At 72.4% G+C, this 55871-nt stretch carries 56 protein-coding genes (1 of these 56 running past the window's edge); 27 read left to right on the plus strand and 29 right to left on the minus strand.

All coding sequences use genetic code 11. The annotated features are described in order from the left end of the window. Positions 1-143: 143 nt before the first annotated feature. Positions 144-380, minus strand: coding sequence for a hypothetical protein (locus tag ABT048_RS25865; protein WP_350523985.1), 237 nt, complete (start codon positions 378-380; stop codon positions 144-146). A gap of 135 nt (positions 381-515) precedes the next feature. Here ABT048_RS25865 and holA point away from each other — a divergent pair, with 135 nt between their 5' ends. Continuing rightward, complete coding sequence (gene holA / locus ABT048_RS25870) at positions 516-1514, plus strand: DNA polymerase III subunit delta (protein WP_350523883.1); 999 nt, start codon at positions 516-518, stop codon at positions 1512-1514. Positions 1515-1698: 184 nt separating this feature from the next. Here holA and ABT048_RS25875 read toward each other — a convergent pair whose 3' ends face one another. The 4 genes from ABT048_RS25875 to ABT048_RS25890 form a co-directional block, all read right to left on the minus strand. Next, a complete protein-coding gene (locus ABT048_RS25875) occupies positions 1699-2364 on the minus strand; it encodes a hypothetical protein (protein WP_350523884.1) in 666 nt (221 codons plus the stop codon). 537 nt (positions 2365-2901) lie between these two features. Next, complete coding sequence (gene rpsT / locus ABT048_RS25880; RefSeq protein WP_329931122.1) at positions 2902-3171, minus strand: 30S ribosomal protein S20; 270 nt, start codon at positions 3169-3171, stop codon at positions 2902-2904. A 189-nt stretch (positions 3172-3360) separates the two neighbouring features. Beyond that, positions 3361-4779 (minus strand): acyltransferase family protein, encoded by a 1419-nt coding sequence (locus tag ABT048_RS25885; RefSeq protein ID WP_350523885.1) that lies wholly within the window; start codon positions 4777-4779, stop codon positions 3361-3363. Between the two features lie 174 nt (positions 4780-4953). Next, the gene (locus tag ABT048_RS25890; RefSeq protein WP_350523886.1) at positions 4954-5259 is read right to left on the minus strand and encodes an antibiotic biosynthesis monooxygenase family protein; all 306 of its coding nucleotides are present in this window, start codon (positions 5257-5259) and stop codon (positions 4954-4956) included. Between the two features lie 307 nt (positions 5260-5566). Between ABT048_RS25890 and lepA the strand changes: the two genes are divergently transcribed. Then, on the plus strand, positions 5567-7435 hold the full coding sequence (gene lepA, locus ABT048_RS25895) for a translation elongation factor 4 (RefSeq protein ID WP_350523887.1): 1869 nt from the start codon (positions 5567-5569) through the stop codon (positions 7433-7435). Between the two features lie 162 nt (positions 7436-7597). Here the strand turns inward: lepA and ABT048_RS25900 are convergent, their stop codons facing one another. The 4 genes from ABT048_RS25900 to ABT048_RS25915 form a co-directional block, all read right to left on the minus strand. Next, complete coding sequence (locus ABT048_RS25900) at positions 7598-8680, minus strand: NAD(P)/FAD-dependent oxidoreductase (protein ID WP_350523888.1); 1083 nt, start codon at positions 8678-8680, stop codon at positions 7598-7600. Between the two features lie 167 nt (positions 8681-8847). Beyond that, positions 8848-9759: an RNA polymerase sigma factor SigJ gene (gene sigJ, locus ABT048_RS25905; protein WP_350523889.1), complete on the minus strand. Its 912-nt coding sequence runs from the start codon at positions 9757-9759 to the stop codon at positions 8848-8850. Positions 9760-9869: 110 nt separating this feature from the next. Further along, on the minus strand, positions 9870-11768 hold the full coding sequence (locus ABT048_RS25910; RefSeq protein ID WP_350523986.1) for an ABC transporter ATP-binding protein: 1899 nt from the start codon (positions 11766-11768) through the stop codon (positions 9870-9872). A gap of 134 nt (positions 11769-11902) precedes the next feature. Then, positions 11903-13636 (minus strand): ABC transporter ATP-binding protein, encoded by a 1734-nt coding sequence (locus tag ABT048_RS25915; RefSeq protein ID WP_350523890.1) that lies wholly within the window; start codon positions 13634-13636, stop codon positions 11903-11905. Between the two features lie 356 nt (positions 13637-13992). Here ABT048_RS25915 and ABT048_RS25920 point away from each other — a divergent pair, with 356 nt between their 5' ends. Next, the gene (locus tag ABT048_RS25920) at positions 13993-15915 is read left to right on the plus strand and encodes an AMP-dependent synthetase/ligase (RefSeq protein WP_350523891.1); all 1923 of its coding nucleotides are present in this window, start codon (positions 13993-13995) and stop codon (positions 15913-15915) included. A gap of 78 nt (positions 15916-15993) precedes the next feature. Continuing rightward, positions 15994-17223 (plus strand): radical SAM family heme chaperone HemW, encoded by a 1230-nt coding sequence (gene hemW / locus ABT048_RS25925; protein WP_350523892.1) that lies wholly within the window; start codon positions 15994-15996, stop codon positions 17221-17223. Here hemW and ABT048_RS25930 read toward each other — a convergent pair. From ABT048_RS25930 to htpX, 5 genes are all read right to left on the minus strand, one after another. Beyond that, positions 17220-17621, minus strand: coding sequence for a PIN domain nuclease (locus ABT048_RS25930; protein WP_350523893.1), 402 nt, complete (start codon positions 17619-17621; stop codon positions 17220-17222). The genes hemW and ABT048_RS25930 overlap by 4 nt on opposite strands. Further along, positions 17618-17851: a type II toxin-antitoxin system VapB family antitoxin gene (locus ABT048_RS25935; protein WP_350523894.1), complete on the minus strand. Its 234-nt coding sequence runs from the start codon at positions 17849-17851 to the stop codon at positions 17618-17620. The genes ABT048_RS25930 and ABT048_RS25935 overlap by 4 nt, the downstream gene beginning before the upstream one ends. Positions 17852-17930: 79 nt before the next feature. Further along, positions 17931-18758, minus strand: coding sequence for a DUF3097 domain-containing protein (locus tag ABT048_RS25940; protein ID WP_350523895.1), 828 nt, complete (start codon positions 18756-18758; stop codon positions 17931-17933). A gap of 31 nt (positions 18759-18789) precedes the next feature. Further along, on the minus strand, positions 18790-19374 hold the full coding sequence (gene pspAB / locus ABT048_RS25945) for a PspA-associated protein PspAB (RefSeq protein WP_350523896.1): 585 nt from the start codon (positions 19372-19374) through the stop codon (positions 18790-18792). Positions 19375-19408: 34 nt separating this feature from the next. Then, a complete protein-coding gene (gene htpX / locus ABT048_RS25950) occupies positions 19409-20329 on the minus strand; it encodes a zinc metalloprotease HtpX (protein WP_350523897.1) in 921 nt (306 codons plus the stop codon). A gap of 302 nt (positions 20330-20631) precedes the next feature. Between htpX and hrcA the strand changes: the two genes are divergently transcribed. The 15 genes from hrcA (at position 20632) to era (ending at position 35130) form a co-directional block, all read left to right on the plus strand. After that, positions 20632-21666, plus strand: a complete 1035-nt coding sequence (gene hrcA / locus ABT048_RS25955) for a heat-inducible transcriptional repressor HrcA (RefSeq protein WP_350523898.1) — start codon at positions 20632-20634, stop codon at positions 21664-21666. A gap of 72 nt (positions 21667-21738) precedes the next feature. Continuing rightward, positions 21739-22881: a molecular chaperone DnaJ gene (gene dnaJ / locus ABT048_RS25960; protein ID WP_350523899.1), complete on the plus strand. Its 1143-nt coding sequence runs from the start codon at positions 21739-21741 to the stop codon at positions 22879-22881. Positions 22882-22959: 78 nt separating this feature from the next. Beyond that, entirely contained in the window at positions 22960-23709 is a 750-nt protein-coding gene (locus tag ABT048_RS25965; RefSeq protein ID WP_350523900.1) for a 16S rRNA (uracil(1498)-N(3))-methyltransferase, read from the plus strand. 131 nt (positions 23710-23840) lie between these two features. Continuing rightward, positions 23841-27107: a S41 family peptidase gene (locus tag ABT048_RS25970; RefSeq protein WP_350523901.1), complete on the plus strand. Its 3267-nt coding sequence runs from the start codon at positions 23841-23843 to the stop codon at positions 27105-27107. A gap of 145 nt (positions 27108-27252) precedes the next feature. Continuing rightward, entirely contained in the window at positions 27253-27984 is a 732-nt protein-coding gene (locus tag ABT048_RS25975) for an RDD family protein (protein WP_350523902.1), read from the plus strand. Positions 27985-28036: 52 nt separating this feature from the next. After that, positions 28037-28390 (plus strand): histidine triad nucleotide-binding protein, encoded by a 354-nt coding sequence (locus tag ABT048_RS25980; protein ID WP_350523903.1) that lies wholly within the window; start codon positions 28037-28039, stop codon positions 28388-28390. A gap of 6 nt (positions 28391-28396) precedes the next feature. After that, a complete protein-coding gene (locus ABT048_RS25985; protein WP_350523904.1) occupies positions 28397-29320 on the plus strand; it encodes a ribonuclease Z in 924 nt (307 codons plus the stop codon). Between the two features lie 410 nt (positions 29321-29730). Then, the gene (locus ABT048_RS25990) at positions 29731-30762 is read left to right on the plus strand and encodes a PhoH family protein (RefSeq protein ID WP_350523987.1); all 1032 of its coding nucleotides are present in this window, start codon (positions 29731-29733) and stop codon (positions 30760-30762) included. Between the two features lie 14 nt (positions 30763-30776). Continuing rightward, complete coding sequence (ybeY, locus tag ABT048_RS25995) at positions 30777-31271, plus strand: rRNA maturation RNase YbeY (RefSeq protein ID WP_189917985.1); 495 nt, start codon at positions 30777-30779, stop codon at positions 31269-31271. A gap of 19 nt (positions 31272-31290) precedes the next feature. Beyond that, positions 31291-32616 (plus strand): hemolysin family protein, encoded by a 1326-nt coding sequence (locus tag ABT048_RS26000; protein ID WP_350523905.1) that lies wholly within the window; start codon positions 31291-31293, stop codon positions 32614-32616. A 33-nt stretch (positions 32617-32649) separates the two neighbouring features. Further along, on the plus strand, positions 32650-32886 hold the full coding sequence (locus tag ABT048_RS26005) for a hypothetical protein (RefSeq protein WP_350523906.1): 237 nt from the start codon (positions 32650-32652) through the stop codon (positions 32884-32886). 26 nt (positions 32887-32912) lie between these two features. Further along, complete coding sequence (locus tag ABT048_RS26010) at positions 32913-33458, plus strand: DUF4383 domain-containing protein (RefSeq protein WP_350523907.1); 546 nt, start codon at positions 32913-32915, stop codon at positions 33456-33458. A gap of 28 nt (positions 33459-33486) precedes the next feature. Then, a complete protein-coding gene (locus tag ABT048_RS26015; RefSeq protein ID WP_350523908.1) occupies positions 33487-33840 on the plus strand; it encodes a cytidine deaminase-like protein in 354 nt (117 codons plus the stop codon). A gap of 136 nt (positions 33841-33976) precedes the next feature. Further along, positions 33977-34144: a hypothetical protein gene (locus ABT048_RS26020; protein ID WP_350523909.1), complete on the plus strand. Its 168-nt coding sequence runs from the start codon at positions 33977-33979 to the stop codon at positions 34142-34144. A 56-nt stretch (positions 34145-34200) separates the two neighbouring features. Continuing rightward, entirely contained in the window at positions 34201-35130 is a 930-nt protein-coding gene (era, locus tag ABT048_RS26025; protein WP_350523910.1) for a GTPase Era, read from the plus strand. Between the two features lie 144 nt (positions 35131-35274). Here era and ABT048_RS26030 read toward each other — a convergent pair whose 3' ends face one another. Together ABT048_RS26030 and ABT048_RS26035 are read right to left on the minus strand one after the other, a co-directional pair. After that, the gene (locus tag ABT048_RS26030; RefSeq protein ID WP_350523911.1) at positions 35275-35541 is read right to left on the minus strand and encodes a protealysin inhibitor emfourin; all 267 of its coding nucleotides are present in this window, start codon (positions 35539-35541) and stop codon (positions 35275-35277) included. A gap of 130 nt (positions 35542-35671) precedes the next feature. Beyond that, entirely contained in the window at positions 35672-36694 is a 1023-nt protein-coding gene (locus ABT048_RS26035) for a M4 family metallopeptidase (RefSeq protein WP_350523912.1), read from the minus strand. A gap of 331 nt (positions 36695-37025) precedes the next feature. Here ABT048_RS26035 and leuA point away from each other — a divergent pair, with 331 nt between their 5' ends. From leuA to ABT048_RS26055, 4 genes are all read left to right on the plus strand, one after another. After that, entirely contained in the window at positions 37026-38822 is a 1797-nt protein-coding gene (gene leuA / locus ABT048_RS26040) for a 2-isopropylmalate synthase (RefSeq protein WP_350523913.1), read from the plus strand. Positions 38823-39059: 237 nt separating this feature from the next. Beyond that, on the plus strand, positions 39060-39725 hold the full coding sequence (locus tag ABT048_RS26045; protein WP_350523914.1) for a TerB family tellurite resistance protein: 666 nt from the start codon (positions 39060-39062) through the stop codon (positions 39723-39725). 330 nt (positions 39726-40055) lie between these two features. Next, complete coding sequence (recO, locus tag ABT048_RS26050; protein ID WP_350523915.1) at positions 40056-40802, plus strand: DNA repair protein RecO; 747 nt, start codon at positions 40056-40058, stop codon at positions 40800-40802. A 4-nt stretch (positions 40803-40806) separates the two neighbouring features. Continuing rightward, entirely contained in the window at positions 40807-41640 is an 834-nt protein-coding gene (locus tag ABT048_RS26055) for an isoprenyl transferase (protein WP_350523916.1), read from the plus strand. 106 nt (positions 41641-41746) lie between these two features. Here ABT048_RS26055 and ABT048_RS26060 read toward each other — a convergent pair whose 3' ends face one another. The 4 genes from ABT048_RS26060 to ABT048_RS26075 are packed head-to-tail and all read right to left on the minus strand — an operon-like array spanning position 41747 to position 44923. Next, a complete protein-coding gene (locus ABT048_RS26060; protein ID WP_350523917.1) occupies positions 41747-42157 on the minus strand; it encodes a Fur family transcriptional regulator in 411 nt (136 codons plus the stop codon). A gap of 35 nt (positions 42158-42192) precedes the next feature. Further along, entirely contained in the window at positions 42193-43125 is a 933-nt protein-coding gene (locus ABT048_RS26065; RefSeq protein WP_350523918.1) for a metal ABC transporter permease, read from the minus strand. After that, positions 43122-43886: a metal ABC transporter ATP-binding protein gene (locus ABT048_RS26070; protein WP_350523919.1), complete on the minus strand. Its 765-nt coding sequence runs from the start codon at positions 43884-43886 to the stop codon at positions 43122-43124. The genes ABT048_RS26065 and ABT048_RS26070 overlap by 4 nt, the downstream gene beginning before the upstream one ends. A 14-nt stretch (positions 43887-43900) precedes the next feature. Beyond that, on the minus strand, positions 43901-44923 hold the full coding sequence (locus ABT048_RS26075; protein WP_350523920.1) for a metal ABC transporter substrate-binding protein: 1023 nt from the start codon (positions 44921-44923) through the stop codon (positions 43901-43903). 191 nt (positions 44924-45114) lie between these two features. Here ABT048_RS26075 and ABT048_RS26080 point away from each other — a divergent pair, with 191 nt between their 5' ends. Next, positions 45115-46497 carry a glycine--tRNA ligase gene (locus ABT048_RS26080; RefSeq protein WP_030233601.1) on the plus strand — a complete coding sequence of 461 codons (1383 nt, stop codon included), beginning with the start codon at positions 45115-45117 and terminating at the stop codon, positions 46495-46497. 149 nt (positions 46498-46646) lie between these two features. Here ABT048_RS26080 and ABT048_RS26085 read toward each other — a convergent pair whose 3' ends face one another. From ABT048_RS26085 to ABT048_RS26110, 6 genes are all read right to left on the minus strand, one after another. Beyond that, positions 46647-47831 (minus strand): hypothetical protein, encoded by a 1185-nt coding sequence (locus ABT048_RS26085; RefSeq protein ID WP_350523921.1) that lies wholly within the window; start codon positions 47829-47831, stop codon positions 46647-46649. A gap of 68 nt (positions 47832-47899) precedes the next feature. After that, on the minus strand, positions 47900-49021 hold the full coding sequence (locus ABT048_RS26090) for a hypothetical protein (RefSeq protein ID WP_350523922.1): 1122 nt from the start codon (positions 49019-49021) through the stop codon (positions 47900-47902). Then, a complete protein-coding gene (gene ybiA / locus ABT048_RS26095; RefSeq protein WP_502894080.1) occupies positions 49018-49596 on the minus strand; it encodes a riboflavin biosynthesis intermediates N-glycosidase in 579 nt (192 codons plus the stop codon). Before ybiA ends, ABT048_RS26090 begins: the two co-directional genes overlap by 4 nt. A gap of 110 nt (positions 49597-49706) precedes the next feature. Beyond that, positions 49707-50813 (minus strand): threonine aldolase family protein, encoded by a 1107-nt coding sequence (locus tag ABT048_RS26100; RefSeq protein ID WP_350523923.1) that lies wholly within the window; start codon positions 50811-50813, stop codon positions 49707-49709. A gap of 51 nt (positions 50814-50864) precedes the next feature. Continuing rightward, on the minus strand, positions 50865-51299 hold the full coding sequence (locus tag ABT048_RS26105) for a nucleoside deaminase (protein ID WP_350523924.1): 435 nt from the start codon (positions 51297-51299) through the stop codon (positions 50865-50867). Then, on the minus strand, positions 51296-52105 hold the full coding sequence (locus ABT048_RS26110; RefSeq protein WP_350523925.1) for an LLM class flavin-dependent oxidoreductase: 810 nt from the start codon (positions 52103-52105) through the stop codon (positions 51296-51298). Before ABT048_RS26110 ends, ABT048_RS26105 begins: the two co-directional genes overlap by 4 nt. A gap of 93 nt (positions 52106-52198) precedes the next feature. Between ABT048_RS26110 and ABT048_RS26115 the strand changes: the two genes are divergently transcribed. Next, on the plus strand, positions 52199-52645 hold the full coding sequence (locus ABT048_RS26115; protein ID WP_350523926.1) for an Lrp/AsnC family transcriptional regulator: 447 nt from the start codon (positions 52199-52201) through the stop codon (positions 52643-52645). A 151-nt stretch (positions 52646-52796) separates the two neighbouring features. Next, positions 52797-53924: a serine hydrolase domain-containing protein gene (locus ABT048_RS26120; RefSeq protein WP_350523989.1), complete on the plus strand. Its 1128-nt coding sequence runs from the start codon at positions 52797-52799 to the stop codon at positions 53922-53924. 39 nt (positions 53925-53963) lie between these two features. Here ABT048_RS26120 and ABT048_RS26125 read toward each other — a convergent pair whose 3' ends face one another. The 3 genes from ABT048_RS26125 to ABT048_RS26135 all read right to left on the minus strand — a co-directional run bounded on the left by ABT048_RS26125 (position 53964) and on the right by ABT048_RS26135 (position 55315). Then, entirely contained in the window at positions 53964-54197 is a 234-nt protein-coding gene (locus tag ABT048_RS26125; protein WP_350523927.1) for a hypothetical protein, read from the minus strand. 138 nt (positions 54198-54335) lie between these two features. Further along, positions 54336-54836, minus strand: coding sequence for a MarR family transcriptional regulator (locus ABT048_RS26130; RefSeq protein WP_350523928.1), 501 nt, complete (start codon positions 54834-54836; stop codon positions 54336-54338). After that, on the minus strand, positions 54833-55315 hold the full coding sequence (locus ABT048_RS26135) for a MarR family winged helix-turn-helix transcriptional regulator (protein ID WP_350523929.1): 483 nt from the start codon (positions 55313-55315) through the stop codon (positions 54833-54835). Before ABT048_RS26135 ends, ABT048_RS26130 begins: the two co-directional genes overlap by 4 nt. Before the next feature lie 148 nt (positions 55316-55463). Between ABT048_RS26135 and ABT048_RS26140 the strand changes: the two genes are divergently transcribed. Further along, on the plus strand, positions 55464-55871 hold the 5' portion of the coding sequence (locus tag ABT048_RS26140; RefSeq protein ID WP_350523930.1) for an alpha/beta hydrolase. It continues 189 nt past the right edge of the window; only the first 408 of its 597 coding nucleotides appear in the window; the start codon lies at positions 55464-55466; its stop codon lies off the right edge, out of view.

Genomic DNA, 55871 nt, shown 5'->3' on the forward strand with positions numbered 1-55871 from the left:
GAAAAGCCAGGAGCAAAATTGGCCCGGAAGAAGAATTCCCTCCGCCTCCGGCCCCCGGCGCGCAAAGCACCACCACACTGAACCGGGGGACCAAAATTCACCCCTCAGGGTCAGAGTCTGCCCCGGCCCCGCCGGCCGGCAGGTCAGGCTTCCTCGCGCCAGCCCTCGTGGTCGGCGGCCAGGGCGTCGAGCACGCGCAGCAGGTCGGGGGTCCAGCCCCGCTCCGGGGCCTCGACCACGACGAGCCACTGGGCGTCCTCGGCGTCGTCCTCGCCCGCGAGCGCATCGCGCACGATCTCGACCTCGCCCAGGTCGGGTTGGGTGGCGCCGAGCTCCTCGGCGGCTTCGTCGGCGGCGTCGCGGTCGGGCAGGACGAGCAGCAGCCGGGCGTGCGGGTCGTCGACGTCCGGGAGGGCGGTGGCGTGGTTGTCGGTCACCCGGCCATTCTCCAGGCCGCCCGGCCCGGCCGATCGGGCGGGAGGGAGTGTCTGCGGCCCGTGGGATGCTGGTAGGCGATGGCCAGGAAGAGTGCACCCGACGACCTGCTCGCCCCGCTGACCCTCGCGGTCGGCCAGGAGGAGCTGCTGCTGGACCGTGCGGTCGCCCAGGTGGTGGCCGCCGCGAAGGCGGCGGACCCGGACACCGACGTACGGGACTTGCCGCCCGGCGGGCTGCAGCCCGGCAGCCTGGCCGAGCTGACCACGCCGTCGCTGTTCGCCGAGCGCAAGGTCATCGTCGTCCGGGCCGCCCAGGACCTCTCCGCCGACTCGGTGAAGGAGGTCAAGGCCTACATCGAGGCGCCGGCCGACGAAGTGATCATGGTGCTGGTGCATGCCGGTGGTGCCAAGGGCAAGGGCCTGCTGGACGCCGGGCGCAAGGCGGGTGGCCGCGAGGTCGCCTGCGCCAAGCTGTCCAAGGCGAGCGAGCGGCTGGCCTTCGTCAAGGGTGAGTTCCGCGCGCTCGGCCGCTCGGCGACCCCGGAGGCCTGCCAGGCGCTGCTGGACGCGCTCGGCAGCGACCTCCGGGAGCTGGCGGCCGCGTGCAACCAGCTGACCTCGGACGTCGAGGGCGCGATCGACGAGACGGTGGTGGCCCGCTACTACAGCGGCCGGGCCGAGGCGACCGGCTTCGAGGTGGCCGACCTCGCGGTCACCGGCCGGGCCGCCGAGGCGCTGGAGCGGCTGCGCTGGGCGCTGGCCGTCGGCCAGCCGCCGACCGGCATCACCTACGCGCTGGCCTCCGGCGTGCGCAGCATCGGGCGGCTGGCGACGACCGGGCGGAACATGCGCCCGGCCGACCTGGCCCGCGAGTTGGGCATGCCGCCGTGGAAGGTCGACCGGGTCCGGCAGCAGATGCGCGGCTGGACGGGCGATGCCGTGGCCACCGCGCTGACCGCGATCGCCCAGGCCGACGCCGCCGTCAAGGGCGGCTCCGACGACCCGGCCTTCGCCCTGGAGCGCGCGGTGGTCGCCGTCGCCCGGGCCGCGCGGGCCGGCTCTCGCCCCGCCTACTGACGCCCACCGACGCGGCCGGGCCCACCGTCGCGGCCGGGCCCACCGACGCGGCCGGGCCCACCGTCGCGGCCGGGCCCACCGACGCGGCCGGGCCCACCGTCGCGGCCGGGCCCACCGTCGCGGCCGGGCCCACCGTCGCGGCGGGGCCCGGCGGGCCGCGGACGCCGGAGCCCCGGCCGGAGGCCTACTTCCGCATGGCCCGGACGGCGTCCTGGCCGTCGGACTGCAGGATGCTCCGCAGCTCGTCCTTGGACGGCGGCTTGGCCTTCCCCTCGGTGTAGCTGGCGCTGTAGTTGATGTAGTAGGTCATCCCGCCGTCGCGGATGTCCAGCTCGGCGTAGACGCTGTGGTACTTGTCCGAGCCGTCGTCCTTGTACAGGAAGTACGCCTCCTCGCCGATCCCGGAGATGTCGGTGACCTGGTAGCCGCGGGCCCGGTAGAGCTCCTTGTTGGCATCCAGCTCGGGCGCCGGGTTGACCGCCTTGTGCAGGTCGGCGCGAAGGTACACCGAGGCGTACTCGCTGTCGCTGTTGCCACCGGTCCGCTTGAGGCTCATCGAGCAGTTCATGCTGTCCAGGGCCGGGTTCCGGTCGGTGTGGTGGGTCGGCGCGGAGGTGTCCGAGACGGAGTACGTCTGCAGCAGCTTGGTGGGCTTCCCGGTGGTGCAGAAGTCGTCCGAGAGGTGGTAGCTGCCGAGGCTGCGCGGCGACGAGTTGCTGCTGACCAGGCCGGGGACGACCATCACGGCGGCGGTCCAGCCGGCCGAGGCGAGGATGGCGCCGACGAAGGCCCAGACGGCGTTGCGCCGCAGGTTCCCGCCGGAGCCCGGCGCACGGCCTCCCGGTGTCATCGGCATCCCGGGAGCGGTCGGCATCCCGGCCGGCGCGGGTATCCCGGACGATGCGGGCATCCCCGGGGCAGCGGGCAACCCGGGCGGCGGCCCGAACCCCGAAGCGCCCGGCGCCCCCGGAACAGGCCCTGCCCCCGGAACATGCGCTGCCCCCGGGACCGGCTGCGCCCCCGGGACGGGCTGCGCTCCGGCGCCCGGTGTCTGCTGCGGGAAGCCGTACCCCGGCCCGTTCGGTGCCGACGGCGGCGGTGGCGGTGGCGTCGTCATGTGGTTCTCTCCCCCCGAGCACGGCGTCGGGGCGCTCCCCCGCACCTCGATCGCACCTGACCGACCATAGCGGCCGGACCAGGGAACGCGACAGGCGCCGCAGTGGCCTCCGGGGAGGAGGCGGACTGCGACGCCTGTCGTACTGCTTCGTGCACCGCACCCGCGTGGCGAACGCAGGCCGCGTGCGGTGCGAGTCTCGCACGCCTCAGGAGTCCGGGTAGAGGGCCGGGTCGTCCCGAGGCGGTCGGGGGTTCACACCCCCGGGTGGCGTCAGGCCTGGGCGGCGGTGTTGACGCGCTTGGTGATGGCCGACTTCTTGTTGGCGGCCTGGTTGGCGTGGATGACGCCCTTGCTCACGGCCTTGTCCAGCGCCTTGGAGGCGGCGCGGGCCAGCACGACGGCCTTCTCGGTCTCGCCGGCGGCAGCGGCCTCACGGGCCTTGCGCAGAGCGGTCTTCAGCGAGGACTTGACGGCCTTGTTGCGCAGGCGCGCCTTCTCGTTGGTCTTGTTGCGCTTGATCTGGGACTTGATGTTCGCCACGAAGGAGCCTCAGTCTGTCTGAAAGGTTTGAACGGGATCACACCGGCGGCCGTCGGTCCAGCTGAGAGGGCATGCCGAGGCCAGGTGCAGCTGACCACGCTACCAGGGGCCGCCGCCCGCCCCAAACCGGCCGCCCGCCCCGGCCGCGGGGCACGGGTCGGGGCCGGACGGGGCCGGGGCGGTACGCGGTCAGCGCCGGACGGGGTCCGGGGCGGCGGGGACGCCGCCCACCGGAGCAGCCGGAGCAGCCGGGGCAACCGGAGCGCCGCCGGCCGCCACCGCAGCCGGAGCGCCGCCCTGGGCGGGGACCGGAGCGCCGGCCCCCCGGGTGTCGGCCGGGCCCCCGGTGTGCCGCTTGAGCCAGGCGAGGAACCGTCGGCCGAGCTTCTGGAACGGCACCTCGACCAGCCGGTACATCAGGTAGCTGACCGCGAGCGTGACGGCCAGGAAGGTGAGCGTGAAGACGATCGCGAACTTGGCGGACTTCGGCGCCGGCGCCCCCTGGAACAGCCACGGCATGCCGTAGAGCCAGTCCATGCCGTCGATGACCAGCCAGTGCAGCAGGTAGACCGAGTAGCTGACGGTGCCCAGCCAGGTGAGCGCCTTCGGGAAGCGGCGCTTCTTCAGCGTCATGCCGAGGAACAGCACGATCCAGGCCCCGGCGTAGGCGAAGGACCACGCCATCCAGCTGGTGGTCCAGGTCCGCCACAGGGCGTCCCCGTGGTTGTACATGCGTCCGCCGAGCACCCCGGCGAGGAAGACGAAGCCGCAGTAGGCGACGGCCTGGATGCGGTCGATCTGGCCGTGTTCCGCGCGGTAGATGACGGTCCCGGCGAACATGGTCGCGAAGATCATCATCGTTTCGAACATCGCGGACCGGCTGCTGCCGAACGCGAGCACGAAGCCGAGCACGCCGAGCAGCAGGGCCCCGGTGCGGGTGAGCTGGGAGTTGCCGCTGATGGCGCAGAGCAGGCCCATGACCGCGACGAGGCCGGTGGCCAGGACGAGGTTCTCGGTCGAGAGTCCCTGCTTGGCCAGGTTCGCCGGGGAGAGCACCCCGCCGAGCAGGACCGCGCAGGCGGCGAAGCCCACCGCGATCGGCCCGCTCTGGCGGTGCTTGCGGAGCACGAACAGGGCGGAGACGAAGTAGTAGAACACCATCTCGTAGGTGAGGCTCCACATGATGCCGATGGCGTTGGGCACGCCCAGCAGGTCCTGGAGCAGCAGGCTGTTGGCCCCGAACGAGAGCAGCGGCCGGTCGAAGACGGACCGGTCGATCATCATGTTGTGCCCGGCCGGGAGGATCACCAGCGCCGCGACGAGTCCGACGACGAGCGCCGGGTAGATCCGGAAGACCCGGCCGACCCAGAACGCCTGCATGTCGCCGCGGCGCTCCAGGGAGGCGGGCACGATGTAGCCGCTGACCAGGAAGAACAGCATCACCCCGAACAGGCCGAGGTCGAAGCGGTGGGTCACTGCCGCGCCGTGCGGGATGAAGTACCGCAGTCCGAAGTGGTGCATCGCCACGGCGAGGGCGGCGAGCCCGCGCAGTGCGTCCAGCCAGCCGAGCCTCGCCGGGGCCGCCTCGGCCTTGCCTTGCCGTTTCATCCGCGCTCCGCGGGGCACGCGGCTCAGTTCGATGCGTCTCACGGCTGGGCAGATTAGCTTACGGATCGTGTGACACGGCATATCCGCGGGTGGGCCCGACGCCGGGCCCGACCGGGACGGGGGCTCCGGGCGGCTCCGGGCGGTCGGGCGCGGGCACGGCCGTCGTGCGGCGACCTAGGCGTCGACCAGGGGTTCGCCGTAGTGCTCGACCTCCGGGAACGGGCGGTAGAAGTGGTGCAGCAGGGCGCGCCAGCGCTGGTACTCGGGGGAGCGGCGGAACCCTTCCGTGTGGTCGGCGAGCGTCTCCCATTCGACCTGGAGGAGGAAGCGCGAGCCGCGCCCCTCGTCGAGGCAGCGCCGTAGCCGCAGCGAGCGGAAGCCCCGCTGGACGCTGATCAGCGGGCGGGCCTCGGCGAAGGCGGCGAGGAACTCGTCCTCCCGGCCGGGCAGGACGTCGAGCAGGGCGCTTTCGAGGATCACGGCAGGCCATCCTGCCGCCCCGGGGCGGCAGGCGGAAGCCCGACGGGGGCTGCATGCGGCCGGCGGAAGCCCGACGGGGAGCCGGCACACGGCCGACGGAAGCCCGACGGACGGCCCGCAGCGGGCCGGCGGAAGGCCGGCGGAAGGCCTGCGGAAGGACGGACGGTGCCCGAACGGCAGCACGGCCCGCGGTCGTGGGAAGATGGGAGGAACTATTTCGATCGGACGAGACTGTCCGGTCCCCGGGAAGCCGGTCAGCGATGACCCGGACACCCCCGGCCCCGGACCAACGGAGAATCGGACCAAGGTGCCCGCGACCCCCAGCAATGTGCCAGAGCCCAGCCGTACCGACCCGGCGCTGATCCGCAACTTCTGCATCATCGCCCACATCGACCACGGCAAGTCGACGCTCGCAGACCGGATGCTGCAGATCACCGGCGTCGTCGACCCCCGGCAGATGCGCGCCCAGTACCTCGACCGCATGGACATCGAGCGTGAGCGCGGCATCACCATCAAGTCGCAGGCGGTCCGCCTCCCGTGGGCGCCGAAGACCGGTCCGAACGCCGGGACGACGCACATCCTCAACATGATCGACACCCCGGGTCACGTGGACTTCACGTACGAGGTGTCCCGCTCCCTCGCCGCGTGCGAGGGCACCATCCTGGTGGTCGACGCGGCCCAGGGCATCGAGGCGCAGACCCTCGCCAACCTGTACCTGGCGCTGGAGAACGACCTCACGATCGTCCCGGTGCTGAACAAGATCGACCTGCCGGCCGCCCAGCCGGAGAAGTACGCCGCGGAGATCGCGCACATCATCGGCTGCGACCCGTCGGACGTGCTGCAGGTCAGCGCCAAGACCGGCCTCGGCGTCGAGGACCTGCTGGACCACATCGTCAACACCATCCCGGCCCCGGTCGGCGTCAAGGACGCCCCGGCCCGCGCGATGATCTTCGACTCGGTGTACGACTCCTACCGCGGCGTGGTCACCTACGTCCGTGTCGTGGACGGCCAGCTCACCAAGCGCGAGCGCATCGCGATGATGTCCACCGGCGCGACCCACGAGCTGCTGGAGATCGGCGTCATCTCGCCCGAGCCGAAGGTCGCCGACGGCCTCGGCGTCGGCGAGGTGGGCTACATCATCACCGGCGTGAAGGACGTCCGTCAGTCCAAGGTCGGTGACACGATCACCTCGATGCACAAGGGTGCGACCGAGCCGCTCGGCGGCTACAAGGACCCGCGTCCGATGGTGTTCTCCGGCCTCTACCCGCTGGACGGCTCGGACTACCCGCTGCTGCGCGACGCCCTGGACAAGCTGCGGCTCAACGACGCCGCCCTGGTGTACGAGCCGGAGACCTCGGTCGCGCTCGGCTTCGGCTACCGCTGTGGCTTCCTCGGCCTGCTGCACCTGGAGATCATCCGGGAGCGCCTGGAGCGCGAGTTCAACCTCGACCTGATCTCCACCGCCCCCAACGTGGTCTACCGCGTGATCATGGAGGACGGCAGCGAGCACACCGTCACCAACCCGAGCGAGTTCCCCGTCGGCAAGATCGCCGAGGTGTACGAGCCGGTGGTGCGCGGCACCATCCTGGCGCCCAACGAGTTCGTCGGCGCGATCATGGAGCTCTGCCAGTCCCGCCGCGGCAGCCTGCAGGGCATGGACTACCTGTCCGAGGACCGGGTCGAGCTGCGCTACACCCTCCCGCTCGCGGAGATCGTCTTCGACTTCTTCGACCAGCTGAAGTCCAAGACCCGAGGCTACGCCTCGCTCGACTACGAGCCCATCGGCGAGCAGACCGCCGACCTGGTCAAGGTCGACATCCTGCTGCACGGTGACGCGGTGGACGCCTTCTCCGCGATCGTCCACAAGGACAAGGCCTACGGCTACGGCGTGATGATGGCGGGCAAGCTGCAGAAGCTGATCCCCCGCCAGCAGTTCGAGGTGCCGATCCAGGCCGCGATCGGCTCGCGCGTCATCGCCCGTGAGACCGTCCGCGCGATCCGCAAGGACGTCCTCGCCAAGTGCTACGGCGGTGACATCTCCCGCAAGCGGAAGCTGCTGGAGAAGCAGAAGGAAGGCAAGAAGCGGATGAAGATGGTCGGCCGCGTGGAGGTCCCGCAGGAGGCCTTCATCGCCGCGCTGTCCACCGACGCCGAGGCGCCGAAGGAAAAGAAGTAACCGAGCGCGCCGAAGGGCCCGGGCATCGCGCCCGGGCCCTTTCGCGTCCCCGAGGACTCCCGCGAGGCATCCCCCGAGGACTCCCGCGAAGACTCCTGCGAGGAATCCCCCAGGATCCCCCAGGAGTCCCCCGAGGACGTTCCCGGAGGCCCCGAAAGAGGACTACTTCAGCGCGCTGAAGACGGCGGCGACGATTCCGGCCTTGGCCAGTCGCCCCGCGGTGCCGGTGAACACGGTGGGCTTCATCGAGTCGTCCGGGCGCACCAGCTGGAGCAGCCCGTCCCGCCGGCCGAGGCTCACGCACTGGACGACGTACCGGAACGAGAACGGCTTCCCGGTGCGCCCGTCGAGCAGCTTGCCGACGTACTGGCCTTGCGGCAGGGCGGTGGCGCAGCCCATCCGCAGGGTGCCGACGCCGGGGACGGTGACGGCGGCGGCGTCGCCGATCACGTGGACGTCGGGGTGCGAGACCGACCGCAGGTGGTCGTCCACCAGGGCGCGGCCGCGTTCGTCCACGGCCAGGCCGGCCTCGGCGGCCAGCGGGTGCGGTTCCATCGAGGCGGCCCAGACGGTGAGGTCGGTGTCGATCGGGCCGGTGGTGGTGCGCAGGGCGTCCGGGGTGACCCCGGTGACGGTGGTGTTCTCGTGGACGGCGACGCCGAGCCGGTCGAGGACGCGTCGGACGTGGGCGCGGCCCTTGGGGGAGTAGATGCCGCCGACCTGGCCGGCCGCAACGATCCGCACCCGCCAGTCGGGGTGGGCCTCGGCGAGTTCGGTGGCCAGTTCGATGCCGGTGGCGCCGCCGCCGACGACGGCGAGGGTGCCGGGGCGGTCGGCCTCGCGGATCCGGTGGCGGACCTCGGCGGCGCGCTCCGCCGAGTAGGCGTGTTCGACGGCGCCGGGGACATCGTGCCAGGCGGTGCGGCTGCCGAGGGCGTAGACCAGGGTGTCGTACGCGAGGTCGGTGCCGTCGTCGAGCAGGACCTTGTGTCCGGCGAGGTCGAGTTCGACGGCCCGGGCCCGCTGGTGCCGGATCCGGCGGCCGCGGGCGAGTTCGCCGATGGCGGGCCAGTCGCGGCCGTGTCCGGCGGCGGTCTCGTGCTGGCGGATGCGGTGCAGGAGCCGTTCCTCGGGGGCGACCAGGGTGACGGTGTGCTGCCGCCCGGCGCCCTTGGCCGCGGTGAGTCCGGCGTACCCGGCGCCCAGTACGACGATCCGCTTCCCGGTGCTGGTGGTGGTGCTCATCTCGTCCGCCTCCGTTCCGTGCGCCCTGGTGGAGCGCTGTTCGGGAAGGGGACGACGCAGCCGGTCGGAGTGTGACCGTGACCGGCGTCACATCCCCCGCGGGGTTGCCGGGGGTGCCGGGGGTGCCCGGGGGCGGGGGGCGCCAGGGGGGCTGTGGGCCCGTCCCGTCAGGCGGCCGTGACCGGGCTGATCCGGCCGAGCTTCTCGGGGTTGACCACGACGTACGCCTCGGTGATGCGTCCGTCGGTCACGGTGAAGGCGAGCACACCGCCGACGGTGCCGGTGGCCCGGTCGTACCAGACCAGTCCCGGCTCGCCGTTGACCACGGCGTGGCCGGTCGCCACCTCGGGGGTGAACCACTTGGCGATCATGCCGGTCACCAGGCGGGCCACCCGGTCGGCGCCGTGGATCGGGCGGACGCCGGCGCGGATGATGCCGCCGCCGTCGGAGTGCCACACCACGTCCGGGTCGAGGACCTCCATCAGGCCGAGGATGTCGCCCCGGGTGCTGGCGGCGGCGAAGGCCTCGACGGCCTGGCGGTGCTCGGCCGGGTCGGTGCCGCCGGCGCGCCGGCTGCCGTCCTTGACCCGGCGGCGGGCGCGGGAGGCGAGTTGGCGGGCGGCGTCGGGGGAGCGGTCCAGCGAGGTGCCGATCTCCTCGAAGCCGACCGCGAAGACGTCGTGGAGCACGAAGGCGGCCCGTTCGGCCGGGGAGAGCTGTTCCAGGACGGCGAGCAGGGCGAGCGAGACGGACTCGCCGCGTTCGGCGAGTTCGGCGGGGGTGTCCGGGCCGGCGGTGTAGGAGACGGCCGGTTCGGGCAGCCACTCGCCGTAGTAGGACTCCCGGCGGGCGCGGGCGGAGCCGAGCTGGTCGTAGCAGAGCCGGGTGACGACGGTGGTCAGGAAGGCGCGCGGGTCGGTGACGGCGGAGCGGTCGGTGGCCTGCCAGCGCAGCCAGGCGTCCTGCAGGACGTCCTCGGCGTCGGTGAAGGAGCCGAGCAGCCGGTAGGCGACGGAGCCCAGGTAGCGGCGGTTCGCCTCGAAGGCGTCCGGGGCGGCCGGGAGCTGGTCGTCGATCACGGGCCCAAGGTAGCGCCCGGGGAGGGTCGTTGCGAAGACGCCGTGGCGGTGGGCGCCGGGTGTGGGCCGGGGCGGAGGGTTTCCGCCCCGGCCCGCCGGGTGGTGCCGGGTCAGTCGACCTCGGCCACGGCTTCGGCGAACTGCGCCTGGTAGAGGCGGGCGTAGGCGCCGCCGGCGGCGATCAGTTCGTCGTGCGAGCCCTGTTCCACGATCGAGCCGTTCTCCATCACCAGGATCACGTCGGCGTCCCGGATGGTGGAGAGCCGGTGGGCGATCACGAAGCTGGTGCGGCCGGTGCGCAGCCGGGCCATGGCCCGCTGGATGAGCACCTCGGTGCGGGTGTCGACGGAGCTGGTGGCCTCGTCCAGGACCAGGATGGACGGCTGGGCGAGGAAGGCGCGGGCGATGGTGATGAGCTGCTTCTCGCCGGTGCTGACGCCGGTGCCCTCGTCGTCGATGACGGTGTCGTAGCCGTCGGGCAGGGTGCGCACGAAGCGGTCGACGTGGGCGGCCTTGGCGGCTTCGACGACTTCTTCGCGGGTGGCGCCCTGGGCGCCGTAGGCGATGTTGTCGGCGATGGTGCCGCCGAACAGCCAGGTGTCCTGGAGGACCATGCCGATGCCGGAGCGGAGGTCCTCGCGGGACATCGCGGAGATGTCGACGCCGTCGAGGGTGATCCGCCCGGAGCTGACCTCGTAGAACCGCATCAGCAGGTTGACGAGGGTGGTCTTCCCGGCGCCGGTGGGGCCGACGATGGCGACGGTGTGGCCGGGTTCGACCTTGAGCGAGAGGTCCTCGATGAGGGGCTTGTCGGGGTCGTAGCGGAAGGAGACGTCCTGGAAGGAGACCCGGCCGCGGACGGTGTCCGGCTTCTCGGGCATGGCGGGTTCGGGGCTCTGCTCGGGGGCGTCGAGCAGTTCGAAGACGCGCTCGGCGGAGGCGACGCCGGACTGCACCAGGTTGGCCATGCTGGCGACCTGGGTGAGCGGCTGGCTGAACTGCCGGGAGTACTGGATGAAGGCCTGCACGTCGCCGATGGACAGTGCGCCGCTCGCGACCCGCAGGCCGCCGACGACGGCGATGAGCACGTACTGCAGGTTGCCGATCAGCATCATCGCGGGCTGGATGATGCCGGAGATGAACTGGGCCTTGTAGCTGGCCTCGTAGAGCGCCTCGTTGTGCTCGCGGAAGGTCTCGGCGGCTTCGCGCCGGCGGCCGAACACCTTGACGAGGGTGTGGCCGGTGTACATCTCCTCGATGTGGGCGTTGAGTTGGCCGGTGGACTTCCACTGCTGGACGAACTGCGGCTGTGCCCGCTTGCCGACCTTGGTGGCGACGACGACGGAGGCCGGTACCGAGACCAGGGCGATCAGGGCGAGCAGCGGGGAGATCCAGAACATCATGGCCAGCACGCCGACGACGGTGAGCAGCGAGTTGACGACCTGTCCCATGGTCTGCTGCATGGACTGGCCGATGTTGTCGATGTCGTTGGTGACGCGGCTGAGCACTTCGCCGCGGGGCTGCTTGTCGAAGTAGCTGAGCGGGAGTCGGGCCAGTTTGGCTTCGACGTCCTGGCGCAGCCGGTAGCTGGCGAGCTGGATCGCCTTGGTGGCGAGTCGGCCCTGGAAGATGCCGAAGACGGCGGAGGTGACGTAGATGCCGAGGACCCAGAGCAGGACGGTGCCGATGGCGTGGAAGTCCATGCCCTGGCCGGGGGTGAAGTCGACGGCGGAGAGCAGGTCGGCGACGCCGCTCTGGCCGTGGGCGCGCAGGCCGTCGATGACCTGGGCCTTGGAGGTGCCGGGTGCGAAGCGGGCGCCGACGACGCCGGCGAAGATCAGGTCGGTGGCGTTGCCGAGGATCTTGGGGCCGATGACGGCGCAGCCGACGCCGAGGACGCCGAGGAGGAGGACGCCGAGGAGGAGGTTGCGTTCGGGGCGCAGCAGGCCGAGGACGCGTTTGCCGGAGCCCTTGAAGTCCATGGACTTCTCGGCGCCCTGGCCGCCCATGAAGCGGCCGGGTCCGGCGGGGCCGCGGCGGGCGGCGGCGGCCTGGGAGTCGCCGGGGAGGTGGGTGTCGGCCTTGGTCAGGTCGGCTTTCCCGGTGTCGGGGTCCTGCTGCGTCGTGGGCTTGCCGGGGCTGGTCACGCCGCCTCCTGCTCGGTGAGCTGGGAGAGCACGATCTCCCGGTACGTCGGGTTGTCGGCCATCAGTTCGTGGTGGGTGCCGGTGCCGACGACGGCGCCTTCGTCGAGGACGATGATCCGGTCGGCGTCGCGGATGGTGGACACGCGTTGGGCGACGATCAGGACGGTGGCGTCGGAGGTCTCGCGGGTGAGGGCCTTGCGCAGTTTGGCGTCGGTGGCGTAGTCGAGGGCGGAGAAGGAGTCGTCGAAGAGGTAGACGGCGGGTTTGCGGACCAGGGCGCGGGCGATGGCGAGGCGTTGGCGCTGGCCGCCGGAGACGTTGCTGCCGCCTTGGGAGATGGGGGCGTCGAGGCCTTCGGGGAGTTTCTCGACGAAGTCCTTGGCCTGGGCGATCTCCAGGGCGTGCCAGAGTTCCTCGTCGGTGGCGTCGGGTCGGCCGTAGCGGAGGTTGCTGGCGACGGTGCCGGTGAAGAGGTAGGGCTTCTGGGGGACGATGCCGACGCTTTCGGCGATCGCGTCGGCGGCGAGGTCGCGGACGTCGACGCCGTCGAGCAGGACCTGGCCGGAGGTGACGTCGAAGAGGCGGGGGACGAGGCCGAGCAGGGTGGACTTGCCGCTGCCGGTGGAGCCGATGATGGCGGTGGTCTCGCCGGGGCGGGCGGTGATGTCGATGCCGCGCAGGACGGAGGCTTCGGCGCCGGGGTAGCGGAAGTCGACGTCGCGCAGTTCGAGGTGGCCGAGGCGGGTGGGGTCGGTGACGGGGTCGGCGGGCGGGGTGACGCTGGAGTCGGTGTCGAGGACTTCCTGGACGCGTTCGGCGCAGACCTCGGCGCGGGGCACCATCATGAACATGAAGGTGGCCATCATGACGCTCATCAGGATCTGCAGCAGGTAGGAGAGGAAGGCGGTGAGGGCGCCGATCTCCATGTCGCCGCTGTCGATGCGGTGGGCGCCGAACCAGAGCACGGCGACGCTGGAGACGTTCACGACGAGCATGACGGCCGGGAACATGACGGACATCAGGCGGCCGACGTGGCGGGCGACGTCGGTGAGGTCCTCGTTGGCGCCGGCGAAGCGGGCCTGTTCCTGGTCGTCCTTGACGAAGGCGCGGATGACCCGGATGCCGGTGATCTGTTCGCGCAGGATCCGGTTCACGGTGTCGATCTTCTGCTGCATGCTGCGGAACTGGGGGCGCAGCGCGCGGACGAGCAGGATGACGACGACGGCGAGGGCGGGGATGACGGCGAGCAGCAGGCCGGACAGTGGGACGTCCTGGTTGAGGGCCATGATGATGCCGCCGACGCACATGATCGGTGCGGCGACCATGAGCGTGAAGCTCATGAGGGCGAGCATCTGGATCTGCTGGACGTCGTTGGTGGTGCGGGTGATCAGGGAGGGGGCGCCGAACTGGCCGACCTCGCGGGCGGAGAAGGTCTGTACGCGGTCGAAGACGGCGGCGCGGACGTCCCGGCCGAAGGCCATGGCGACGCGGGCGCCGATGAGGACGGCGCCGATGGAGCAGGCTGCCTGGACGAGGGTCACGCCGATCATCACCCCGCCGACGCGCAGGATGTAGCCGGTGTCGCCCTTGACGACGCCGTCGTCGATGATGTCGGCGTTGAGGGTCGGCAGGTAGAGCGCCGCGAGGGTGGACACCAGCTGGAGGATCACCAGGAGGGTGATCGGTCGGGAGTAGGGGCGCAGGTACGCCCGCAGTAGTCTGATCAGCACTTGAACACTCTTGTCGTCGCGGGTCGGGTTCGCACCCCAATTCTCGTTGTTCTGTAGCGTCGTACAGGCCATTCGGCGTGCGGGAACCGGGGGTTTGCCGGGCTTTTGCCGAACGGTCCGGCGGGTTCGCTCGTTGGTCACCTCGCCGGGTGCGCCGCTGCGGTGCGGTGCGGTCACCGGGGCTGCGGGGGCGTGCCAGCTGGATCCACCCTCTTACGGAATGACCGGTTTCCCCCTAGGCTGCTGGTTGCCCCCTTGTTACTGACCGGTACCGCTCAGGTTAACCGGGGCCCGGCGACCGCCCCCACGGCCGTCGCGACAATCCCTCAGACGGCCACCCGCCCCCGGAGGTCTCGTTGAGTTCCGCGCAGTCCCTGATCGACTCCGGCAGGCCCGACCTCGTCGCCGGGCGTCCCGCCTCCGTCGCCCACCTGTTCCTGGAGCGGGTCGCCGCGACCCCGAACGGCGAGGCCTACCGCCACCCGGCCCCGGTCGACGAGCACGCCGCGGACGGCGCGCCCGGCGCGGAGCAGTGGCGTTCGCTGACCTGGGCGCAGACCGCGACCCGGGTCAAGGCGGTGGCGGCCGGTCTGATGGCGCTGGGCATCCAGCCGGAGGACCGGGTCGCCCTGGCGTCGTCCACCCGGATCGAGTGGATCATCGCGGACCTCGGCGCCATGTGCGCGGGCGCCGCGATCACGACGGTCTACCCGAGCACCAACGCGGACGAGACCGCGTTCATCCTGTCCGACTCGGGCTCGCGCGCGCTGTTCGCGGAGAACGCCGCCCAGCTGGCGAAGGCCGTCGCGCAGCTCGACCAGCTGCCCGAGCTGCGCACCGTCATCCTGTTCGACGCCCCGGAGGAGGCCCCGGAGGCGGCCGGCCTCGACGTGATCACCCTGGCGGAGCTGGAGCGGCGCGGCGCCGAGCACCTGGAGCGGCAGCCGGACGCGGTGGAGAAGGCCGTCGCCGGGCTCGACAAGGAGCAGCTGGCGACCCTGATCTACACCTCGGGCACCACGGGCCGCCCCAAGGGCGTTCGGCTGGTGCACGACTGCTGGGCGTACGAGGGCCGGGCGCAGGAGGCCAGCGGGCTGCTGCGGGCCGACGACGTCCAGTTCATGTGGCTGCCGCTGTCGCACGTGTTCGGCAAGACGCTGATCTCCGGGCAGATCGCCACCGGGCACGTGATGGCGGTGGACGGCCGGGTGGACCGGATCATCCACAACCTGCCGGTGATCCGGCCGACCGTGATGGCGTCGGCGCCGCGGATCTTCGAGAAGGTCTACAACGGCATCGCGGGCAAGGCCCGGGCCGAGGGCGGCGCCAAGTACAAGATCTTCATGTGGGCGGCCAAGGTCGCCCGCGAGCACGCCCGGGCCGTCCAGGAGAGCCGGATCGCCACCGGTGCCGGCACGGCCCCGCTGGGCCTGCGGGTGCAGCACGCGCTGGCGGACAAGCTGGTGTACGCGAAGATCCGGGCGGCGTTCGGCGGGCGGCTGCGCGGCGCGGTCTCCGGCAGTGCCGCGCTGGCCCCGGAGATCGGCTACTTCTTCCTGGGCGCCGGGGTGCCGATCCTGGAGGGCTACGGCCTGAGCGAGACCAGCGCCGGTTCCTGCGTCAACCGCGAGGAGGACGTGCGGATCGGCACGGTGGGCCGCCCGCTGCCCGGCACCGAGGTGCGGATCGCCGAGGACGGCGAGATCCTGCTGCGCGGCCCGGGCATCATGCGCGGCTACCACAACCTGCCGGAGAAGACCGCGGAGGTGCTGGAGGCGGACGGCTGGTTCCACACCGAGGACATCGGCGAGCTCAGCCCGGACGGCTTCCTGCGGATCACCGACCGCAAGAAGGACCTGTTCAAGACGTCGGGCGGCAAGTACGTGGCGCCCAGCGAGGTCGAGGGCAAGTTCAAGGCGGTCTGCCCGTTCGTCAGCAACATCCTGGTGATCGGCAACGGCCGCAACTTCTGCACCGCGCTGATCGGCCTGGACGAGGCGGTCCTGATGCCGTGGGCGGCCGAGCACGGCCTGGCCGGCAAGTCGTACGCCGAGCTGGCGGTCGAGCCGGCCGTGCACGAGCTGATCGAGGGCTTCGTGAAGCGGCTCAACGGCGGGCTGCAGCGCTGGCAGACGATCAAGAAGTTCCACCTGCTGCCGCGCGACCTGGACGTGGAGCACGGCGAGCTCACCCCGAGCCTGAAGATCAAGCGCCCGGTGGTGGAGCGGACCTACGCGGACGCGGTCACCGCGATGTACGCGGGCGCCAACGAGGCCTGACCCGGCCGCTCCCGTACGGTCCGCGCGGGTGTCGCGGGCCGTACGGGAGCTTCGCCGGCCGTACGGGACAATGGGGGCATGCCCTCCGCACTCCCCGACGGCGAACCGGTGCCGTCCGACGGTTCCCTGCCCGCGCCCGCCCTGGACGGGCTCGGCAGCCGGCCGTTCGGCTTCTACCTGCACGTGCCGTACTGCGCCAGCCGCTGCGGCTACTGCGACTTCAACACCTACACCGCCACCGAGCTGCGCTCCTCCGGGGCGGTCGCCTCGCAGGAGACGTACGCGGACAACGTGGTCGCCGAGATCCGGCTGGCCCGGCGGGTGCTGGGGGACGCGCAGCTGCCGGTGCGCACCGTCTTCCTCGGCGGCGGCACCCCCACCCTGCTGCCCGCCCGCGACCTGGTGAAGATGCTCGCCGCGATCCGCGAGGAGTTCGGGCTCGCCGACGACGCCGAGGTCACCACCGAGGCCAACCCGGAGTCCGTCGGCCCGGCGTACCTGGCGGAGCTGCGCGAGGGCGGCTACAACCGGATCTCCTTCGGCATGCAGAGCGCCCGCCCGCACGTGCTGCAGCTGCTCGACCGCCACCACACCCCGGGCCGCCCGGAGGCCTGCGTGGCCGAGGCCCGCGCGGCCGGGTTCGAGCACGTCAACCTCGACCTGATCTACGGCACCCCGGGCGAGTCCGACGACGACTGGCGGGCCTCGCTGGACGCCGCCATCGGCGCCGGGCCCGACCACGTCTCGGCGTACTCCCTGATCGTCGAGGAGGGCACCCGGCTCGCCGCCCGGGTCAAGCGCGGCGAACTGCCGATGATCGACGACGACGTGCACGCCGACCGCTACCTGATCGCCGAGGAGGCGCTCGCCTCCGCCGGGTACCACTGGTACGAGGTCTCCAACTGGGCCACCACCCCCGAGGGCCGCTGCCGCCACAACGAGCTCTACTGGACGGGCGCCGACTGGTGGGGTGCCGGCCCCGGCGCCCACAGCCACGTCGGCGGCGTCCGCTGGTGGAACGCCAAGCACCCCGCCGCCTACGCGCAGGCCCTGGCCGAGGGCCGCACCCCGGCGCTCGGCCGCGAGGTCCTGGCGGACGAGGACCGCCGCGTCGAGCGCATCCTGCTGGAGCTGCGCCTGGTCGACGGCGTCGCCCTGGACCTGCTCACCGACACCGGCCGCAAGGCCGCCGACCGGGCCCTCGCGGACGGTCTCCTCGCCGCCGAGCCGTATGCGGCCGGCCGCGCCGCCCTCACCCTGCAGGGCAGGCTGCTGGCGGACGCCGTCGTGCGTGACCTGGTGGACTAGCAGATCCGGCGCACCGGCTGGCCGGTGAGTCCGGCGATGGTCTCGAAGTCGGCGTCCTGGTGGAGGACCGTGAGCTTGTGTTGCGCAGCGGTGACGGCCACCAGGAGGTCGACCGGGCTGGCGCACTGGTGGCGACTCGACTGTGCCAGCCGCTCCTGCAGCTCGGCGGCCTCCTGCCAGGCGTTGTCCCGCAGGTGCTGATACGGGAAGAGCTCCCGCAGTAGTCCAGCTGCCTCGAAGTACGCGGCTCGGCCGCCGACGGCACGCAAGTACTCCTGCCGGACCGGTTCGCACAACAGGACCAGCCCGGCGGTGACGGCTTCGTCCCAGGCCGCGCCGGTCTGGCCGCGCACAAGCCGGACCAGCGCGCTGGTGTCGATCAGGAACTCCTCGTTCACGCGGCAGGCCTCGCTGGTGCGCTCGGTTCGTCCGGATAGCCGATGGTGGAGAAGTCGATCTCGCCCTCGGCCGCCATCTCGCGCATCCGGGCCAGCGCTGCGGCGCGCCGTCTCCGGTCCGCTATCTCCCGAAGTGCGGCGTTGACGGTGTCCTTCTTGGTGGTGGTGCCGAGGTAGCGCGCCGCGTCGGCGAGCGCCTCGTCGTCGAGATCGATCACGGTGCGGGACATCGGGACCTCCCGGGGCGGCGTATATCCGTTCTCGAAACAGGATATACGCGTTCGCGAACGCGGGCGCTCTGTCCGGGGGCTACTCCGGCACGGTCACGAAGTCGATCAGTTCCTCCACCCGGCCCAGGAGTTCGGGCTCCAGGTCCTTGTAGCTGTCCACCTTCGACAGGATGTGCTTCCACGCCGCCGGGGTGTCGACGGGCCAGCCGAGGCGGCGGCAGGTGCCCTCCTTCCAGTCCTCGCCGCGGGGCACGGCGGGCCAGGCGGGGATGCCCACGGAGGCGGGCTTCACGGCCTGCCAGACGTCGATGTAGGGGTGGCCGACGACCAGGACGGACTCGCCGGTGACCCGGGCGGCGATGCGGTGCTCCTTCGTCCCCGGGAGCAGGTGGTCGACCAGCACGCCGAGGCGGCGGCCGGGGCCCGGGGCGAAGTCGGCGACGATCGCCGGCAGGTCGTCGATGCCGCGCAGGTACTCCACCACGACGCCCTCGATCCGCAGGTCGTCGCCCCAGACCCGTTCGACCAGCTCGGCGTCGTGCCGGCCCTCGACGTAGATCCGCGACTCGCGGGCGACCCGGGCGCGCGCGCCGGGGACGGCGACGGAGCCGGAGGCGGTGCGGCCGGGCGTGCGGGGCGCCGCCGGGGCGGTGGGGCGGACCAGGGTGACGACCCTGCCCTCCAGCAGGAAGCCGCGCGGGACCAGCGGGAACACCCGGTGCTTGCCGAAACGGTCCTCCAGGGTGACGGTGAACCCCTCGGCGGTCTTCTCGCAGCGCACCACCGCCCCGCAGAAGCCGGTCGCCGCCTCCTCGACCACGAGGTCCGGCTCGGCGGGCACCTCCGGGGCGGGGGTCTGCTTCTTCCACGGCGGGGTCAGGTCGGGTCCGTACTGGCGGCTGCGCATACGGGTGATCATAGGGAGGCCGGACGGGCCGTCAGAGGCCTGGCGCGCCCCAGACGGGGAACCAGCGGCTGAGGTCCTTCTCCAGCCGCAGGTCGTTCCCCAGCATCGCGTTGACCTGCAGCTCCAGCGGGCTGTTGCGCTTCTCCCCGCCGCCGGGCATCGGGGCGAACGGGTAGAAGGTGCCGCGCTTGTAGAGGTAGACCAGGGCCAGGGACTGCCCCTGCGGGTTGCGGAAGCCCACCAGCGAGCAGAGCAGCTGCGGCCCGAAGCCGTTCGCCTCCAGCTCGCTGTTGACCGCGTGCAGGTCGTTCACCAGCTCCGGCAGCTCCTGCGGGGAGTGCCGGGCCAGCAGCCAGGAGTAGCCGTAGTCGTCCTTGGAGGCCTCCACCGGCACGCCGCCGCGCTCGGTGTCCGCGTCCAGCAGCGCCCGCACCTGCTGCTCGACCTGCACGAAGGCCGCGCCCTCGACCGCCGCGAAGCAGACCGAGCCGAGCCCGGTGGGGGTGAACCCGGCGCCGGCCTCCAGGGTCAGCGCCGCGGACGGCACGCCGAACAGCTGGTCCAGGTCGGGTTTGACGGGCTTGGTGCGGCCGAACAGGGCGTCCAGGATTCCCACGGCGGTCCTCTCGTGTCGAACGGCGGGCGCGGGCTCAGCGGCCCAGCTGCTCGGTGATCTTCGCCAGCTGCGCCAGCCGCTTCTCCAGCGACGGGTGGGTGGAGAACAGCTGCGAGGCGGCCTCCCGCGCGCTCAGCGCGGGGGCGAAGTAGAAGGCGTTGTACGGCTGCGCCTGGCGCAGGTCCTTGCTGGGGATGGCCGCGATCTGCCCCGTCACCTTGGTCAGGGCCGAAGCGAGCGCGCTGGGCCGGCCGGTGAGCTGCGCGGCGGCGCGGTCGGCCGCCAGCTCGCGGTAGCGGGACAGCAGCCGGGTGAGCAGGAAGCTGATCGCGTAGACGAGCATCGAGACCAGCGGGATGATCAGGGCCACGATGGCCGCGTTCTGGTCGTTGTTGTTGCGACCGCCGCCCATGAACCCGCCGTACACGGCGATCCGGGTCATCGCGCCGGCGAGCACGCCGAGGAAGCCGGCGATCGTCATCACCGCGACGTCCCGGTGGGCGACGTGCGACAGCTCGTGCGCGAGGACGCCCTCCAGCTCCTCCGGCTCCAGCCGGCGCAGCAGGCCGGTGGTCACGCAGACCACCGCGTTCTGCGGGTTGCGGCCGGTGGCGAAGGCGTTGGGCATGTCGTTGTCGGCGACCGCCACGCGCGGTTTGGGCATGTCGGCCAGGGCGCAGAGCCGGTCGATCGTGCCGTGCAGTTGGGGGAACTCCTCCGGGGTCACCTGGTGGGCGCCCATGGCCCGTTCGGTGATCTTGTCGCTGAACCAGAACTGGGCCACGAACAGCCCGCCGGAGATCAGGACGATCAGCGGCCAGGCGCCGCGCAGCAGCGCGATCAGCAGGCCGGTGAAACCGACGTACAGCAGCCCGATCACGAACATCGTCGCGACCATGCGGCCGGTCAGGCCGCGGTCGGGCGCGAAACGGGTGTGCTGGCCCGAGCTCGACATCGCTTGCTCCTCCATTCGCCGTCGCTTCCGATGCTCCCACCCGGACGGCCCCGGGGCACCACCCGCGCGCCGGTGACCCGTGAACGGGCGGGGCCCCGCGGGCCGTACCCGGAACTGCGGGCAGGATCACGCCGGTCAAGCCGTTCCTGCCGTAGGACCCGGGCCTTACACTGGCAGGTACGGTTTTGGCACTCGTGTGTTCAGAGTGCCAAAACCGGGGCCTCCCGGAGCGGCCCGCTGCAGCACACAGGGACACACAGGGACACAGACGGACAACGTGCGAAGACGGAGGTGCGTGCCCCATGGCCGGTGAGGTCCGCCAGCTGGACGAACGCAAGCTCGCCGTGCTCCGCGCGATCGTGCAGGACTACGTGGGCACCGAGGAGCCGGTCGGCTCCAAGGCCCTGGTGGAGCGGCACAACCTCGGGGTCTCGCCGGCGACCGTCCGCAACGACATGGCGGCGCTGGAGGAGGAGGGCTACATCCACCAGCCGCACACCAGCGCCGGCCGCATCCCGACCGACAAGGGGTACCGCCTCTTCGTCGACAAGCTCGCCGAGATCAAGCCGATGAGCGCCCCCGAGCGCCGGGCGATCCGGCACTTCCTGGACGGCGCGGTCGACCTGGACGACGTGGTCGCGCGCACCGTGCGGCTGCTCGCCCAGCTGACCCGGCAGGTCGCGGTGGTGCAGTACCCGTCGCTGACGCGCTCGACCGTCCGGCACATCGAGCTGGTGGCGCTGGCCCCGGCCAAGGTGATGCTGGTGCTGATCACCAACACCGGCCGGGTCGAGCAGCGGATGGTCGACTGCCCGGGCACGGTCGGCGAGACCGTCCTGGCGGACCTGCGGACGGCGCTCAACACCGGAGCCGCCGGCCGCCGCCTCCCGGAGGTCCCGGGCGTGCTGGAGGAACTCCCGGCGATGTTCGAGCCGGCCGACCGGCCGACCGTCAGCACGGTCCTGGCGACCCTGTTCGAGACGCTCGCGGAACAGAACGAGGAGCGGATCATGCTGGCCGGCACGGCCAACCTGACCCGCTTCGGCCACGACTTCCCCCTCACCATCCAGCCGGTGCTGGAGGCCCTGGAGGAGCAGGTCATCCTGCTCCGCCTCCTGGGTGAGACCAATGACGCCGCGATGACGGTCCGGATCGGGCGGGAGAACGCCTACGAAGGGCTGAATTCCACCTCGGTCGTGTCCGTCGGTTACGGTTCGGGCGACGAGAGCGTGGCCAAACTGGGTGTGATCGGTCCGACCCGGATGGACTACCCAGGCACAATGGGGGCGGTGCGGGCGGTAGCGCGGTACGTGGGTCAGATCCTGGCCGAGTCGTAGCAAACGTCGCCGTTGGACGACCAACGGCGTCCAGTCGCAGCACTACTACAGGCGGAACAAGCGGAGCATTTGGTGGCCACGGACTACTACGCGGTACTCGGCGTCCGACGGGATGCGGGGCAGGACGAGATCAAGAAGGCGTTCCGGCGCCTGGCACGCGAACTGCACCCGGACGTCAACCCGGACCCGAAGACGCAGGAGCGGTTCAAGGAGATCAACGCCGCCTACGAGGTGCTCTCCGACCCGCAGAAGCGTCAGGTCTACGACCTCGGCGGCGACCCGCTGTCCCCGGGCGGCGGTGGCGGCGCGGGCGGCTTCGGCGCCGGCGCGGCGGGCTTCGGCTTCTCCGACATCATGGACGCCTTCTTCGGCGCCGCAGCCGGCCAGCGCGGCCCGCGCTCGCGCACCCGCCGCGGCCAGGACGCCATGATCCGGCTGGAGATCACCCTGGAGGAGGCCGCCTTCGGCACCACCAAGGAACTCCAGGTCGACACCGCCGTCACCTGCACCACCTGCAGCGGCGAGGGCGCGGCCCCCGGCACCACCGCGCAGACCTGTGACATGTGTCGCGGCAAGGGCGAGGTCTCCCAGGTCACCCGGTCCTTCCTGGGCCAGGTCATGACCTCCCGCCCCTGCCCGCAGTGCCAGGGCTTCGGCACCGTCGTGCCGACCCCGTGCCCGGAGTGCGCCGGCGACGGCCGGGTCCGCGCCCGCCGCACGCTGACCGTCAAGATCCCGGCCGGTGTCGACAACGGCACCCGGATCCAGCTGGCCGGCGAGGGCGAGGTCGGCCCCGGCGGCGGCCCGGCCGGCGACCTCTACGTCGAGATCGCCGAGACCACCCACGCCATCTTCCAGCGGCGCGGGGACGACCTGCACTGCACCGTCACCATCCCGATGACGGCGGCCTCACTCGGCACCCAGGTGCCGCTGCAGACCCTGGACGGCCTGGAGGAGGTCGACATCCGGCCCGGCACCCAGTCCGGCCAGTCGATCCCGCTGCACGGCCGCGGCATCACCCACCTGCGTGGGGGCGGCCGGGGCGACCTGATAGTGCACGTCGAGGTGAAGACGCCCACCAAGCTCGACGCCGAGCAGGAGGAGCTGCTGCGCCGCCTCGCGGTGCTGCGCGGCGAGGAGCGGCCGTCCGGCCAGTTCGCGCCGGGCCAGCAGGGCCTGTTCTCCCGCCTGAAGGACGCCTTCAACGGCCGGTAGCCGTCCGCGGAGGGGTGCCGGGGACCACCCGGCACCCCTTTCGCGTGCCCGATCCACCCCCTCCCGGAGGTTCCCCGCATGACCGCGCCCGTCTTCGTCGTCGAGACCGAGCGGATCGCCACCGCCGCGCCCGGCACCCTGGTGCGCCTGGACGGCCCGGAGGGCCGGCACGCGGCCGCCGTGAAGCGGCTGACGGCCGGCGAGGCGGTGACCCTCGCCGACGGGCTGGGACTCGGCGTGGACGGGACGGTCGCCGAGGTGCTCGGCAAGGACGCGATCGACGTGGCCGTCACCGCGGTGCGCCGCGAGCCGGAGCCCGCGCCGCGGATCGTCGTCGTCCAGGCGCTGCCCAAGGGCGACCGCGGCGAGCTGGCCGTCGAGACCATGACCGAGGTCGGCGTGGACGCGGTGATCCCGTGGGCGGCCTCGCGCTGCATCACCCAGTGGAAGGGCGAGCGCGGCGCCAAGGCGCTCGCCAAGTGGCGGGCCACCGCCCGCGAGGCGGGCAAGCAGTCCCGCCGGCTGCGCTTCCCCGAGGTGCACGACCCGATGACCACCAGGCAGCTGGCTCCCGTCCTGGCGCGGGCCGCGTTCGCCGCCGTGCTGCACGAGGAGGGCGCCGAGCCGCTGGCGCACGCCGCGCTGCCCGGCAGCGGCGACCTCGTGCTCGTCGTCGGCCCGGAGGGCGGGGTCTCCCCGGAGGAGCTGGCCGCGTTCGCCGAGGCGGGCGCCCGGCCGTACCGGCTGGGGCCCTCGGTGCTGCGCACCTCCACCGCCGGGGTGGCCGCCGGCGCGCTGCTGCTCGGGCGCACCGGCCGCTGGGCCTGAGGCCCGTCCGGCCCGCACCCGGCCGGGGCCCGTACTACGACCCCGCGGCGGCGTCCAGCGGGCTCGCCCGACCGGCCCGACTCTGCCGAAAAGCCCGGCGGCTCGTACGCGCACGTGCCTACGCTGGCCGCGTGACGGACTTCCTGAGCACCCCCGCGGGCGCCTACCTGCGCCACCCCCACCTGCACGGCGACCTGGTCACCTTCGTCGCCGAGAACGACCTGTGGCTCGCCCCGCTGGAGGGCGGCCGGGCCTGGCGGCTGACGGCCGACCACCTGCCGGTCCACGATCCCCGGTTCTCCCCGGACGGGCGGCACATCGCCTTCACCTCCGCCCGGGACGGCGCGCCCGAGGTGCACGTGGTGCCGGTGGACGGCGGCCCGTCGCGCCGGCTCACCCACTGGGGCAGCGGCCAGACCCGGGTGCAGGGCTGGACGGAAGACGGCCGCCCGATCGCCACCACCACGGCCGGCCAGGCCACCCTGCGCCGCACCTGGGCGCACGCCGTGCCGCTGGACGGCGGCGAGCCCGCCCGGCTGCCGTACGGGCCGATCGGCGGGATCGCCTTCGAACCGGGCGGCGACCGGGTGCTGCTGGCGAGCGCGGCGATCCGCGAACCGGCCTGGTGGAAGCGCTACCGGGGCGGGCGGGCCGGCAAGCTGTGGATCGGCCGGGACGAGTTCGTCCGCGTCCACGAGGAGCTGGACGGCCAGCTGTCCTCGCCGCTGTGGGTCGCTGGGCCCCTCCTGCCCGATGGCGGGCAAGGAGGGAGGATCGCGTTCCTGTCCGACCACGAGGGCGTCGGCGAGCTGTGGTCCAGCCTCCCGGACGGCTCCGACCTGCGCCGCCACACCGCCGACCCGGACGGCTTCTACGCCCGCAACGCCGCCACCGACGGCACCCGGGTGGTGTTCCACCGGGCCGGCGACGTCTGGCTGCTGGACGACCTGGAGGGCGCCGAGCCGCGCCGCCTGGAGGTCCGGTTGGCCGGCCCGCGCACCGGCCTGCGCCCCCGGCCGGTGCCCGCCGCGCACTGGCTGGAGTCCGTCGCCCCCGACCGCACCGGCCGGGCCAGCGCCGTCGTGGTGCGCGGCAGCGTGCACTGGCTGACCCACCGGGAGGGCCCGGCCCGGGTGCTGGACGAGACGCCGGGGGTGCGCGGGCGGCTGGTCCGGGTGGTGCCCGGCGAGGACGGCGCCCAGGGCGTGCTGTGGGTGTCCGACGCCGAGGGCGAGGACGCCCTGGAGTTCGCGCCCGCGGTGCACGGCGCCGAGCGCCGCCGGCTGGCCGCCGGACAGCTCGGCCGGGTCAACTCGCTGGCCGTCTCCCCGGACGGCAAGCAGGCCGCGCTCGGCGTGCACGACGGCCGGGTGCTGCTGGTGGCGCTCGCCGACGGCACCGTGCACGAGCTGGACCGCAGCACCGACGGCGAGGTCGGCGGGCTGGTCTTCAGCCCGGACTCCGCCTGGCTGGCCTGGTCGCGGCCGGTGCCGGGGCTGGGGCCGTTCTCGCTGCGCCAGATCGTGCTGGCCAACCTCGCCACCCGCACCGTCAGCGAGGCCACCCAGCAGCGCTTCATCGACACCTCGCCGGCCTTCACCGCGGACGGCCGGTACCTGGCGTTCCTGTCGGTGCGCAACTTCGACCCGGTCTACGACTCGCACGTCTTCGACCTGTCGTTCCCCAACGGCTGCCGCCCGTACCTGATCACCCTGGCCGCCGACACGCCGTCCCCGTTCGGGCCGCAGCGGGCCGGGCGCCCGCTCGGCGGGGAGGAGGACGAGCCCCGGGCCAAGAAGGCGGACGGCGAGGAGGGCGGCACCGACTCGGCGCCGGTGACCAGGGTGGACCTGGACGGCATCGCCGACCGGATCGTCCCCTTCCCGGTCGAGGGCGGCCTGTTCGGCACCCTGCGGGCCGCCAAGGACGGCGTGCTGTGGACGAGGGTCCCCCTGCTCGGCGAACTCGGCGACGAGGCAGCCTCGTTGGAGGACGAACGGCCGCGGCCGGTGCTGGAGCGCTTCGACCTGAAGAAGCGCCGGGTCGAGCAACTGGTGCACGACGTCGACGGCTTCGCGGTCAGCGGGGACGGCAGCCGGGTCGCCGTGCTCGACGAGGGCGAGCTGCGGATCGTCCCGGCCGACCACAAGGCGGCCGGCGAGGACGACGAGACCGCCGTGGACCTCGCGCGGCTGCGCGTCACCGTCGACCCGGCCGCCGAGTGGCGCCAGATGTTCGCCGAGAACGGCCGGCTGATGCGGGACAACTTCTGGCGCCCCGACCTCGCCGGCGTGGACTGGGCCGGCGTGCTGGAGCGCTACCGGCCGCTGGTGGAGCGGGTCGGCTCGCACGACGACCTGGTCGACCTGCTCTGGGAGGTGCACGGCGAACTCGGCACCTCGCACGCCTACGTGGTGCCCTACGGTTCGCACACCGAGCCCGCCCGGCGCCAGGGCCTGCTCGGCGCGGACCTCGTGAAGGACGGCGAGCAGTGGCGGATCGCCCGGATCCTGCCCGGCGAGTCCTCCGACCCGCGGGCCCGCTCGCCGCTGGCCGCGCCCGGCGCGGCGATCCGCCCGGGCGACGCGGTCCTGGCGGTCAACGGCCGCCCGGTGGACCCGGTCACCGGCCCCGCCCCGCTGCTGGCCGGCACCGCCGGGCAGCCGGTGGAACTGACCGTGGCCGGCAAGGACGGCACCGACCGGCGCCACCCGGTGGTCGTCCCGCTCGCCGACGACGAGGCGCTGCGCTACCACGACTGGGTGGCCGGCCGGAGGGCCGCCGTGCGCGAACTGTCCGACGGCCGGCTCGGCTACCTGCACGTTCCCGACATGCAGACCACCGGCTGGGCCCAGATCCACCGCGACCTGCGCTCGGAGATGGCCAGGGAGGGCGTGATCGTCGACATCCGGGAGAACCGCGGCGGCCACACCTCGCAGCTGGTGATCGAGAAGCTCGCCCGCCGGATCGTCGGCTGGAACGTCAGCCGGGACACCGACAGCCCGGTGCCGTACCCGGGCGACGCCCCGCGCGGGCCGGTCGTCGCGCTCGCCGACCAGGACTCCGGCTCGGACGGCGACATCGTCAACGCCGCCATCCAGGCGCTCGGGATCGGCCCGGTCGTCGGCACCCGCACCTGGGGTGGGGTGATCGGCATCGACAGCCGCTACCGGCTCGTCGACGGCACCCTGGTCACCCAGCCCAAGTACGCGTTCTGGCTGGAGAACTACGGCTGGGGCGTGGAGAACCACGGCGTCGACCCGGACGTCGAGGTGCCGATCGCCCCGCACCACTGGGCGGCCGGCGAGGACCCGCAGCTCGCCGAGGGCGTCCGGATCGCCCTGGCCGCGCTCGCCGGGAGCCCGGCCCGCACGGCGCCGCCGCTGCCCTGGCGGTAGCGCCGGGGCGGCCCTCCGGTCCGGGCGCGGGCGCGCTTTCGGTGGGCGCGGCCGGAGCGGGAAGTCGCAAGAGCCGACTTCCCGCTCCGGGGCGTGGGTAGGATGCGGGGCTGTTTCTTGATCCACAGCTTTCGGGGGAACCACCATGGCGCAGGGCTACCCGCCGCCGCAGTACGACCAGAACCCTTACGGACCGCCGCAGCCGCAGCCGTACCCGCCCTACCAGCAGCAACCGCAGCCGTACCCGCCGCAGGGGTACGCACCGCAGGGGCACCCGCAGCCGCCGCAGCAGCCGTACGGGCAGCAGCAGTACGGCCAGCAGCCGCCGGCGCAGCCGTACGGGCAGCCCGATCCCTACCCCAACCCCTACCCGCAGCAGCCGCAGCAGTCGCAGCGGTCGGCGGCGCTGCCGCCGTGCCCCAAGGAGGCGGGCGGCGGCCGGCGCTTCCTGGCGATCGTGCTCGACTTCTTCCTCGCCGTCGGCCTCGGCTTCGTCGCCGCCAACGCCGCGAGCCGCCCGAAGGTCCGGCACGTGGCCGGCCACGCCGTCCAGAGCGGCGGCCCGGCCGTGCCCTACTTCGTGGCGCTGCTCGTCGTCGGCCTCGGCGTGTCCTTCCTCAACCAGGTGGTGCTCGCCCGGCTCACCGGCTTCAGCGTCGGCAAGGCGGTCCTGGCGATGCGGCTGGTGCGCACCAAGCGCGTGATGCGGCCCAACACCTGGCGGCTCACCAGGCGCTGGCTGCTCGGCTTCGTCTTCCTCGCGGTGGCGCTCATCTCCGAGGACTTCGACCTGGACGACGGCGACATCGTCGGCATGCGCGCGGTGCGCTGGAAGCACCTGCAGGAGTACCGGCAGGCCGTGGCCGGGCTCGGCTAGGCTGCGCCCGTACGGCCCCACCACCCGACGTACCGATCCCGAGGAGTAGCCGATGGCCGGCGAGCCGCAGCCCGACTGCCTGTTCTGCAAGATCGTGGCGGGCGAGATCCCGGCGACCGTGGTGCGCAAGACCGAGCGCACCCTCGCCTTCCGCGACATCGCCCCCAAGGCCCCCGTGCACGTCCTGGTCATCCCGCACGTCCACTACCCGAACGCCGCCGCGCTGGCCGCCGCCGAGCCGGAGATCGCCGGCGAACTGCTCGCGGAGGCGGGCCGGGTGGCCGAGGACGAGGGCATCACGGACTACCGACTGATCTTCAACACCGGTGCGGGCGCCGGGCAGACCGTCTTCCACGCCCACGTCCACGTGCTCGGCGGCACGCGGATGACCGAGAGCATGGTCTGATCCCAGGTGTCCCAGCGCGAACTCGTCGTCCTCGGCACCGCCAGCCAGGTGCCCACCCGGCACCGCAACCACAACGGCTACCTGCTGCGCTGGGACGGCGAGGGGCTGCTGTTCGACCCCGGCGAGGGCACCCAGCGCCAGATGCTGCACGCCGGGGTCACGGCCACCCAGATCACCCGGATCGCCGTCACCCACTTCCACGGTGACCACTGCCTGGGCCTCGCGGGGGTGATCCAGCGGATCAACCTGGACCGCGTCCCGCACCCGGTGGACGTCTACTTCCCGGCGTCCGGCGAGGTCTACTTCGAGCGGCTGCGGCACGCCACCGCGTACCACGAGACCGCGGTGCTGCGGCCCCGGCCGATCGACGAGCCGGGCCCGCTGCCCGCGCCCGGCGCCCGCTTCGCGCTGGACGCCGTGCGGCTGGACCACCCGGTGGAGTCCTTCGGGTACCGGCTGTCCGAGCCGGACGGCCGCCGCCTGGTGCCCGAACGGCTCGCCGCCCTGGGCGTCCACGGTCCGGCGGTGGGTCGGCTGCAGCACGAGGGCGCGGTCGAGGTGGACGGCCGGCGGGTGACTCTGGACGAGGTCAGCGAGCCCCGGCCGGGCCAGAAGTTCGCCTTCGTGATGGACACCCGGCTCTGCGAGGGCGTGCACGCCCTCGCGGAGGGCACCGACCTGCTGGTCGTGGAGGCCACCTTCAGCGACGCCGACGCCCGCCTCGCCGAGGAGCACGGCCACCTCACCGCCGGGCAGGCCGCCAAGGTCGCCGCCGAGGCCGGCGCGCGCACCCTGGTGCTGACCCACTTCTCCCAGCGCTACCCGGACCTCGGCCAGCACCTGGCCGACGCCCGCAAGCACTTCGACGGGGAGCTGGTGCTGGCCGCCGACCTCGCCCGGGTGCCCGTCCCCGCCCGCCGTCAGCCGTGAACCCGCCCGCGCCGGCCGTGGACCCCGCCGCCGGCGGTGGACCCTCCGGCGCCCCTCCTGCGCCCTCCGGCGCCGGTCGTGGACCCTCCGGCGCCGGCAGGGAAGGCGCCCGCGCCGGTCGTGGACGGGCCCGCGCCGGGCAGCCGCGGAAAAAGGGCTCGCGCCGTCCCGCGAACTGCCGCAGCATCGACGGGTGCGGCCCCGCCGCCCGCCGCAGCGATCACGCCCGCGGCGTACCCTGGTGCCCCGGAGACACCGAGCGGCACACGACACCACGGATGGGATGAGGCAGGCCCCAGCGCCGACCTATGAGTGACACATCGCAGACCCGTACCAACGGACAGTCGCGCCCCGAACCGGCCGACGACGGCCGTGTCAGCGCCCGGATCGTCATCCCCGAGAAGCACCCGATGGTCACCCTGCTCGGCACGGCGGACTCGCTGCTGCGCGTGATCGAGCACGGCTTCCCCGCCGCCGACATCCACGTCCGCGGCAACGAGGTGACCGCCACCGGGGAACGCGCCGAGGTGGCCCTCGTCCAGAAGCTCTTCAACGAGATGATGCTGGTGCTGCGCACCGGCCAGCCCTTGACGGAGGACTCCGTGGAGCGCTCCATCGCCATGCTCCGCGGCCAGGAGCAGGACCCGGACAGCCCGGCGCCGTCCCAGGTGTTCACCGCGAACATCCTGTCCAACCGCGGTCGTACGATCCGCCCCAAGACCCTCAACCAGCAGCGCTACGTCGAGGCGATCGACAGGCACACGATCGTCTTCGGCCTCGGCCCGGCCGGCACCGGCAAGACCTACCTGGCGATGGCCAAGGCCGTGCAGGCCCTGCAGGCCAAGGAGGTCAACCGGATCATCCTGACCCGCCCGGCGGTCGAGGCGGGGGAGCGGCTGGGCTTCCTGCCCGGCACCCTCTACGAGAAGATCGACCCGTACCTGCGCCCGCTGTACGACGCGCTGCACGACATGATGGACCCGGACTCCATCCCGCGCCTGATGGCGGCCGGCACCATCGAGGTCGCGCCGCTGGCGTACATGCGCGGCCGCACCCTCAACGACGCCTTCATCATCCTCGACGAGGCCCAGAACACCTCGCCCGAGCAGATGAAGATGTTCCTCACCCGCCTCGGGTTCAACTCCCGGGTGGTCGTCACCGGCGACACCAGCCAGATCGACCTCCCGGGCGGCACCAGGAGCGGGCTCAAGGTCGTCCAGGAGATCCTGGCCGACGTGCCCGACATCCACTTCTCCGTCCTCACCAGCACCGACGTGGTCCGCCACAAGCTGGTCGGCCGGATCGTGGACGCCTACGAGCGCTGGGACGCCCGCCAGGAGGCCGAGGAGAGCGGTACCGCTCCCCGCAAGCCCGCCCAGCGGCGCCCGGGCAAGGCCACGGCGCCCCGAGCACCCCGACAGTCCCATCGCACCGAAAGCTGAGCACACAGCCCGTCATGTCGATCGACATCGCCAACGAGTCCGGTTGGGACGCCGATGAGGAAGCCATCCTCGACGTCGCCCGCTTCGCACTGGACAAGATGCGGATCCACCCGCAGTCCGAACTGTCCGTGATCCTGGTGGACGGTGCGGCGATGGAGGAGCTGCACATCCAGTGGATGGACCTCCCCGGACCCACCGACGTGATGTCCTTCCCGATGGACGAGCTGCGTCCCGGCAAGGAGGGCGAGGAGCTTCCGCAGGGCCTGCTCGGCGACATCGTGCTCTGCCCCGAGGTCGCCGAGCAGCAGGGCAAGGCCGCCCCCTCGAAGCACTCGATGGACGAGGAGCTGCAGCTGCTCACCGTCCACGGCGTGCTGCACGTCCTCGGCTACGACCACGAGGAGCCCGACGAGGAGGAGGAGATGTTCGCCCTCCAGAAGCGCATCCTGGACGACTGGCGGGCGGGCCGCGGCCTCGGCGGCATCTCCCCGGCCCCCACCACCCACTGAGCGCGGAGCCCGAACCCCTGTGAGTGGTGAGAGTACGAGCTTCATCCTGGGTGCCGTGCTGCTCGTCGTGCTCGGCTGGCTGGCCGCGTGCGCCGAGGCGGGCATCTCCCGGGTCTCCCGGTTCCGGGCGGAGGAGGCGGTGCGGGTCGGCCGGCGCGGCTCGGCACGCCTGCTGACCCTCGCCTCCGACCCGATCCGCTACCTCAACCTGGCGACCCTGATCCGGGTCGCCAGCGAGATGGCGGCGGCCGTCCTGGTCACCGTGGTGTGCGTGCGCAACGTCACGCCGACCTGGCAGGCCGTGCTGCTGGCGTTCGGCGTGATGGTGCTGGTGTCCTTCGTCGCGATGGGGGTCTCTCCGCGCACGATCGGCCGCCAGCACCCGCTCACCACGGCGACCGCCTCCTCCTTCGTGCTGCTGCCGCTGGCCGCCGTGCTCGGCCCGATCCCGCGGCTGCTGATCCTGCTCGGCAACGCGCTCACCCCGGGCAAGGGCTACCGCGAGGGGCCGTTCGCCTCCGAGGCGGAACTGCGGGCCCTGGTGGACCTCGCCGAGAAGGACGACCTGATCGAGGACGAGGAGCGCCGGATGGTGCACTCGGTCTTCGAACTGGGCGACACCATCGTGCGCGAGGTGATGGTGCCGCGCACCGACCTGGTGATGATCGAGCGGCACAAGACCGTCCGGCAGGCGCTCACCCTGGCGCTGCGTTCGGGCTTCTCGCGGATCCCGGTGGTCGGCGACAACGAGGACGACGTGGTCGGCATCGTCTACCTCAAGGACCTGGTGCGGCGCACCCACATCAACCGGGAGGCCGAGGCCGAGGAGGTCGGCGCGGTGATGCGCCCGGCCGTCTTCGTCCCCGACTCCAAGCCGGCCGGCGACCTGCTGCGCGAGATGCAGCAGCGCCGCTCGCACGTGGCGATCGTGATCGACGAGTACGGCGGCACGGCGGGCCTCGTCACCATCGAGGACATCCTGGAGGAGATCGTCGGCGAGATCACCGACGAGTACGACCGGGAGATCGCACCGATCGAGGACCTCGGCGACGGCTCGTACCGGATCACCGCCCGCCTGCTGGTGGAGGACCTGGGCGAGCTGTTCGGCATCGAGCTGGAGGACGAGGACGTCGAGACCGTCGGCGGCCTGCTGGCCAAGCACCTCGGCCGGGTGCCGATCCCCGGCTCGGCCTGCGAGATCCCGCTGCCGGACCCGGTCGACGGCGGCCTGACCGGCATCCTGCTGACCGCCGAGTCCTCGGCCGGCCGCCGCAACCGGATCGGCTCGATGGTCGCCTCCCCGGTCCGCGCCACCGACGAACCCGGGGTACCGGCGGGCGAGTAGCGGCGGGACGGTCGCCGAGCGACCATGGAGGGCATGACGCACAAACTTCGCGCGGAGTACGGCCCGCAGGGGGCGGCCGGCGGAGTCAAGTCCTGGCACGTGGTGCGGGACGAGGACCTGTCGACGGCGCTCTGCGGCCGGACCATGCCCGACGACGCAGAGACGCGGCCCGAGCAGGAGTGGGGCACCGGGTTGCGCTGCTGCCAGCAGTGCGGCTCGCTCTACATGCACGAGACGCCGCACATGCAGGGGACCAACCCCTACAGCTAGGCCGTGGCTGAGCTCTGGAGGTCGCCATGAAGCTGCAAGACGAACTGCCCGTCGACCACAAGCTCGTCACGGTCTGGCGGATCGGGGCGGGGCTCGGGGGGATCTTCCTGATCGTGTTCGGGGCCCTGGGGCTCGCCGACCACCCGGGGTTCCTCGACACCAGGGGTGACCAGATCGTGGGGCTGTCGACCAACGGCGCGCTGGCCGTCCTGTCCATCGTGGCGGGCGCGATCCTGGTGGTCGGGGCGGTGATCGGCGGGAACTTCGCCGCGAACCTGAACATGGTGGTGGGCGTGCTGTTCGTGCTGTCCGGCTTCTACGGCCTGACGGTGCTCGGGCGGCCGGACGCCAACATCCTCAACTTCCGGATGTCGAACGTGCTGTTCGCGTTCATCTTCGGGGTCGTCCTGACGACCTTCGGGATGTACGGACGGGTGAGCAGCCACCTGCCGCACGACAACCCGTACTGGCGTGAGCGCGCCGAGCGCGAGGTGCCGATGCCGTCCGGCCCGAAGACCTTCGTCAAGGTCATGAACCCGAACCCGGGCCGCACCCACCCGGTCGGCCACTGACGCGGGAGCGGTGCCTATGCTCGGCGGCATGAGTGACATCGTCGAGCTCGATCCCGAAGACAAGAAGATCATCACCCTGGCCCGCTCGGCCCGCGCCCGCAACGGCGTCCCCGAGGGGGCCGCGGTGCGTGACGAGACCGGTCGCACCTACGTGGCCGGGACGGTCGCCCTGGAGTCGCTGCGGCTGAGCGCGCTGCAGACGGCGGTGGCGATGGCGGTGGCCAGCGGCGCCAAGTCGCTGGAGGCGGCGGCCGTGGTGAGCGAGGCGGAGCAGCCGGCCGAGGCCGATCTGGCGGCCGTGCGGGACCTGGGCGGGGCCGGGACGCCGGTGCTGCTGGCCGGTCCGGACGGCGTGCTGCGGGTGGCGGCCGAGGCGCGCTGAGGCGCTCCGAGGGGCCGCAAGGGGCCGCAAGGGCCTCGGGGCGGCCGTTCCCGGGTGGGGTGGCCCGGCGCGGTTGCCCCCATGGGTTCTGCAGATAATCTCACCGGGGGAGTGGACTCGGTGAGGGGGCTGGGGCATGGGGGCGGTGGCGTTCTTCGCCGGGCTGCTGCTGTTCGTGATGGGGCTCGGGAAGTGGCAGGAGACCGGTTCGGCGGCCTGGTTGTTCGGCTCGCTGGGCTTCCTGTTGGTGCTGGTGGTGGTCTCGTTGATCCCGGAAAACGGCAAGGGCGGAAAGAAGGGCTGACCCCCCGGGGGTGACCCCGGACGGCGGGGCTCCGTTGATCAGGGAGAATGGAGCCCATGAATGCCCCTTCCTCCTCGTACCGCTCCGGGTTCGCGTGCTTCGTCGGCCGGCCCAACGCGGGCAAGTCGACCCTGACCAACGCCCTGGTGGGGACGAAGGTCGCGATCACCTCCGACCGCCCGCAGACCACCCGGCACACCGTGCGCGGCATCGTGCACCGCCCCGACGCCCAGCTCGTGCTGGTCGACACCCCCGGTCTGCACAAGCCGCGCACCCTGCTCGGCGAGCGCCTCAACGACCTGGTCCGCACGACCTGGGCGGAAGTCGACGTGATCGGTTTCTGCCTGCCCGCCGACCAGAAGATCGGCCCCGGCGACAAGTTCATCGCCAAGGAGATCGCCGGGATCAAGAAGACCCCGAAGGTCGCCATCGTCACCAAGACCGACCTGGTCGACTCCAAGCGCCTGGCCGAGCAGCTGATCGCCATCCACCAGCTCGGCATCGAGCTGGGCTTCGAGTGGGCCGAGATCATCCCGGTCTCCGCGGTCGGCGACAAGCAGGTGGAACTGGTCGCCGACCTCCTCACCAAGCTGCTGCCGGAGGGCGACCAGCTCTACCCGGACGGCGACCTCACCGACGAGCCCGAGCAGATCATGGTCGCCGAGCTGATCCGCGAGGCCGCGCTCGAAGGCGTGCGGGACGAGCTGCCGCACTCGCTGGCCGTCGTGGTCGAGGAGATGCTCCCGCGCGAGGGCCGCCCGGCGGACCGTCCGCTGCTGGACATCCACGCCAACGTCTACATCGAGCGGCAGAGCCAGAAGGCGATCGTGATCGGCGCCAAGGGCTCGCGGCTCAAGCACGTCGGCACGACCGCCCGCAAGCACATCGAGGCGCTGCTCGGCACGCCGGTCTACCTCGACCTGCACGTCAAGGTCGCCAAGGACTGGCAGCGCGACCCGAAGCAGCTGCGCAAGCTCGGCTTCTGACAGGGGAGTTCGAGCCCGCGGGGACGCCCTGGGCCCGTCCGGACGCCGTTGCGTCCGGACGGGCCCTCGTCGCACCCGGCCGGGCCCGGCGTCAGCAGGGCCGCGGCGCCGAGGAGTTGTGCACCCGGGAGCCGGGGGGTGGCGTCACGCGCCCTCGCGCAGCACCAGCGACACCAGCTCCCGCTGCGAGTCGGTGAGCTTGGGGTCGGCGCAGTACACCGTCCGGTTGTCGACGGTGATCTCGTAGTGGAAACCGTCCGGCACCCCGTACGAGGGGGCGCGCAGCCCGCCCGCGACGGCCTCGCGGGCGAGGGCGTGGACGTGCGGGGCGTCCGTGCGCTCGGCGGTGTCGAGCTCCGCGTGGCGGACGATTCCGGCGAAGCCGCCGGTCCGGGTCACCTGGATACGCATGGTGTCCATGGTGCTACCCAGGGAAGGCTTTTGCGGCACTTTTCCCGGACCGTGACCTTAAGCGCACCTCAACCCGGTCTCAACCACTCTCGCGTCGTCCGGCGCCCGCGCCCGGACTCCCGCCGGCGGGTCACCCCGGGCTGACCCCGACCTGTGCCCAGGAGGCCGTGACGGTGTCCGCGACCGAGGACTGGTCGGGGTAGCGGGCCTTGGCGGCGGCCACGGTGGCCCGCGCGAAGGCGGTGAAGTCGGCGTCGGCGGGCAGCGTGCGCCCGGTCAGCGCGTCGTACCAGATCCGCCCGGCGCGCTCCCAGGCCGAGCCGCCGAGCGCGGTGGCGAGCAGGTAGAACGCGTGGTTGGGGATGCCGGAGTTGATGTGCACGCCGCCGTTGTCCTCGGCGGTGTCCACGTAGTCCCGCATGTGCGCGGGCTGCGGGTCCTTGCCGAGCCGGGGGTCGTCGTAGGCGGTGCCGGGCGCCTTCATCGAGCGCAGCGCGACGCCCTGGATGCCGGGGGCCAGCAGTCCGGCGCCGATCAGCCAGTCGGCGTCGGCGGCGCTCTGGCGCAGCGCGTACTGCTTGACGAGCGAGCCGAAGACGTCGGAGACCGACTCGTTGAGCGCGCCGGGCTGGTCCTGGTAGTCCAGTCCGGCGGTGAACTGGGTGACGCCGTGGGTGAGTTCGTGGCCGATGACGTCGATGCAGGCGGTGAAGTCGCCGAAGATCTCGCCGTCGCCGTCGCCGAAGACCATCTGGTGGCCGTTCCAGAAGGCGTTGTCGTACTTGCGGCCGTAGTGGACGGTGGCGTCCAGCCGCAGGTCGTGGTCGTCGATGGAGTGCCGGCCGAAGGCGTCGGCGTAGAGCGCGAAGGTGGCGCCGAGGCCGTCGTAGGCGTGGTTGACGGAGGCGTCGGAGACGGCCGCCTGGCCCTCGGTTCTGGCGGTGCGGCCGGGCAGTCGCTGGCTGTGGGCGGCGTCGGAGATCACCCGGTTGAGGCCGGGGGCTCCGCCGGTGGGCCGGGGCGGGGAGAGGCGGGCCGCGCGGTGCGCGGCGTCGAGCGCGAGGGAGTGGACGGCGGCTTCGTGACCGGCCTCGGCGAGGCGGTCGAGGACGTACGGCGGGACGATCGTGCAGATCGGTACTGCTGCAGTCATGTGGCCCAGGGTGAGGCCTGCATGACCGGTTGTCACCACTCTTGACATGACCGGTCGGCGTCTCAAGGGGTGGAACGGAAGCCCGGATCACTTCGGGGGCGCGCGGCGCTGGGTTACGCTGGGTTCCATCATGCGCAACGGGCTGCTTCTTCTTAGCTGCCGCGTCGAGGGCCTGTAGTCCACAGGGGCCGGCTCCCTCGCCGCGGGGAACGAGCTGTGCGCGCAATCGGCGATCCAACGGCGGGTCGCGAGCGGCAGCAGAGGCCGGCCAGTCGGTGTTGATCCCGACCGCCCGCACCCACGCATCCACAGGAAGCCGAGAGTCACCTCCATGACCGAGCAGACCTCCGCCGCGTCCATCCCCGCCGCTCGCGCCTTCGTCGACCGGCCCACCCCGATCACCGCCGCCTCGGTGCGCCAGCAGCCGTCCGGCATGCGGTACGGGCGCTACCTGCCGTTCGGCACCGTGGACCTGCCGGACCGCACCTGGCCGGACGCCGTGATCACCAAGGCGCCGCGCTGGCTCTCGACCGACCTGCGGGACGGCAACCAGGCGCTGATCGACCCGATGTCCCCGGCCCGCAAGCGCAAGATGTTCGACCTGCTGGTCGCGATGGGCTACAAGGAGATCGAGGTCGGCTTCCCCTCCTCCGGCGCCACCGACCACGCCTTCGTACGGTCGCTGATCGAGGAGGGGGCGATCCCGGAGGACGTCACCATCTCGGTGCTGACGCAGGCCCGCGAGGAGCTGATCGAGAAGACCGTCGAGTCGCTGGTCGGCGCGCCGCGCGCGACCGTCCACCTGTACAACGCGACCGCGCCGCTGTTCCGCCGGGTGGTGTTCCGCAACGACAAGGCCGCCACCAAGGCGATCGCCACCGAGGGCACCCGGCTGGTGATGGAGTACGCGGAGAAGCTGCTGGGCGAGGACACCGTCTTCGGCTACCAGTACTCGCCGGAGATCTTCGTCGACACCGAGCTGGACTTCGCGCTGGAGGTCTGCGAGGCGGTCATGGACGTCTGGCAGCCGGGCGAGGGGCGCGAGATCATCCTGAACCTGCCGGCCACCATCGAGCGGGCCACCCCGAACGTCCAGGCCGACCAGTTCGAGTGGATGTCGCGCAACCTGTCGCGCCGCGAGTTCGTCTGTCTGTCGGTGCACCCGCACAACGACCGCGGCACCGCCGTCGCCTCCGCCGAGCTGGCCTACATGGCGGGCGCCGACCGCATCGAGGGCTGCCTGTTCGGGCAGGGCGAGCGGACCGGCAACGTCGACCTGGTGACGCTGGGGATGAACCTGTTCTCGCAGGGCGTCGACCCGCAGATCGACTTCTCCGACATCGACGAGGTGCGCCGCACCGCCGAGTACTGCAACCAGATGGAGGTGCACCCGCGCCACCCGTACGCCGGCGACCTGGTGTACACCTCCTTCTCGGGCTCGCACCAGGACGCCATCAAGAAGGGCTTCGACGCCCTGGAGGCGGACGCGAAGGCGGCGGGCGTGCCGGTGGAGGAGCACACCTGGGGCGTGCCGTACCTGCCGATCGACCCGAAGGACGTCGGCCGCACCTACGAGGCGGTCATCCGGGTCAACAGCCAGTCCGGCAAGGGCGGTGTGGCGTACGTCCTGAAGAACGACCACAAGCTGGACCTGCCGCGCCGGATGCAGATCGAGTTCTCCCGGATCATCCAGGCGAAGACCGACGCCGAGGGCGGCGAGGTCACCCCGGCGGAGATCTGGCGGGTCTTCGAGGACGAGTACCTGCCGACCACCGGCAACCCGTGGGGCCGGCTGTCGCTGAGCGGCTCGCGCACCCTGACCACCGAGGACGGCCGGGACGCGCTGACAGCCGAGGCGCTGGTGGACGGCGTGCCGGTGGCGCTGAGCGGTACCGGCAACGGCCCGGTGTCGGCCTTCGGGGACGCGCTGGCCCGGATCGGCTTCGACGTGCGCGTCCTGGACTACGCCGAGCACGCGCTGAGCGAGGGCGGCGACGCCCAGGCGGCCGCGTACGTCGAGTGCGCGGTGGACGGCAAGGTGCTGTGGGGCGTGGGCATCGACGGCAACACGGTGCTGGCCTCGCTGAAGGCGATGATCAGCGCCGTCAACCGCTCGCAGCGGGGGTAGTTCGTACGGGTGGTGTGCGAAGGGCCGTCCTGCGGGCGGCCCTTCGCCGTGTCGGCGGCCGATTGTGGCCTGCGCCACATTTTTTGGGACCGGAAGCCGTTCGAGGTACTGACACGTGCCGGTAACCGTGGCAACATCGATCCACCGGAAAGCCGGGTCGGTGGGACGGCTCGGTGTCCGGTCGCGTGACCTGCCCATCGTCGAGCAGGCCGCCTGCCATGTCTGGGGAGTGGCGCCGTGACCAGGTTGTGGGGTGTTCGCCCGCGGTGGCGGACTGACGTTCTCGGTGACTTCTTCTGCCCGGGCTGCGGCGGGGACCGCAACTACCGTCGGCAGCACGGCCGGCGGTGGCTGCGGTTGCTGGGCACCCCGGTGCTCCCGCTCGGACCGGTGATCGGCAGCGTGCAGTGCACCAGCTGCCACGGCCGGTACGGCGTCGAGAGTCTGGAGCAGCCGACCTGCGTGCGCCTCGGCGCGATGCTGCGCGACGCCCAGTACACCGTGGCGCTGGCCCTGCTCGCGGCCGGTGGCACCGCCCACAGGGCGGCCCGCGAGGCGGCCTGCGCGGCGGTGCGCGAAGCCGGATTCGAGGACTGCGGCGAGGCCCAGGTGCTGGCCGCGCTCGCCGCGCTCTCCGGGCTCGGCGGCGAGCTCCACGACGCCCACGGGATGTCCGGCGGCCTGGCCGTGGAGCTGCACGCGGTGCTCGAACCGCTCACCCCGCACCTGGCCCACCAGGGCCGCGAGCGGCTGCTGCTGCAGGGCGCGGCGATCGCCCTGGCCGACGGGCGCTACCTGCCGCAGGAGCGCGAGGCGCTGGCCGCGGTCGGGCGCTGCCTGGACCTGGCGCAGGCGCGGGTCGGGGCGTTGCTGGAGGCGGCGACCAGGGCGCCGTACAAGTAGTCGTTCGGGGCGCGCGGCCGGTCCGGGCGCCGTACACGTGGTCGAGTTCCGGCACACGGCAGGCCGGGGCGCGGTGGGGCGGTCGGCCCGGACGCGCAGCAGGCCGTGGCCCCGTCGTCACCCCCGTCGTCCCCTGTCCGTCGTCACCCTGTCGTTCCTCTCCTTGTCGTCACCCTGTGGACCACCCGTCGACCATCCCGAATCCCCCACAAACGGGCCCGACCCCCTCCGGGCCCGCCGTGACCCGCACCGAAGTGGTCCTCCCCCACGGCCCCGGTGCGGGCAACACGGCTGTCCGGCGTTGTCGGCGGCTGGGGGAGAATGGTCGGCATGAGTCTTTTCCGGGACGACGGCGTCGTGTTGCGGGCGCAGAAGCTCGGCGAGGCCGATCGGATCATCACCCTGCTGACCCGCCAGCACGGCAAGGTGCGGGCGGTGGCGCGCGGGGTGCGGAAGACGAAGTCCAAGTTCGGTGCCCGTCTGGAGCCGTTCTCGCACGTGGACGTGCAGTTCTTCAGTCGGGGGAGTGAGCTGGTCGGCCGCGGGTTGCCGCTGTGCACCCAGGTGGAGACCATCGCGCCGTACGGCGGTTCGATCGTCACGGACTACGGCCGCTACACCGCCGGCACCGCGATGCTGGAGACGGCCGAGCGCTTCGCCGAGAACGAGGGTGAGCCCGCCGTCCAGCAGTACCTGCTGCTGGTGGGCGGGCTGCGGACGCTGGCGGCGGGGAGCCACGAGTCGCACCTGGTGCTGGACGCCTTCCTGCTGCGCTCGCTCGCGGTGAACGGGTACGGCGCGAGCTTCACGGACTGCGCCAAGTGCGGCCTGGAGGGGCCGAACCGTTTCTTCTCGCTCCCGGCGGGCGGGGTGCTCTGCGCGGACTGCCGAGTGCCCGGATGTGCCGTACCCTCCCCTGAGACACTGGTACTGCTCGGGGCGCTGCTGTCAGGGGACTGGCAGACGGCCGACGCCTGCGAGCCGCGGTACTGGCGGGAGGGCAGCGGCCTGGTCGCGGCCTATCTGCAGTGGCACCTGGAGCGGGGCATCCGCTCGATGAGATACGTGGAGAAGTGAGCACATGGCAGCGCGACGGCTCTTCGGCGGCGGCAAGCAGCGGGCGTACGCGCCTCCGACCCCGCACCCCAGCGGTGCACAGCCCCCGAAGATCCCCGGCGAGCTGGTGCCCGAGCACGTCGCCATCGTGATGGACGGCAACGGCCGCTGGGCCAAGGAGCGCGGGCTGCCCCGCACCGAGGGCCACAAGGTCGGCGAGTCCGTCGTGCTGGACGTCCTCGCCGGCGCCATCGAGCTCGGGGTCAAGAACATCTCGCTGTACGCCTTCTCCACCGAGAACTGGAAGCGCTCGCCCGACGAGGTGAAGTTCCTGATGAACTTCAACCGGGACGTCATCGCCCGCCGCCGCGACGAGATGGGCAAGATGGGCGTACGGATCCGCTGGGCCGGCCGGATGCCCAAGCTGTGGAAGAGCGTCGTCCAGGAGCTCCAGGTCGCCGAGGAGCACACCAAGGACAACGACGCCGTGACGCTCTACATGTGCGTCAACTACGGCGGCCGGGCCGAGCTGGCGGACGCGGCGCAGGGCATCGCCCGCGACGTCGCGGCCGGCAAGCTGGACCCGAAGAAGGTCAACGAGAAGACCCTCGCCAAGTACATGTACCACCCGGACATGCCGGACGTGGACCTCTTCCTGCGCCCCAGCGGCGAGCAGCGCACCTCCAACTTCCTGCCCTGGCAGTCGGCTTACGCCGAGTTCGTGTTCCAGGACGTGCTCTGGCCGGACTTCGACCGCCGCGACCTGTGGCGCGCCTGCGAGCAGTACGCGATGCGCGACCGGCGCTTCGGCGGGGCGATCCCGAACGAGCTGCCCGCGCCGCGGCCGTCCGGGCACTGAGGCCGGGGCGCCGCCGCGGGTTCGCGGCCACGACGGAAAGGACCCACCGGGCTGATCCCGGTGGGTCCTTTCCGTCGTGCGGCGCGCCGCGGACGAGCGGCGGGGCTCAGGCCTTCTTGGCGCACTCCGCGCAGGTGCCGAAGATCTCCAGCGTGTGCGCGATGTCGCTGAAGCCGTGCTCGACGGCGACCGAGCTGGCCCAGCGCTCCACCGCGGGGCCCTCCACCTCGACGGTGGCGCCGCAGTGCCGGCAGACCAGGTGGTGGTGGTGTCCGCTGCTGCACCGGCGGTAGACGGCCTCGCCGTCGGCGGTGCGCAGCACGTCCACCTCACCGGCGTCGGCGAGCGACTGCAGGGTGCGGTAGACCGTGGTCAGACCGACGGAGTCCCCGCGGTGCTTCAGCAGGTCGTGGAGTTCCTGCGCGCTGCGGAAGTCCGCGATCTCGTCCAGGGCCGCCGAGACGGCGGCACGCTGCCGGGTCGATCGGGCGCGCGGCGACGGGCCTGCGGTGGTCACCGTGGGTCCTCCTGGGGTCGTGGGCGTCTCGCACATCATTGTGCCAGCCCCGCCCGCCCCTCCGGAGTGGTCGTGTCGGGGGAAGTCCGTTCCGGTGTCTGGGCGGGCAGTCGGACGTCGCAGATCTTGGGCCCGTGCTCGGTGTCGCCGCGGTGGCGGCGCCGGGCGAGCGGCGCGGCGAGCGCGCTGAACACCGCGAAGACCGCGATGGCAAGCAGCACGATGGCCGGGCCGGAGGGCACGTCGAGCTCGTAGGAGCCGGTGACCCCGGCGAGGGAGACCACCACGCCGAGTGCGATCGAGGCGGCCTGGGTGGCGGCGAAGGAGCGGGTGAGCTGCTGGGCCGCGACCACCGGGACCACCATCAGGGCGCTGACCAGCAGCAGTCCGACCACCCGCATGGCGACGGTGACGGTGACGGCGGCCATCACGGCGAGCAGCAGGTTGAGGGTGCGCACCGGCAGGCCGGTGACCCGGGCGAAGTCCTCGTCCTGGCAGATGGCGAACAGCTGGCGGCGCAGGCCGACGGTGACGGCGATGACCACCGCGCCGAGCACCGCGATGGCGGCCAGGTCGGCGGGGGCGACGGTCAGGATCGAGCCCCACAGGTAGCTCTCCAGCGAGCCGGAGCCGGCTTCGGCGGAGAGCGAGACGAGCAGCTTGCCGCAGGCCATGCCGCCGTAGAAGAGCATGGCGAGGGCGATGTCGCCGCGCTGGTTGCCGCGGGAGCGGACGAGTTCCATGGTGACGGCGCCGAGCACGCAGACCAGGACGGCCATCCAGACCGGGCTGGTCTGGAAGATGAAGCCGAGGCCGACGCCGGTCATCGCGACGTGGCCCATGCCGTCGCCCATCAGGGCCTGGCGGCGCTGCACCAGGTAGATGCCGACGGCGGGGGCGGTGATCCCGACCAGGACGGCGGCGAGCAGGGCGCGCTGCATGAAGTCGTAGGACAGCATCTCGGTCATGCGAGCAGCCTCGGCGGGGTCAGGTCGGCGTGCGGGTGGACGTGGTCGTGGCCGGGCAGTGCGTGCAGGCCGGTGTTGGGCACGGGCGGGCCGTCGTGTGCGACGCAGCCGTCCCGCAGGACGACGGCGCGGTCGATCAGCGGCTCCAGCGGCCCGAGTTCGTGCAGGACGAGGAGGACGGCGGCGCCGCGGCCGACCTCGGCGCGCAGGGTGTCGGCGAGCACCTGCTGGCTGGCGGCGTCCACCCCGGCCATCGGCTCGTCCATGATCAGCAGGTCGGGGGAGCCGACCAGGGCGCGGGCGATCAGGACCCGCTGCTGCTGGCCGCCGGACAGGTCGGCCACGCCGTCCCCGGCCCGCTCCAGCATGCCGACGGCGGCCAGTGCGCGGTCCACCGCCTCGCGGTCCTTGCGGCGGAACGGCAGCAGGCGGTGCTGCGGCAGCCGTCCGGTGGAGACCACCTCGCGCACGGTGGCCGGGACGCCGGAGGCGGCGGTGGTGCGCTGCGGGACGTACCCGATGCGGTGCCAGGCGCGGAAGGAGCCGTGCGGGGTGCCGAACAGCTCCAGGGTGCCGCGCTCCAGGGGGACGGAGCCGATCACGGTCTTGACGGTGGTCGACTTGCCGGAGCCGTTGGCGCCCAGCAGGGCGACGACCTCGCCGGGCCGGACGGTGAGGTCGACGCCGCGCAGCACCGGCCGGCCGCCGCGCGAGGCGACGGCGTCACGGAGGCGGACGGCCTGGGGTATCGGGTGGGTCATGGTGTTCCGTCCCGTCAGCTGGTGGCGGCAGGGGTGGTGGCGTCGGGGGTGGGCGTCGCGGCGGGGGCGGTCTGGCCGGCCGTGGCGCCGAGGGCGGTCCGGAGGTTGGCCAGGTTCTGCTTCATGACGGTGAGGTAGTCGTCCTTGGCGGGGTCCTTGACGCCTTCCAGCGGGTCCAGGACGGCGGTCTTGAGGCCGAGGTCCTTGGCGACGGTGTCGGCGAGCTTGGGGCTGACCAGGGTCTCGAAGAAGATCGTGGTGACGCCGTTGTCCTTGGCGGCCTTCTGCACGGCGGCGAGGCGGGCCGGGGTGGGCTCGGACTCCGGGTCGACGCCGTTGATGGCGACCTGGGTGAGGCCGTAGTGGTCGGCGAGGTAGCCGAAGGCGGCGTGGCTGGTGACGAAGGTCCTGGTCCCGGTGGACTTCAGCCCGTCCTGGAACTCCTGGTCGAGTGCGGTGAGCTTGGTGACCAGTTCGTCGGTGTTCCTGCGGTAGTCCTCGGCGTGGGTCGGGTCGGCCTTCGCGAACTCGTCGCCGACGCTCCGGGCGATCGCCGCGTAGCGGGTCGGGTCGAGCCAGATGTGCGGGTCGCCGGCCGGGCCCTCGTGCTTGTGGCCGCTCCCGGGCTCCTCCGCGCCTTCGTCGAGGTGGTGGTCGACCAGCGGGCTCGCGGCGGTGGCGTCGATCTTGTGCTTGCCGGACGACTGCGCGACGGCCTGGTCGACGGTGGGCTGCAGGCCCTTGAGGTAGAGGATCGCGTCGGCCTTCTGGACGGTGCCGACCTGCTTGGCGGTGAGTTCCAGGTCGTGCGGCTCGACGCCGGCGGCGGTGAGATCGGTGACCGCGACGTGCTCCTGGCCGATCTGCCGGGCGAGGAACTCCATCGGGTAGAAGGAGGCGACGACCTTCAGCTTGCCGTTTCCGCTGTCGGCGCTGCTGCTGCCTCCGCAGGCGGTGAGGGCGAGGGAGGCGGTGAGTGCGGTGGCGGCGATGGCTATGGAACGGCGGGTCCGTCGACGAAGCAGTCCGATCATCATGACAATCATTCTCATCTCACATGGAAATGATTGTCAACTCACTCGGACGGGTGAACGGCAGATGACGAGGAGTGGGGGCGGCCGGACGATACCGATTTGAATCACGTACCCGTATGGCCGGTAACCTGAGGTATTCGGGTACGCGTAACCAGCCGTGCCCTGACCGTGCCGTACGTACTGAAGAGAGCACTGTGGCCGCCGACAAGATCGACACGATCGTCAGCCTGAGCAAGCGCCGTGGCTTCGTCTACCCCTGCAGCGAGATCTACGGCGGCACGCGTGCCGCCTGGGACTACGGGCCGCTGGGTGTGGAGCTCAAGGAGAACATCAAGCGCCAGTGGTGGCGCGCGATGGTCCAGGCCCGCGAGGACGTCGTCGGCCTCGACTCCTCGGTGATCCTCGCCCGCGAGGTGTGGGAGGCCTCCGGCCACGTCGCCACCTTCAACGACCCGCTGACCGAGTGCCTCTCCTGCCACAAGCGCCACCGGGCCGACCACCTGGAGGAGAAGTACGAGGCCAAGCACGGCTTCCCGCCGCCGAACGGCCTCAAGGACGTCAACTGCCCCGACTGCGGCACCAAGGGCCAGTTCACCGAGCCCAAGGACTTCTCGGGCATGCTGAAGACCCACCTCGGTGTCACCGAGGAGGCCAGCGGCCTGGCGTTCCTGCGCCCCGAGACCGCCCAGGGCATCTTCACCAACTTCAAGGCCGTCCAGACCACGTCGCGCAAGAAGCCGCCGTTCGGCATCGCCCAGACCGGCAAGAGCTTCCGCAACGAGATCACCCCCGGCAACTTCATCTTCCGGACCCGCGAGTTCGAGCAGATGGAGATGGAGTTCTTCGTCAAGCCGGGCGAGGACGAGCAGTGGCACGAGTACTGGCTCCAGCAGCGCTGGGACTGGTACGTCGGCCTCGGCCTGCGCACCGAGAACATGCGCTTCTTCGAGCACCCGAAGGAGAAGCTCTCCCACTACGCCAAGCGCACGGTGGACATCGAGTACCGCTTCAACTTCGGTGGCAGCGAGTTCTCCGAGCTTGAGGGCGTCGCCAACCGCACGGACTACGACCTGCGGGTGCACAGCGAGGCGTCCGGCCAGGACCTGAAGTACTTCGACCAGGAGTCCGGCGAGCGCTACTTCCCGTACGTCATCGAGCCGGCGGCCGGCCTCAACCGCGCCATGCTGGCCTTCCTTATCGACGCCTACTTCGAGGACGAGGCGCCCAACGCCAAGGGCGTCATGGAGAAGCGCGTCGGCATGCGGCTCGACCCGCGCCTGGCCCCGGTCAAGGTCGCGGTCCTGCCGCTGTCGCGCAACGCCGACCTCTCCCCGAAGGCCCGCGGCCTGGCCGCCGACCTGCGCACCGCCTGGAACGTCGAGTTCGACGACGCCGGCGCGATCGGCAAGCGCTACCGCCGCCAGGACGAGATCGGTACGCCGTTCTGCGTCACGGTCGACTTCGACACCCTTGAGGACAACGCGGTGACCGTCCGCGACCGCGACACCATGTCGCAGGAGCGCGTCTCGCTGGACCAGGTCAAGGCGTACCTCGGTGCGCGCCTGATCGGCTGCTAGGGCCGGGTCCTTCGTGCGGGGAGCCCCCGTCCGCCCTTTCGGGGCGGGCGGGGGCTCCTTGTCGTGTGCGGGGGTTGCTGTGCGGGGTGCGTGTCACCGCCGTCGGCGAAGGGGCGTACCGCCCCACGGGGCTCACCGCCGTACGGGGCTCACCGCCGTCCCCAGCGGGAGCGGGGGGCCGCGGGCGGGGTGGTCGGCAGGCCGGCCGCGCGGAGGGCGGCGAGGGTGGTGCGGTGCCGGGCCTCGTCGGCGAGCAGGGCGGCCAGCAGCTGTCCGTACAGCTCCCGGCTGCCGGCGCTGTCCAACGCGGCCGCCAGGCGGACGATCTCCACGGGCGGGCGGAGCGCCGCGAGTTCGCGCAGCAGGGCCGTGGCGAGGGCGGGCGGCAGCTCGGTGGAGAGCGCGGCGAGGTCCGCGGTGGGGCGGCCGGCGGCCTGGCGCAGCAGGGTCCGGACGTCGCCGGGGCGGTCGTGCTGCTGGAGGCAGGCGGCGAGGGAGGTCAGCTCGGCGGTCGGTGCCGATCCCCACTCCCACAGGAGCGTCGCGCCGTCCGCGTTCTGCCCGGCCCGCTCCAGTGCGGAGAGGAGCCCGGGGACGGAGGCGGCGGGGTAGGACCAGAAGGCGTGGAACAGCTCGGCGGCCTCCTCGGCCAGGCCCAGTTCGCGCAGTTCGGCCAGGACGGCGACGGCGTGTTCGGGGGCGGACCGGGCCGTGCCGCGGGCGAGTCGGAGGGAGGCGCCCGTCGGGCCGTACCGGGCGAGCATGCCGACCAGGAGCGCGGTGTCGGCGGGGGCGAGGCGGGCGGCCGCCTGGTCGATCAGCTCCGTGGCCTCGGTGCGGGCGCCGGAGCGGTGGAGGGTGGTGATCCGCTCGGTGAGGGCGCCGATGTCGGGACGGGCGGGCGGCGGCGGGGGTGCGGGCTCCGCTCGCCCGTGCTGCTGTCGTGGTTCCGGCCGCCGCGGGCCCGGCCGCAGAGGTTCCTGGTGCCGTGGCTCCTGCTGTCCCAGGTCCTGCTGTTCCGGGTCCTGCTGCCGTGGTTCCTGCTGTACGTGTCTGAGGCGCATCTCCAACGCCTCCAACTGGTCGCTGAGTTGGCGACACCGGATCCCCAGCCCCTCACGGAGGGTGCGGGCCTGGGCGAGCTGCCGCAACAGCTCGCCCTCCGGCCGTTGGCGGCCCGGGGTCGCCCGGATCGCCTCGTTCAGCCGCCGTTCGCGCTGACTCGCGTAGCGGCTCGCGCGGAGTAACTCGTCCAGCTCTGCGCGGAGTTCGGCGGCCTGTTGCTCGCCCTCCAGCTGCTGGCCTGCGGATTGTGCCGTCGGCCGCATGCGCATGATCGCCCCAACCTGTCCATCCAGACCCTGACTGCAGGACATCCTGGCGTCGGTATGTGGCGAGGGAGTTAAGAGCGCACGACCAGTCGTGCCCGAGTGGTGTCAAGGAGCGCGCAGAGGGCGGTCGCGGCAAGAAGTGCGCCGGTCGCGCTCCGGAGGAGGGTCGCCTCGTAGTAGGGGCCCGGGACGAGGACCGCGATGAGGTAGCCGACCGCCGCACCGGCGACGGCGGGCATCAACAGGCGCGGGGCGTCGCGTCGAAGGGCCGCCCCGATCACCAGGAGGCCGGCGAGTACGGCGAGTCGGGGCGTGCCGAAGGACTCCGCGTAGCGGATCGCGAGGGCGGGGACGAGGAGGAGGGCGAGCGCCCGGCCGATGGTCGCGGTGAGGGCGGCGGTGTGCGGGCCGGTCCGCGGGGCCGCGGAACGCGCGGCGAGGCGGGTGGCGACGAGGACCGCCGTGGCGGCCGCGGCGGGGAGGAGGTGGTCGCCGAGCCGGGCGAGGTTGTAGAGCAGCGCGGTGTCGTACAGCACCAGCATCAACTGGCCGTACGCCCACAGGTCGAGTGCGAAGAGGAACGGGTTGCCGCGGGCCGGTGCGGCAGTGTCCGAGGCGGGTTCGCGCCGGGCCGTCCAGGCGATCAGCGGCGGGGTGACGGCGGCCGAGAGCACCCGCAGGACGAGGTCGTCCACGGTGTACGGGTTCCGCAGGTCCCACTCGACGGCGCAGAACGCCGCGGTGTACGAGACGGCGGCGAGCGGGAGCAGCGGCGACCGGGCCAGCCGGACGTACAGTGCGCCGTCCAGCCGCCGGACGACCGACACGAACGCCAGGAGCACGAGCGGCAGTTCGAGGAAGGCCTGGACCCGCAGCACGGACGGGGCCAGCAGTTCCGGCGCCGGGACGTGGGCGGCGAGGGCGTCGAGCCGGGGGACGTCGAACCAGCCCGGGGGCAGGTAGCGGGCGATGAAGGACGGGTCCCCGCCGTGCACGCGGTTCACGTAGACGGCGACCAGGACCTGGTTGAGGAGGATCAGCGCGACGACGGCCGCCAGCGGTGCCTCCGGCCCGATCGTGCGCCCGCGGCCCGGCGGCCGTGCCCCGGCGCGCAGCACCCGCGGCGCCACGACCAGGGTGGTGGCGGCCGAAGCCACCACCGTCCCGTCCAGCAGCGGAGCGACCGTGCTCATGCGGCCAGCCGCGCCCGCGCCTCCATCAGCGCGAAGCCCAGCAGGTTCAGCCCGTGCCACTCGGCGGGCTGCTGGGCCCGGATGTCGTCGGCCGCGAGCCCGATGCCCCAGATCCGGTCCACCGGGCTGGCCTCGACCAGCACCCGGCTGCCGGTGCCCAGCAGGTACTCGCGCAGTGCCTCGTCCTGCCCGAACTTCGCCACGTTGCCCGCGACGACCAGCTCGAACCGCCCGTCGGCCCAGGTCCGGTCGTCGAAGCGCTCGACCAGCCGCCCCAGCTTCTTCGCCTCGGCCGGCGTGCGGGCGGCCAGCACCTGCTGCTCGATGGCCTCGTCCCCGAACATCCGGGCCTTGCCGGCCATCATCCAGTGCTCGGCGGACGCGTACGTCACCCCGTCGACGGTGAACTCCCCGGGCCACCACTGGCTCAGGCACTCCTGCCGGGTGCCGCCGCCCTTGCGGGCCGTGTGGCCCCAGAACATCACCCACTTCGGGTGCACCCCGTCGGCCATCAGCGCCGCCAGCTGCTCGCGGCTGCGGACGGCGGCGGGGTCCCCCACGTGCATCTCGCTCATATCGTCAGTCTGACACAAAGGGGGTGGTGGTCGCGAACCGTTTGGATCCCTCCGGGTGGCCGCCGACAGGTGCTTTCGGCCGTCGGCCGTCGGCCGTCAGCCGTCAGCCGTCAGCCGTTCGCCGCGAGTTCCAGGAAGCGCAGGCCGACTTCGGTGACCTCGGCCGCCGTCCAGGCACGGGCCGGCCCGGTGAGGCTGACCTCAGCCATGGCGAGGCCGGGGGCGGCGTCCTCCCAGTGGGAGACGAACCAGGTGCCCTCCTGCTCGGCAAGCGTCAGGTGGGCGGCGTTGAGGGCCTTCGCCGGGTGGGGGAGCCAGAGCTGGAACTCGTGGGTCGGCGGGACCGCCGGGTGGAGGCGGGCACCCGGGAGTGCGGCCAGGGCCGGGGCGAGGGTCGCGGCGTGGCGGGTGTGGTCGGCGAGGTGGGGCAGGACGGTGTCCAGGCCGTCGAGTGCGGCGAGGGCGGCCGGCCACTGCTGGAAGAGCCGGCCGCCGTAGCGGTGCAGCCAGGTGCGGGCGTAGGCGGTGAGGGCGGCGTCCCCGGCGAGGGCGGCCCCGCTCATGCCGCCGAGGTCCTTGTAGTAGGAGACGTAGACGCTGTCGGCGAGGGCGGCGATCTCGTCGAGCGGCCGGCCGAAGTGGACCGTGGTGTTCCACAGGCGCGCGCCGTCGAAGTGCACCCGGGCGCCGAGCTCGCGGGCCGCGGCGACGAGCGCGGTGAGCTCCTCCCAGGTGGAGAGGAGGTAGCCCGGGTCGCGCAGCGGGAGTTCGACGGTCAGGGTGCCGAACGGCTCGCCGAGCGCCCTGAGTTCGGCCGGGGTGGGCTGGCGCTGCTCGGTGGTCGGCCAGAGGCCGCGCAGGCCGGTGAGCTGGGTGTGGGCGTGCCGCTCATGGCGCTCGATGTGGCTGAGCGGGTGGAGGGCGACGGCCGGGTTCCCGGTGCGCTCCGCGTGGTGGCGCAGGGCGACCTGCTGCGCCATGGTGCCGGTGGGGAAGAAGACCGCGTCCTCTTTGCCGAGCAGGGCCGCCGTCCGTTCCTCCAGCTGCCGCACCGGGCCGTCGGTGCCGTAGAAGTCGGGGCAGACGTCCAGGCCGTCCAGGGCGGCGAGTCGGGTGAGGCGCTCGCGGATGGTGGGGAGGCGGTCGCCGGAGAGGAACCGCTTGCAGGACGTGCGGGCCGCGCGCCGCCGGTGGAACTCGCTCTGGTCATCGGTCATCCGGTGATTGTCGGACCGGTGACGCGGTCGGACCAACCGCATTTCCCGGCGCTACGGCCGGTAGTACGCCTCGATCGGGGCGCGGGCCTCCTCGTACAGCGCCGGGCCGTCCTCGGGCACCGTCGGCCAGGCGCCCGACTGCGGGTTGAGCGCGACGAGTTGGTCGGTCGACAGCGCGTACACGACCCGGCCGATGCCCGACCGGACGATGGCGCCGCGGCACATCCCGCACGGCTGGCAGCTGGTGTACATCGTGGTGCGCGCGGCCGTGTCCGGGGCGAGTTCGCGGGCCGCCCAGCGGGCGAGCTTAAGCTCCGGGTGCGCCGTGATGTCGTCGTCGCGCCGTACGGTGTTGTGGGCCTCGGCGAGGATCCCGCCGTCCGGTCCGGCCAGCAGGGAGCCGTACGGGGCGTCGCCCAGGTCGATCGCCCGGGCGGCGACGGCGACGGCGCGACGCAGGAGGGTCTCGTCGGCTTCGGTGATCACGAACGGGCTGCCTTCCAGTGGGTGGCGACGGTGCTGAGAGCCTGCCACGCCGACTGCGGCCGGCGCGTCTCCTCCGGATCGCCGTGATAGGGGTCGAACACCACGCTCTGCGCGCCGAGGTCACGCAACTGCCGCAGGTCGTCGAGGACTTGCTCCACGGTGCCGACGCCGGCCGGCCGCTCGGGGTCGTCGACGGGGGCGTCGGTCAACCGCAGGGCGATGCGGGGCGCGAAGCCGGGCATCGGGCGCTCGGCCAGCACCGACCGCATCCGGGCGAGCGGCAGCCGCAGCGGGTGCCAGGCGTCGCCGAACCGGACCGCGCGGCGCAGCGCCGCCCCGCTGTGGCCGCCGACCCAGACCGGCACGGACAGGCCCTGCTCCTTCCAGGACTCCCGTAGCGTGCCCAGGTACTCGTCGGTCAGCCGGCCGCGCGCGCCGAACGGCACGCCGAGCGCGTCGAACTCCTGCCGGGCCCAGCCGACCCCCACGCCGAGGACGAACCGGCCGCCGCTGAGCCGGTCGAGGGTGCCGGCCATCCGGGCCACCAGCAGGGGGTTGCGGTAGGGCAGGACGAGCACGGTTGTGCCCAGCCGCAGGCCGGTGGTGATCCCGGCGAGCCAGGACAGCGTGGTGAACGGCTCGTGGAACGGCTCCGGGTACCGCTCGGCCACGTCCGGGGTCACCGCCACGTGGTCCGACACCATGAGGAGGTCGAAGCCGAGCGCCTCCACGGTCCGGGCCCATGTGCGCAGCACGCCGGGATCGGTCCCCGGGCCGAAGTTCGGTACGTTGACGCCAAGTTGCATGCTTCGAGGCTATCCCCGTGATCATGGCGTCCGGAACCCGATCCTCCCGCGATACGGGGTGGTTTCCCGTGGTTCTCCCGGTAGATTCGCCGTATGGCCGTGAATCTGGACGACACCGACTGGGCGATCATCGAGCAGCTGCAGCGCGAGGCCCGCATCTCCCTCAGCGAGCTGGGGCGTCGGGTGAGCCTCAGCGCGTCCGCCACCACCGAACGGGTCCGGAACCTGGAGTCGCAGGGCGTCATCAGCGGCTACCACGCGACGGTGGACCTCGCGAAGGTCGGCTACCCCGTCCTCGCCGTCGTCCGGCTGAAGTACCCGGGCAACCGGCACGAGCCGCTGCGCCGCCTGCTCGCGGAGCGGCGCGAGATCCTGGAGTGCCTGCGCACCACCGGCGACGACTGCTACACCCTGAAGGTCGCGGCCACCTCCATGGAGCACCTGGAGACCCTGGTCGACGAGTTGGCCGGCTTCGGCAGTACGACCACGAGCGTCGTCTACAGCCGGACGCTGCCGCTGCGCGGTCCCGCCCGGCCCTGAGGCCTGCCGTCCCTCGATCGGGGGAGGTCGTCCGCGAACCGTGCGGCCAGACTGGCGGTCGTGGCCGGGGAGGTGCTCGCCCCCTCCCGGCCGCGATTCCACGATCCCGCGATTCCACAGGAGTTGAGCCGTGCGCCAGCGGATCCGCCACATGGCACTGTCCCTCTCGGCCGCGACCGCGGTCGCCCTCGGTGTCCTGGCGGCACCCGCCGCCTCCGGCACCGGCCGGCCGGACCCCGCGCGGCCGGACCTCGTGCGACCGAACCTCGTGCAGCAGGGGCTGGACGCGCTGGTGCGCACGGACGGCGTGCCCGCCGCCCTCGCGACCGTGCGGGGCCGGGACGGCGGTGTCCGCCACTACACGGCAGGGGTGGCGGACCTGGCCACCGGGGCGCGGGTGCCGGTCGACGGGCAGGTGCGGATCGGCAGCAACACCAAGACCTTCACCGCCGTGGTGGTGCTGCAGCTGGTAGGGGAGGGGAAGGTCGACCTCGACGCCCTGGTCGACACCTACCTCCCCGGTCTGGTCCGCGGTGACGGCATCGACGGGCGGCGCATCACCGTACGCCAACTCCTGCAGCACACCAGCGGGTTGCCGGACTACGAGGGGCTGATCGACGAAGCCTCCCTCCGGGACCGGTACTTCGAGCCGCGCGATCTCCTGGACATCGCCCTCCGGCAGAAGCAGCAGTTCGCCCCCGGGGAGAGGTTCGGCTACAGCAGCACCGGTTACGTGCTGGCCGGCCTGATCGTCCAGCGGGTCACCGGTCGGCCGCTCGCCGAGGAGATCGACCGGCGCGTCGTCCGGCCGCTCGGACTGCGGCACACCTACTTCCCCGCCGTGGGCGACCGGACGATCCGGGAGCCCCACCCCAAGGGCTACCGCAAGGACACCGCCGGCCCGCTGCAGGACTTCACGGAGCTGGACCCCTCGGCGGGCTGGGCGGCCGGGCAGATGATCTCCACCGAGTCCGACCTCAACCGGTTCTTCTCCGAGCTGCTCGCCGGACACCTCCTCCCGCCGGCCCAGCTCGCCCAGATGCGCACCACCGTCCCGGTCGGGACCACCGGCACGGCCTCCGGCCTGGGGATCTTCCGCCGGCCGCTGTCCTGCGGCGGGGTCTACTGGGGCCACGGCGGCGACATCCCCGGGTACGAGACCCGGGGCGGCGTCACCGAGGACGGCCGCGCCGTCACCATCGCGGTGACGACAGTTCCGGCCGACTACGAGGTGACCCGGCGGCTGGAGGGCGTCGTGGACACGGCCCTGTGCCGCTGAGCCGGCCGGTCCGGCCCCGGGCGCGGCCCCGGTGGCGCCTCAGGAGTGGTGGCGGTAGACCTCGTCGGTCACCAGGCCGGTGCCGTGGTGGAGGGACGCACTCGTGTACGCCATCCGCATCCGCGCGGCCTGGACCGTCCGCTGCTGTTCGATCAGCATCCCCTCCGCGCTGTCCGAGTGGAGCCGCCTCGCCCGCTCCCGGAGCACCAGGTGCAGGGTGATGCCGACGACGGCGGCGACGAGCGCGAGCAGGAACACCAGGACGAAGATCATGAGGCCATCCTCCCCCTGCATACGAAGGATTCCAACGTGTTCGGGAACGTCGTCGGATCATCGGTGCGGGGGAGCCGGCGGCCGGCCCAGCCCGGCCCGGCCGGGGGCGGGGCGGGGTGGGGAGGGGAGGGGAGGGGCTCAGGCCTCCCGGGCCGCGGCCAGTTCCGCATTCGCGCGCTGCGTGACCAGGGCCAGCACGCGGCCCGCGACGGCGAGGTCCTCGGCCGGGATGTCGGCGTAGAGACGGGCGGTGATCCCGGCGGTCTCGGCGGTGGTGCGCTCGTACAGCGCGCGGCCGGCGTCGGTGAGCCGGAGCCGGGACGTTCCCGCTGCCGCCTCGTCCTCCGCCTCTTCCGCCTCCTCCGCCTCCAGCAGGTGTGCCGCCGTCAGCTCCTCGACCACGCCGTGCACGACCGACTCCTCGGCCTTCAGTGAGCCGGTGACGTCGCGGACCAGCGCGTCCCGGGCGATGGAGCCGCCCGCGACGGCGACGACCCGGAGCGTCACGCTGTGGTGGAAGGTGACGCGGTACCGGTCCAGCACGCCCTCCAGGAGGGCGCGTGCGGCGTAGTGCGCCAGGGCGATGACCCGGCCGTCGACTGCGGTGGGGGCGGCCTGTGCGGTGGTGGCGGTGGTCATGGTTGCTCCTCGTCGTTCTCGGTGGGCGGATCAAGAGGTGCGTCGAGCAGGGCGGCCAGTTCGCTGGTGAACTGCCGGGCGCGCGGGCTGTCCTGGCCGCCGAGCGGCTCCAGCAGCCGGTCCAGGAGGCCCTGGACCACCGTGATCGCGCGCCGGGTGACCTCGCGTCCCTGTTCGGTGAGCGACAGCTGTACGGCGCGCGGGTCGTCCGGGTCCCGGGTGCGGGCGACGAGCCCGTTGGCCTCCAGGGCGCGGGCGAGCTTGGAGACGTACAGCGCCTCCAGTCCCGTGTGGTCGGCGAGCCGGCGTTGGCTGGGTCGCAGCCCGGAGCGCGACATGCCGTACAGCGACGCCATCACCGCGTACTGGGCGTGGGTCAGGCCCAGCGGTGCGACCGCCCGGTCGACGGCCACCCGCCACTTCGTCGACAGGCGCCAGACCAGGAAACCCGCTGTCGCGCCCTCGGTTGGTGAACTCACGGCAGATACAGTACATGGCTACTATGTCCATGGCTACTATTTTGGGTGCGCCCGGTGGAGCCTGCCCGCCCGATCGGAGGCGGGCGAAGTCCTCGGCATCGGTTCGTGATTGACACCGCATCATCGAGTCGGCACGTAGCCTTTGCCCATGCCGACTCCCTCCCCGCTCGCCATCCCCACCCGCTTCCAGGGCGCCCCCGACCGCGTCGCCCTCGTCCTCCCGGGCGTCGGGTACACGCCGGCCAGGCCGCTGCTCCACTTCGCCGGTTCGGTGCTCCAGCAGCAGGGCTGGACGGTCCAGGAAGTGTGGTGGGAAGTCCCGGACGACTTCGGCGACTTCGGGCCGCAGGAGCGGATCGCCTGGGTGGAGCGGGAGGTCGCCCGGGCCGTCGACGCCGAGGGCGGCGCCTGCCGCCTGCTCGTCGGCAAGTCCCTGGCCTCCTTCGCCTGCGGCCTCGCGGCCGACCGCGGCCTGGCGGCGGCCTGGCTGACCCCCGTCCTGACCTTCGAACCGGTCGCCCGGGCCCTCCACCGCACCGAGGCCCCGACCCTCCTG

The organism is Kitasatospora sp. NPDC096140 (genome assembly GCF_040303045.1).
Taxonomy (GTDB): domain Bacteria; phylum Actinomycetota; class Actinomycetes; order Streptomycetales; family Streptomycetaceae; genus Kitasatospora.

Excerpts from the sequence above, each read along its gene's own strand:
- holA (WP_350523883.1), top strand. The coding sequence starts at position 516 with ATGGCCAGGAAGAGTGCACCCGACGACCTGCTCGCCCCGCTGACCCTC.
- ABT048_RS25875 (WP_350523884.1), bottom strand. The coding sequence starts at position 2,364 with ATGACACCGGGAGGCCGTGCGCCGGGCTCCGGCGGGAACCTGCGGCGC.
- ABT048_RS25885 (WP_350523885.1), bottom strand. The coding sequence starts at position 4,779 with ATGAAACGGCAAGGCAAGGCCGAGGCGGCCCCGGCGAGGCTCGGCTGG.
- ABT048_RS25900 (WP_350523888.1), bottom strand. The coding sequence starts at position 8,680 with ATGAGCACCACCACCAGCACCGGGAAGCGGATCGTCGTACTGGGCGCC.
- ABT048_RS25910 (WP_350523986.1), bottom strand. The coding sequence starts at position 11,768 with ATGGGCGGCCAGGGCGCCGAGAAGTCCATGGACTTCAAGGGCTCCGGC.
- hemW (WP_350523892.1), top strand. The coding sequence starts at position 15,994 with ATGCCCTCCGCACTCCCCGACGGCGAACCGGTGCCGTCCGACGGTTCC.
- ABT048_RS25935 (WP_350523894.1), bottom strand. The coding sequence starts at position 17,851 with ATGTCCCGCACCGTGATCGATCTCGACGACGAGGCGCTCGCCGACGCG.
- ABT048_RS25940 (WP_350523895.1), bottom strand. The coding sequence starts at position 18,758 with ATGCGCAGCCGCCAGTACGGACCCGACCTGACCCCGCCGTGGAAGAAG.
- htpX (WP_350523897.1), bottom strand. The coding sequence starts at position 20,329 with ATGTCGAGCTCGGGCCAGCACACCCGTTTCGCGCCCGACCGCGGCCTG.
- hrcA (WP_350523898.1), top strand. The coding sequence starts at position 20,632 with ATGGCCGGTGAGGTCCGCCAGCTGGACGAACGCAAGCTCGCCGTGCTC.
- ABT048_RS25965 (WP_350523900.1), top strand. The coding sequence starts at position 22,960 with ATGACCGCGCCCGTCTTCGTCGTCGAGACCGAGCGGATCGCCACCGCC.
- ABT048_RS25975 (WP_350523902.1), top strand. The coding sequence starts at position 27,253 with ATGGCGCAGGGCTACCCGCCGCCGCAGTACGACCAGAACCCTTACGGA.
- ABT048_RS25980 (WP_350523903.1), top strand. The coding sequence starts at position 28,037 with ATGGCCGGCGAGCCGCAGCCCGACTGCCTGTTCTGCAAGATCGTGGCG.
- ABT048_RS25990 (WP_350523987.1), top strand. The coding sequence starts at position 29,731 with ATGGTCACCCTGCTCGGCACGGCGGACTCGCTGCTGCGCGTGATCGAG.
- ybeY (WP_189917985.1), top strand. The coding sequence starts at position 30,777 with ATGTCGATCGACATCGCCAACGAGTCCGGTTGGGACGCCGATGAGGAA.
- ABT048_RS26005 (WP_350523906.1), top strand. The coding sequence starts at position 32,650 with ATGACGCACAAACTTCGCGCGGAGTACGGCCCGCAGGGGGCGGCCGGC.
- ABT048_RS26010 (WP_350523907.1), top strand. The coding sequence starts at position 32,913 with ATGAAGCTGCAAGACGAACTGCCCGTCGACCACAAGCTCGTCACGGTC.
- ABT048_RS26015 (WP_350523908.1), top strand. The coding sequence starts at position 33,487 with ATGAGTGACATCGTCGAGCTCGATCCCGAAGACAAGAAGATCATCACC.
- ABT048_RS26020 (WP_350523909.1), top strand. The coding sequence starts at position 33,977 with ATGGGGGCGGTGGCGTTCTTCGCCGGGCTGCTGCTGTTCGTGATGGGG.
- era (WP_350523910.1), top strand. The coding sequence starts at position 34,201 with ATGAATGCCCCTTCCTCCTCGTACCGCTCCGGGTTCGCGTGCTTCGTC.
- ABT048_RS26030 (WP_350523911.1), bottom strand. The coding sequence starts at position 35,541 with ATGCGTATCCAGGTGACCCGGACCGGCGGCTTCGCCGGAATCGTCCGC.
- ABT048_RS26035 (WP_350523912.1), bottom strand. The coding sequence starts at position 36,694 with ATGACTGCAGCAGTACCGATCTGCACGATCGTCCCGCCGTACGTCCTC.
- leuA (WP_350523913.1), top strand. The coding sequence starts at position 37,026 with ATGACCGAGCAGACCTCCGCCGCGTCCATCCCCGCCGCTCGCGCCTTC.
- recO (WP_350523915.1), top strand. The coding sequence starts at position 40,056 with ATGAGTCTTTTCCGGGACGACGGCGTCGTGTTGCGGGCGCAGAAGCTC.
- ABT048_RS26055 (WP_350523916.1), top strand. The coding sequence starts at position 40,807 with ATGGCAGCGCGACGGCTCTTCGGCGGCGGCAAGCAGCGGGCGTACGCG.
- ABT048_RS26065 (WP_350523918.1), bottom strand. The coding sequence starts at position 43,125 with ATGACCGAGATGCTGTCCTACGACTTCATGCAGCGCGCCCTGCTCGCC.
- ABT048_RS26070 (WP_350523919.1), bottom strand. The coding sequence starts at position 43,886 with ATGACCCACCCGATACCCCAGGCCGTCCGCCTCCGTGACGCCGTCGCC.
- ABT048_RS26075 (WP_350523920.1), bottom strand. The coding sequence starts at position 44,923 with ATGATGATCGGACTGCTTCGTCGACGGACCCGCCGTTCCATAGCCATC.
- ABT048_RS26085 (WP_350523921.1), bottom strand. The coding sequence starts at position 47,831 with ATGCGCATGCGGCCGACGGCACAATCCGCAGGCCAGCAGCTGGAGGGC.
- ABT048_RS26090 (WP_350523922.1), bottom strand. The coding sequence starts at position 49,021 with ATGAGCACGGTCGCTCCGCTGCTGGACGGGACGGTGGTGGCTTCGGCC.
- ybiA (WP_502894080.1), bottom strand. The coding sequence starts at position 49,596 with ATGAGCGAGATGCACGTGGGGGACCCCGCCGCCGTCCGCAGCCGCGAG.
- ABT048_RS26100 (WP_350523923.1), bottom strand. The coding sequence starts at position 50,813 with ATGACCGATGACCAGAGCGAGTTCCACCGGCGGCGCGCGGCCCGCACG.
- ABT048_RS26110 (WP_350523925.1), bottom strand. The coding sequence starts at position 52,105 with ATGCAACTTGGCGTCAACGTACCGAACTTCGGCCCGGGGACCGATCCC.
- ABT048_RS26115 (WP_350523926.1), top strand. The coding sequence starts at position 52,199 with ATGGCCGTGAATCTGGACGACACCGACTGGGCGATCATCGAGCAGCTG.
- ABT048_RS26120 (WP_350523989.1), top strand. The coding sequence starts at position 52,797 with ATGGCACTGTCCCTCTCGGCCGCGACCGCGGTCGCCCTCGGTGTCCTG.
- ABT048_RS26125 (WP_350523927.1), bottom strand. The coding sequence starts at position 54,197 with ATGATCTTCGTCCTGGTGTTCCTGCTCGCGCTCGTCGCCGCCGTCGTC.
- ABT048_RS26130 (WP_350523928.1), bottom strand. The coding sequence starts at position 54,836 with ATGACCACCGCCACCACCGCACAGGCCGCCCCCACCGCAGTCGACGGC.